This window comes from Candidatus Dorea massiliensis AP6 (assembly GCF_964245105.1).
GTDB lineage: Bacteria > Bacillota > Clostridia > Lachnospirales > Lachnospiraceae > Laedolimicola > Laedolimicola intestinihominis.
In genome coordinates this window covers 1-55,465 of the sequence record NZ_CAXTKW010000006.1, presented here as the reverse complement: position 1 = coordinate 55,465, position 55,465 = coordinate 1, and the positions used below count along the sequence as shown (strand labels likewise).

Below are 55,465 nucleotides of genomic sequence, written 5' to 3'. Positions count from 1 at the left end.
CCTGGCTTTTGCCATGAAAAATCTGAATCTGGTCATTGACGCCCCTATCATCCTCAGCGGTTATCTGGCTCCTTATTTTACTGAGGAGGATATCGGCTGGCTGACTGAGCGCATCAATGCTTCCACACCCTTTGCTGTTGACCGGAAGCAAATTCTCGTCGGCACCCATGGGCAGTACACGCCCGCCATCGGCGCGGCGCTGTTTTATGTGGAGCAGTTTTTGCAGGCTGTTTGACCTGATTTTTATATAAAAAAAGTGACCCTCCTCTTCGGAAAGGTCACTTTTTCGTCTCTCTGTTTAATTCAGATACGGCAGCGGATTCACCTGACTGCCATTGATAATAATCTCAAAGTGCACATGAGGTCCCGTACTTCGTCCTGTATTACCGCTCAGGGCGATCTTCTGACCCTGCGTTACCTTCTGGCCTGAAGATACCAGGATCTTACTCAGATGTCCATAGCGGGTCTGCTTACCGTCCGGATGTCGGATGGTGATACAGTTACCGTAGCCGCTGGACCAGCCTGCCTGCACGACCGTACCGCCGCAGGAAGCCATAACTGCCGTTCCAATCGGACATGCCCAGTCGACACCCTTGTGCATCCGGCCCCATCTTTTCTTAAATCCGGAAGTAAAGCGTCCGCCGGAAATCGGTTTGATATAGGTGGGCGGCGTCTGGGTACCGCGCTCCACAATCTTCGGCACCGGATCCTGCAGAACAGTCTCGGAAATCACATCCCGATTCTCTTCCACGCCGTTTTTCTTCGTAATCAGCGCCGTTACCTCATGATAACCTGGCTGCTCCTCCTGGCGCACCTCACTCTTGGTGGTATACCATTCGTCATTATCAATATACTGAACGTCTGCGTAATATTCTTCCTGATAGGTGGATTCCTCCACGGTCTCCACGGAAAGCTCCGGCTCCGGCACGGTGATGATGACCTCGTCACCTTCATGGAGTACCGTATTCTCGCTCATGCCCTCGTTCAGTGCCAGCACCTCCGCCACGCGGAGTCCATTGCTGTTCGCTATCACAGACAGAGTATCTCCCGCCTTCACCTCGTATACTTCATTCTTTGCCGTATCCTTGGTCACCAGATCAATGGCCTCACTTGCCGGTGTAATCTCATCTGCTGATACATAAGCCTCGGCAATCTCCACTTTTTCCGCGAAATCCACGGAACGCAGACCGTCGCCTTCTGCCTGCATCTCCCCATTGTCTGCAGCATTCTCTTCCGCCACATCTTCCTCTGTGACAGTCTTCGTAATGACACTCTCCACGGCCTGGCTCACATCATATTCACCGATACCCGCACAGGCGTCGCCGATTCCGGCGATACCGCCCAGCTTCGCCACCTCCGCGGCAGTCTCCTCTGCCGTGTTCTGCTTTGATACTTCTACTGTGTATACATTCAGCTCCCGGGCCGCATCCGATACGATGTTGATCTGAAACTCATTGTCCGTATCATACCGGTCTTTGGTGGCATACAGCACGTCCATCACGTCCTGATAGCTTCCCAGCGTCACCGTGAACTCGTTAATCTTCATCAGGTAAGCCTTTTTCTTGGCCTTCGCCACAATCTGGGTCAGCTCATTGTAAAAAGCGTCGGTCAGCGTATCGCTGTCCATGGTGGAACCGAAGATCTTCGGCACCTTGTCAAGCTCGTACTCCACATCCGCCAGCACCAGGCCGTCAGTCTCTCTGGAAATGCGGGCTCTGGCCTGCAAGTAAGCATTTTCCACCACGGACGGGTTCTTGACGGATCCGACGGTCTTGCCCGCCAGCGTAACCTCGTAGTAGCTGTCACCGCTTCCGAAGCCGCTTCCGATGAGCGGCACGCCCAGCAGCATACAGCCGCAGGTAATCATCACGGATTCCGCGAATACAAGCTGTGATTTTTTATTCCAAAATAACTTTTTTTTCTTCATTGGGTTTTTTAACTTCTTTAATCTCAAGTACACCCCGGAGCAGCTCCGAGGTGTAATAATTTCGTAACATTTTCTATTTTACCAACATTTCCAATGCTTGTAAAGTCTTTTCTAAGGTTTCTTCCACGTTAAGACCGTCCTCCTCGATGGTCACATCGGCGTATTTCTCATACAGACCCTCCCGCTCCACATAAAGATCATGCAGGGTCTGTCCGTCCCGCAGCACCACGCCGCGGCCCTTCACATCGTGAAGTCTGGATTTCACTGCTTTATAAGAAAGACGCAGGTATACAATCACACTGATTTCACCCAGATGCTTCATGGCTTCCTCGCCATACACTACGCTGCCGCCGGTGGCGATGACTGCATTTCCCGGATTCAGTCCCGCATTGACCCGGTTCTCCACGGCCAGAAAACCGTCCGGGCCGTCCCGTTTGATAATGTCCTTCAGAAGCATTCCTTCCTCTTTCTGAATCACCAGATCCGCGTCAATAAAATCCTTTCCCATCATTTTCGCCAGAATGACACCAATGGTGCTTTTTCCAGCTCCCGGCATTCCAATCAGTACGACGTTTTTCTTCATTTTCTGCCCTTTCCTTTGCTGCTTTTGCTGTCTTTCTTGGTTTTCTTCTTTGCGGTTTTCATCGGCTTCTTCTTCCTCACGCTGTATCCGAAGGTGCCAAGCTCCTCGCCCAACGCAAAATAGGTTCCGTGGGAATAAGCCACCAATCCGGTACTGTTCAGCTCGAAACGGCCATTTTCATTCATATAGGCTTCGTCTACCGTCACGCCCAACACTTCTGCCAGGAACATATGATGCGTTCCAAGCTCCTTTACTTCCGTTACGCGGCATTCGATATTGACCGGACTCTCCTCGATGGTGGGCGCGTACTTAAGATGCTCCGCCTTGCCCGGCGTCAGATGCATTTCCGCGAACTTGTCCACATCCCGGCCTGAACGCACGCCGCAGTAATCGGTGGCCTTCACAAGCTTTTTCGTGGTCAGGTTGATGACGAACTCGCCGGTTTCCCGGATAATATCGTAGGAATACCGGTTCGGTCTTACGGAGATGGATACCATAGCGGGGTCGGAACAAATCGTCCCGGCCCACGCCACCGTAATAATATTTGGTTTTTCACCTTCCCTTCCACAGCTTACCATAACTGCCGGGAGGGGATAGAGCATATTGCCTGCTCTCCAGTGTTGTTTTTTCTTTTCCATATCTTGTAAATTATCTCATTTCTTCCATCTGCTGAATCATGCCCGCCAGGGACGGAATCAACTGCTTCTTACGGGATACCAGTCCCTTCAGCTCGTAGCTGTCGCCATCATCCGGCAGCTGGAAGGCTTCCTTCACCAGTGTGTCGGAGTTGGGACCGTAGCACAGAAGCTCGGTGGACTCCTTGATGATATTGGTAAGCATGAAGAAAATCATGTTTAGGCCGCTTTCCCGGTGCGCCACAGGCAGATAGGGAATCAGCTTCTCGCGGATCTCCTCCAGCTCCACTGCATTCATGGAATTGATCTGACCCACGCCGAATTCCACATTTCCCACATCGAAGCGCTTGAAATCCTGGTAGAAAATCTCTTCCGCGGTACGGGAACCCAGGTTGCTGCCTGCAGAGAACATATCGATAGCCAGATCTTCGATATCAACGCCCGCAATCTGCGCCAGATGCTCCGCAGCCGATTTGTCAATGGCCGTACAGGTGGGAGAACGGAACATCAATGTATCGGAAATGATAGCTGAGCATAAGAGACCCGCGATCTTCTTCGGAATCTCCACGCCACGCTCCTGGTACATCTGATACATGATCGTCGCGGTGCAGCCCAGCGGCTGGTTCCGGAAAAATACCGGAGACATGGTCTCCAGCGTGCCCAGACGATGGTGGTCGATGATCTCCAGAATCTCTGCATGATCAATTCCGTCCACGGCCTGGGATTCCTCATTATGATCCACCATGATAACCTGCTTGCGCTTCAGATTCAACAGGTTCCGTCTGGAAATCATGCCGATATAATTATCGTCCTTGTCCACGATCGGGAAGTCCCGGTAACGCTTCTGACCCATGATTTCCTTGATATCGTCAGTCTTCTCATTGACATTGAAAATGGTCAGGTTGTCGGACTTCATAAAGTAGCGGATCGGCATGCTCTGGTTAATCAGGCGCGCCGCCGTAAAGGTATCGTGGGGCGTGCTGATGACTACGCAGTGGTGCTCCTGGGCCAGCTTCTTGATGGTCATGGAGACTTTCGCGCCCTCGCAGACGATGATGCAGCCCGCGCGCATTTCGATGGCGCACAGCTGGGACTCGTAGCGGTTACCCAGGATAACCAGGTCGCCCTCCTCTATGTAGTCCTCCATCAGATCCGGATTCGCTGCCGCAATGAGCACCTTACCCTTGTTATAATAGTCTTCCGCAGAGCCCACCAGAATCGTACCTTCCAGAGTGTCAATGATATTCCGGTACTGGGTATTGGCCTGAGCCAGAATCTTACTGTCCAGCACGTCCATATAGGAGGTGGCGATGTCGCCGATGGTGATCAATCCCTCAATCTTCTGATCCTTGGTAATCGGCAGGGTCACCGCCCCGATGCGGCGCATCAGATTCCAGGCCTGCTTCAGGGACAGATTGCTCTGTACGCCCTCGGTCTTGCGGATCTCGATGTCCTTTACCTGCGTCATCACATCGGCCACGTACACCGGCGCTTCCGCCTGGAAATAGTTCAGCACATACTGTGTCTCCTGATTCAGCTGTCCTGCCCGCGCCGCGATATATCCACCGCCCTCCAGGGTGTTCTTCAGATACGCGTAGGCCAGCGCCGAACAGATGGAATCCGTATCCGGATTCTTGTGACCGATGATATACACCGGTCTGGTATTGTCTTTTTCCATTTTAAACCCCTTTTATTCGTAAACTATCAGTTGCCCCTATTTTACCATTGCCGCGGCCCTGTATACAAGAGGGATTCCTGTATTTTTTACTGTGCACTCCATCCACTGGAAACGCTTTGCGATGCACAGAAATTACGACATAATTTCGCGCTGTGCTCCACCATTTAGTTCCGTCTCTCACGGACACTCATCCGTATTGTGCGGACTGCACGATTTATTCTCCCTGTTTTCTATTGTTTCTCTGCGTTTTGCCGAGCCACCTTTTCGGATACTTTTATGCTTTTTGTTTATTTTGTCCTGTTTTTTCTTTTCTTTTTTTAGTATTTTGTGCGTTTTCACATTAAATTCACAATTCGTTCATAATTTATTCATAATCAATTGCTATACTGTATTCAAGTTAAGGGAACAACCTCTTAACAATAAAAATGCTTTCACTACACATATAGATAAATTTTTTCATAATAGCCTCGGCGTACCTGGTACGTCGGGGCACTCCTCATTTTATGGGAAATATCCAAGTCTGAACATAGAAAGACCTGAAGTCGGCACTTCAGGTCTTTTCCTCCTACCTTTATCTCGTCATCCCCATATACACAAACACCCGTCCGGTGATGTCGTCCGCCGTCACGGCTCCGAAGCTTCTGGAATCCTTGGAATTTTCCCGGTTGTCACCCAGCACGAAATAGCTGTCTGCGGGAACCGTATAGGGATAGGTAATGTTCTCCGACAGGGCCTCGGTTTTGCCGACAGCCGTAACCGTCGCGTCCTTCTCTCCATTAACGATAAGGCTGCCTTCTTCCGAGAGCTCTACCACGTCACCGGGCTCCGCCACCACGCGCTTGATGTATTCCACACCGTCTGCCCGGTGGATAATCACCAGGTCGTTTCTCTGATAAGTCTCATCTAACCGGTAGAAAAGCACCATTTCCCCATCTGTCAGACCCGGCTCCATGGAACTGCCACTAACGACTGCCAGGCCAATTACATAATGAAACGCTGCGTAGACCAGCGCTACCAGCACGATACATTCTACAATAAAGCGCCGGAACTCTTTCCGTCTGTATAACTTTTCTTTTCGTTCTTCCAGTACCTCGTCCACGGACTGAAGCTGTTCTATTCTCATCTGTGTCAGTCTACTCCTGTTCCGCCAGTTCTCCGATTCTCGTCTTCAGCAGAAGGAACCTCTCATTCAGGCGCTCCAGTTCCTCGCTGATCATGGTCAGCTCACGCTTCTGCTGATCGGCTTTTTCCTGCATCTGCGCCTGCATTTCGCGACGGATTTCTACCCGGGCAGCGGCGATCTGTTCCTGCATTTTCTCGTAAGCTTCCTTCTGCTCCGCGTCGAATTTTTCTTTCATGGCCTGCTGCTCCTCGGCCAGCTTCTGCTGCTCCTGGGCGCGCTCTGCGGCCAGCCGTGCTTTCATATCCTCAATCTCTTCCTGCTGCTGTCTGCGCATCTGCTTTAGCTGTCCCCGGTTCTGGTCCCGCATCTGCTGGGCCCGGCTCTGGTACATCTTATTCAACTGCTGCATTTTCTCATAGACATCTTCTTTTTGAAATCCAAATATTCCGCTCTTCAATTTCATATTCCTCACAAAATCTGTTATCTCCGGGAACTCTACCTCTACCGTATCCTGCACGATCTCAGGATACTCGAGAGGCTTCCCCTCTACGATTGCTTTGCTCTGTTCTTCCATACTGCCGCCCCCTTTGTAAGACATCTGAATCACGTTCATACGACCTCAGCAGCAAGCGCTTCAGCCTGTTATTTATCTTTTTCCATAATACCGTATAATCCGCGATTTTACAATACTTATTGTATTTTCCCACATTTTCTGTATGTTTTATCAAAAATTTATAACTGGACTGGTTGTTTTATCAAAAACTGGCTATTTTAAAACAGCCAGTCAGAGGTTATAGTAGCACCTAACAACAGCAGGAAAACAGAGTCGTGCACCTCTGTATGGATTCCACAGAAACTGCTGGGGAAATAAGAAGGAGGAAATTGGAACTGTCCGTTACAGAACAGTTGCAAGAAATTTATCTATGCAGATTACAGAAGCAGCCGCAGTAAAGAAGAGCGGCATTACCACAAAGGAACTTGTTATCGATGCAATGCTGATTGCGCTCACCTATATCTTTACCGCATTTGTAAACCTTCGCCTGCCCATCGCAGCCAACGGCGGACTGATTCACTTGGGAAATGTACCGCTTTTCCTAGCGGCTATCATCTTCGGACGCCGCACCGGAACCCTGGCAGGAGCCTTCGGAATGGGTCTTTTTGACCTGCTGTCCGGCTGGTATCTCTGGGCTCCGTTCACCTTCGTGATTGTAGGCCTTATGGGCTTCACCGTAGGCGCTGTCACCGAGAAGCATCATGGCTACGGCTGGAACACGCTGGCTATCGCCGCTGCCTGCGTGATTAAAGTGGTTGGCTACTACATTGCCGAGGGCTTTATCTATGGCAACTGGGTCGCTCCGGTTACATCCATTCCTGGTAACCTGGTACAGATTGGCGTGGCCGCTATCATCGTGATTCCGATTGCGGAGCGTCTGAGAATTACCATTCAGAGAAGACTTTAATTTAAAAAGGAGAGTTTCCCATGTACGAAATTATGACACCCGGGCCTACACAGGTCCGGGAAAATGTGTTGGCAGCCAGAAGCCTGCCCTGTACCAATCCGGATCTGGATCCGGACTTTTATACGTTCTATAAGGAGACCTGCGAGCTCATCAGCTCCCTGCTTCGCACAAAGAACGAGGCGCTGATTCTGGGCGGTGAGGGCATCCTTGGCCTGGAAGCGGCCTGCGCCGGTCTCACCGAGCCGGGCGATCGGGTGCTGATCATCGACAATGGCGTCTTCGGCAAGGGCTTTGCCGACTTTGTAAAAATGTACGGCGGAAATCCGGTGCTGTATACGGTAGATTATCTGGAAGCGGTCGATGTGGACGCACTGGCAGATTTTCTGAAGAAGGATCATGCTTTTAAGTATGCTACAGTGGTTCACTGTGATACCCCCAGCGGCGTGCTCAATGATATTGCTCGGATTTGTCCGCTGCTGAAATCCTATGGCATTCTGACTGTCGTAGATTCTGTCTCCGCCATGTTTGGCGAAGAGGTTCGTGTAGATGATTTTCAGATTGATTTGCTCTGCGGCGGCTCTCAGAAGGTGGTTTCCGCCCCTCCGGGACTGACCTTTGTGACTGTCAGCCCTGCTGCATGGACAGCTATGAAGGAGCGGAAAACGCCGATAGCTTCCTTTTACGCGAATCTGATGACCTTTGACGGGTATTTTGAAAAGCAATGGTTTCCGTATACCATGCCCATCAGTGATATTCGGGGACTGCGGGCCGCTTTTGAGAATATTAAGGCAGACAGCACCATCCGGGAGCGGCATGCGAAGATTGCCCAAGCGGTGCGTACGGCGCTGACTGCTTGTGGATTGAAACTGCATACGCGCAATGGGTATTCGAATACGGTATCTGTGTTTGACGTGCCGAAGGAAACGACAGCGGCGGCGATTTTGACAGCGGTTCGTGAGAAGTATAACATTATGCTGGCAGGATCCTTTGATGTGCTGGAAGGGCAGGTTATCCGGATTGGACATATGGGAGAAAATGCGCGGCCGGAGAAGCTGGAGGCTGTGATGAAGGCGCTGGATCAGGTACTGCCGGAGCTGGGAGTGCCGATGACTGGTTCTCTTACGGAAAGCTATTTGGATGCTTTGAAATAGGGTTTAATTAAAACGGACGCGGCTGCGGGAAAAATTTTCCACGCTCGCCCCACAGAAGGGGCTCCTTAGGAAAGTTTTTCCCGCAGCCGCTGTTTTTAGCTTTTTCTTAGTTTACATAACTATCCATATTCTTCTATTTACTTTTTGATTTCTTCGGTTTCTACGATGAAGCGGACACTTCCGGTCTTGCCCTCGGCAAGCCCGGCGAAGTTGTCGTAGCCGTCGTCGGCCTCTTTCACTGCCCGCAGCCGGTTCATTACGTTACGGAAGTCAGAGCCGCCTAATTTGGTGAGTTCGGCGATGCCGTCGTCTTTGAAGTCGCGGACGCCGTCGCGCAGTTCTTTGACGCCGTCCAGGGCTTCCCCAAAGCCACGGTAGAGCTCGCCGCCTGCGGTGCAGAGGGTGGTGCCGCCTTCTACGACTTTGGTGGTGCCCTCGTAGAGGGCGCTGACGCCTGCAGTGTAGGCGGTCAGGCCGGTAGTCAGCTGCCTGCTGCCCTCGGCCAGGGCTGCTGCAGAGGCAGCAAGCTGGCTCCTGAGCTCTCCTGCGGAAGTTCCCGCTTCAGACAGTGTCTTCGCGTAGGCTGCCAGGTTCTGTGCGTCCTCTGCGGTCAGGCCTAAGGCCGCCAGGGCCTCTTGCTGCGCCTTGCCTTCTTCACTCTCAGGATCCGCTTCCGCTGCCGCTCTCAATGCCGATACCGTCTTCGCGAAGGCAGCCTGGCCTGCCGCCGCTGCTTCATTTCCAGCTGCTTCGCTTTCAGACGCACCGTTCTCGCCAGAATTGCCCGTCGTACCGCCTGCCGCGCCAAGCGCCGCGTTCAGCTGCTCCAGTCCGCTTTGCAATGCCGCCGCGCCGTCATTCAGGGCTTTACTGTTCTCATTCAGCTTCCCTGCTCCGTCCTTCACCTGATTCATGGCGTCCCGCAGGGCCGTCACACCATCGGTAAATTCATCCAGATACTCGTTGAAATCTTTGAGGCCGTCATAGAGCTCCCCGACGCCCTCATCCATATCATCCACGCCGTCCTTCAGATCATCCATGCCGTCCGCAAAATCGTCGGCGTCCTTCAGGTCGTCCGTGTCCAAATCCTCCAGCAGTCCCGGTGTAATGACGGTAGCCGTAAACTCCAGCTCGAAATCTTTGGCGTCTGCGCTCACTTCCACATACTCTGGAATGTCGATGTCCTCGGTCACCTCATAGCCGGACAGCTGCAGACTGTCCGCCAGGCCCGGCATGGCGCATCCGATGACCATGCTCTGGTCGTCCATGTTCATCAGTTTTCCATTGGTTACTTCGATGTTGGAGAAGGTATCGGAGGGCAGTACCAGAGCCGACATGACCAGGAACGGGGTCTGTACTTCATAGGCTTTTTTCTTTACGGTCACGGTCTCTGTAGCTGTATTTTCATAGTCGAAGCGAATTGTCACCCTGCCGCTTTTTCCGGCCAGCTTTTTCGGGCTTATCTGCTCGCCGTTCAGATAGTAGGTGACTTTTACCCTGACCGGAGGCTCTGCGTCGCTGGTTCCCTTATAGGAGATGTCCGCGCCGTGATTTTCCCAGATGAGGCTTCCGTCGGAGCCCTGCGTATATTCCTCGTCGCCCCTGGTGTTACGGATGTCCTTCAGGTTACTCTGATCCCGGATATCGGATCCATCGGACGGGTGCTTCAGGGTGGTTTCCACCGTGATTTCCCTGGTGTTTCCTTCCGCATCTGATTTTATGTAAACCGTTTCGGTTTTATCTTTTTCCAACGCGGATTCCTGATTTTCTGTCGTCTCCCCGGAAGCTGTTCCGGAAGCACTGGACGCCGTCGTCCCCTTGGAAGCCGCATTTCCATCGTCCTTCGCGCTTTTATTTTTCATTCCGAAGCTGACTGCCGCTCCGGCTGCCACGACTACCAGCAGAAGCAGGAGCAGCATCAGCTTCTGCAGCAATAATTTCTTTCCGTTCATACTCTCACTCCTCCCGCTATTCCACATTCTTCAACGCCGCATCCATGGGCACATGCCGGATTTTCCGGTATTCCAGCAGGGCCACCATCAGATAGGTCGCAAAGCCCATTACAAACATTTTCACGTAAATCTCCGGTCCGATGTAGAAGGTAATCCAGCCGCTGATGCTCTGCAGCATCATCATGCGGAACAGCACCTCCATGATTTCGTATTCGATGGGCAGGCTGATAAGCAGAAACAGGATTACTACTATTGTGGTTGACATAATGTATAATCCACTGATTTCCCGATTGGAATAACCCAATATCTTCGTCATAGAGATGGACTGGGCATTCTTCTCAATGATGATTTTCGACAGCAGGTAGACCAGCACCATAAACATCAGAATCGCAAATCCATTGACCAGCCCCATCATGCTTCCCATGGACACGTTGAGCTGCCTGGAAATCTTCGTCAGCGCTTCCACATCGATCACCGAACCGATGTATTTCTCATCAATGTCTGTAATCTCCGTATCAGACAGATAACCGCTGAAATAATCATTTCCCAGGTCGAATAAGGTGTTCAGCTGCTTCTGGGACATGAAGATAGTCAGGCCGCCCTCGTAATGATAGACGCCGTCCACCCGGAAGGTATAGGCGTCGGTGCCGTACTCCTCATACAGGATAATCTCATCTCCGGGCTTCAGCAGATACTTCTCCGCATAAGCCGATGACACATACACGCCGCCATCCCGGAAATCAATGGGAATATACCGGCTGTCATCCTGCAGGCCGTAAAGCATCACACTCTCCTTCATGTAGGGCTCCTCCGGCGTATTTAAGGTGTAGGCGCTGAACTTCTCCGCGTCCTCATTTTCCGTCTCCACCTCATTCTGAAAGTACAGCATGGAAATCATACTCTCCAGCTTCTTATCTTCATTCATGGCGTCATAGGGCACCTGCAGGATATACTGGTAATTGCAGAGCAGGTTCTGCTCGATTTCCGCCTGGTAGTGGTCCAGCACCGCCGGAAGGGCCAGCCCGAACATCAGCAGCATATTGGCGAAAATGATTCCGATAAAGAGGATCAGGTAGTTCCCGGCATTCTGGAAAATGACCCGTAAGCGGAACCGGGTAAAAAACGGGATATGGGGGCTTAGCGGCATGGCGTGCTTCTGCTTCCGTCGGCTCAAATCACGCCGCAGGAATTTCAGCGGCGATAAACTCAGCTTTCGCCGAAGCACCAGATAGTTGACCACCATCATCAGAATCACCGGAACCACCGTGGTCTCCAGAAATGCCTCCGCATTCCAGACGGTTACGTAGGTGGGCAGGCTGTAGCTGCCGTAATACATTCCGGCGCAGACCTCTTTCAGGGAAGTATAGCCCAGAATATTACCGATCAGGGCGCTGGTCAGCGTCACGATGGTCGGCATGGTCATATAATGTCGAATCAGTTCGTTTTTCGTATAACCGGAGGCCCGCAGGGTACCGATGACATTGGCCTCCTTAGAAATGGTATTGCTGGTGGTGATTCCGAAAACGAAAGCCATTATCAATATGACGATATACAAAAGAATTACCATCATGGCCTTGTCTCCGCCCATATCGTCGCCGGTGAACTGAATCGCCTGGTTCTGATAGGTGGGAATGAAATTCTCCAGCTCGGCCTCATTTAAGATGCCCTGCATCAGATCCTCGGCGGCGTCCTGCTCAGGCTTGCCCTCCGCCGGCTTCACATCATACTTCCATGCATAATTCCAATACAGCTCATCTTTACTAAAATCCTCGAACATCTCCGGCGTCACGATGGCCACGCCGAATTTTACCGCGTCAAACATACTGTCGTTGTTATCCCGGAAGAGGCAACTGTAATCGGGCAATGCCACCAGACCGGTGACGGTCCAGGAGCGGGCACCGCTTTCCAGGGTATCGCCGATGGTCAGGCTGTTGTTATCGGCGTACATGCGGTCGATGGCAATCTCGTCCGCCGTTGTCGGCATTGCGCCCTGCATCAGGCAGACCAGATCCACCTGCTCCCGATTCGGATAGATACGCAGGGTACTGCCGTTGGTCAGGGCTTCCTCGGCGTAAAACAGGTCGTAGACCGTAACGCCCAAATCCCGGATGGACTTTAACTGGGCCTTGTTGGCCTTCTCGCCCAGCCGGAAGTTACCATCCTCAATATTGTATCTTTCAAACCCCTCGTTATAGGCAATGAGCAAGCTGCCGTCCGCCACCAGAAAGCCCGATACCAGGCTGATGGTTCCGGCCAGCAGGAGGAAAATCACCAGATATTTTCCAAATTCACTTTTCAGCTCGCGCAGCAAGCGCTTCCGCAGCGGATTTTTCATACGTCTCCCCCTACCACTCCAGATTCTCTGCCGGAATCCTGTGTTCGTTCCGGTAGTCCTTGCGGATCATGCCGTCGCGCAGCCGCACCACACGATCCGCCATATCCTTGATGGCGTCGTTGTGGGTGACCATGATGACGGTGTTGCCGTACTTCTGGTTGACGGTCTCGATGAGCTTCAGGATGTCCTTGGACGTCTGATAGTCCAGGGCTCCGGTGGGCTCGTCGCAGAGCAGGATGTCCGGGTTTTTCACAATAGCACGGCCAATGGCAGTACGCTGCTGCTGTCCGCCGGAAAGCTGGTTTGGCAGCTTCCCACGGTGGTCGTAGAGGCCCAGGGTGTGGAGCAGCTCGTCCACGTCCAAGGGCTTGTCGCTTAAGTAAGCGCCCACCTCGATATTTTCCCGGACGGTCAGATTCGGGATCAGATTATACATCTGGAAAATGTAGCCCAAGTGCTTCCGGCGGTAAGCCGTCAACTTCTTCTCCTTCATGTCAGCCATCCGCTCACCCTCGATGCAGATGTCGCCCTCGTCAGCTGCGTCAATGCCGCCGATGATATTCAGGAGCGTAGATTTACCGGAACCGGATGGCCCCAGCAGCACACAGAATTCGCCCTGTTCCATGGACAGGTTGATCCCCTTTAAAACCTCAATGCGACTGTCGCCGGAGCCGAAGGATTTTTTTATATTGTTGATGGTAAGAAACATGACTCCCTCCCCCAATTGTTGTATTTTGCAAGTTAGTTAATGCAAACTAACTTTACAGGGAAATTATAGTATAATGAGAACGAGATTTCCATAGTTTTTTTACCCAATTTTTGTATTTTATCCGTAAAAATGCACCGGATCATGCTTTCTAACATAATCCGATGCATTCGTATCTACGCCTCCGGGCTCCGAAGCCCCCGTGTATTCTTCTCCACCAGCTTCCGCGCCACCATAATCTGATGTCCGCAGCCCATGCATTTCAGGCGAAAATCCGCGCCGACCCTTAAGATCTCCCACTCAGAGCTTCCGCAGGGATGCGCCTTCTTTAATTTTACGATATCTCCTACTTTATATTCCACTTAAAACCTCTCCGATATTGCCCTGGATCAGCAAATCCGCGCCGGCATCCCGGGGCGTGGCGTCCCGATTGATGACAACCAGATGCTTTCCGGTAAAATAGTCAATGAGTCCTGCTGCCGGATACACCGCCAGGGACGTGCCGCCGATGATCAGCATATCCGCCTGGGAGATAGCCCGCACCGCGCCCCGAAGGGTCGCGTCGTCCAGCCCCTCCTCGTAAAGCACCACATCCGGCTTGATGATGCCGCCGCACCCGCACCGGGGCACGCCCTCGGAATGCAGCATATACTCCATATCATAGAACTTCCCGCACTTCTGGCAGTAATTCCGATGCACCGAGCCGTGCAGCTCATAGACCCGCTTGCTTCCTGCCATCTGATGAAGCCCGTCGATGTTCTGAGTCACCACGGCGTTCAGCTTACCCGTAGCCTCCAACTCCGCCAGCTTCTTATGGGCCGCATTGGGCTTCGCATCCGGGCAGAGTAACTTCTTCCGGTAAAACCGGTAGAATTCCTCCGGGTTCCGCACAAAAAAGCTGTGGCTGATGATGGTCTCCGGCGGATACTTCCACTCCTGATGATAGAGACCGTCCACGCTCCGGAAATCCGGAATGCCGCTCTCGGTGGACACGCCCGCGCCGCCGAAAAATACGATTGCGCTGCTTTCCTCCACATACTGTTTCAAAAGCTTTATCTTATCCTCTGTTCCCATAGCAATCCCTCCTGTTCGCTACGTTCACAACCTTTTAATATATCTTCTTCGCATGCACCAGGAACCGCTTCTCTCCGTGCTTCGTACAGGTGGACAGGGTAATGATGGAATCCTCCTTTGTCACCGTCACGCTGGTGTCATAGAGGGACCGTCCCTTGATGGTCTTCAGATACTCCTCGTAGGTCTCGTCCGGCGCGAAGCCGATGGTGTAGCTGTCGCTGTCCGCCTCTGCCTCGTATACGGAGAAAATCTGATATGCATGGGTTCCGTCCGCCAGGTCGATGTAGACATTGGGATGGGCCACCAGATAGGATGCGGAGCTGTACTCCTTCAGTCCTGCGAACATGGAACCATTTTTCATATTATGCCCGTAAATAATCGTATGTAAATCGGAGAAATCCCCATTATTCAGCGTCTCTACAAAAATACTGCCTGCACTGTTCAGCTTCTTGCTGAAGGTATGATTCAGATAATAGGAATCGTCGCCGGTATGCATCAGCGGATAGCTGATCTGGGTACCCGGAATCTGAATCCAGCCCACCGTATCGGAATTCTGCGCCTGCAGCTCGCTGATAGCTACACGCTGTACCTGCTCTTCGGTATCGCCCTCTGCCTCAGTTCCATCCTCATTTTCTCCATCCCCGGTATCCGCAGTTACCGGTTCTTCCACCGGTTCCTCCGACACATAGGTCTGCAGCTTATCGTACTCGTCTGTTCCCTTCTTATACTCAATGAAAATGCCGGACAACTGCCAGATGCTGACTCCCAATACCACCACGCAGATGACCAGCACAATCATCAGCGGGACAGACATTTTGTTCTTCTTCTTTTTTCTGTTCTCGACCGCCATAATAGCCTCCTCAATCACTGTTCCTGTTTTTCCTCATTTTACCAGACCCACATGGAAAGATCCAGTGGCAGCTTCTCTTCTCCGGCGCAGACCGCTATGCTGACCGGTTCCTTCTCCACCCGGTAATTTCTTATAAAATACGGTTCTTTTCGAAGCTCCTGCCGCACCCTTTCTTCCGTCGTGTCAAAGGCATAAAGCGGAATCCGCAGGCCTTCGCCAATGGCTTTCAGAAAACTTTCCTTCCGCACCCACAGATCACAGAAGGCTTCCACCGGTTCTTCCGCCTCCTCCGAAACTGCCCCGCCACAGGCCCTGTCAAAGGCTTCCCGTTCCCGCAGATGCATTTTATCCACAATCCGCCGCCATTTCGGGTGCGCTTTCCACATTTCCGTATCGACACCCACCGGCTTATCCCCAAAGGCACAGGCTATGTAGGGGCCGCTGTGGGAAATGCTGAGGTACAGATCCGGATAGCCTTCCAGATACGGCTTTCCCTTCTCATCCTTCTCTATCCGAGCTTCAGCCGCCGGAATTCCATATTCATTTTCCAGGGCAGACACGAGTAATTCTCTGGCCGCTTCGGACGGATCCTGGCCCTCTCCTGTCCGTGCCAGACGGATTTTTACCATTTACCAGCACCTATTTCTCTGCAAATAAAATCTGTTCCACCAGTTCTGCCGCATCCGCAATACAGTCATTACAAGAGCGAAGCGGGCAGCCTGTCTCCACACCTTTCAGCTCCTTACAGACCAGAGATCCATTCTTCTTCTGAAACGCCTCCACGAGCTGCTTCGAAATCTGATACGTCTTTCCCTTACTCACGGGCGCTTCCAGATCACCGCAGCTGTTCTTCAGTCCCGCCAGCATCACTGCGCCGGATACCGCGCCGCAGGTAGCCTGCATGCCGCCCATACCAAGCCCAAAGGCTTCCGTCGCCCGAAATACGCTCTGCTCATCCAGTCCCACCAAATCGCAGTAAGCGCAGGCCACAGACTGCGCGCAGTTATATCCTTTCCTATGGTTTTCCAGTGTCTTCTGTACTCTGCTCTCCATTTTACAAAATTTTTCCTTTCACTTATTTTTTCTGCTTATCCAGTAATTCCTGCAGCGCCTCATCGCTGTCAGAGATCCACACGTCCTCTTCCTCAGCGTTCAGTCCCAGATATTCCCTTAAGGTACAGGTCTCATCGCTGTTACCCCAGTCCTCAATGTATTTGTCGATGGCTTCAAAGGGAAGCTCCCCCGCCAGGTATTTTTCCTTGAACTTCATAAGTCCCTCCCGTTCGCATATTCTGTGCTTAGTATACTACACTTTTCTGCTTTCTACAAAGCCTTTTGCATACAAAAAACGGAGCAACGCCAAAGCGCTGCTCCGTTCGGATACATTTTTAAAATTTATGCTGCCTTCTTCGGATTTTTCAGAGTCTGAACACCTTCAATAACTAGGACGATAGCCAGGACAATCAGAAGGATACCAAAGATAGTCTGCGCCCAGGGCCCCCAGTCTGCGCCGCCTGCCGCAATCATGCCGATCTGGTTCTTTACTGTCAGGCACAGAGAGCAGATGGTTACAACGATCATGAATGCCATCGGAAGCAGGAACATCTTGTTGTTCTTACCTGCGTTGCCAAGCCAGGTAGCTACAGCCAGAAGGCCGATGCCTGCCAGCAGCTGGTTCGCTGCTCCGAACAGACCCCAGATCTTTGCGTAGCCTGTCATACCGAGCAGGATACCCAGAACTACAGTCAAGATGGTTGCGAAGTAGGGATTAACCATAACCTTCTTCCAGCCTTCCTTTACATCCTTTGCTGTTTCGCCCGGCTCAAGCCAGAACTCCTGGAACATGAAACGTGCCAGACGTGTAGCAGTATCCAGAGAGGTCAGACAGAATGCGGAGTAGGTCAGCACCAGAAGAGAATTCAGGATGCTGTAGCTTCCCGGAATGACGTCGTCGATCATGTGAGCAATACCACCGCCGAAGATCGCTGTAGCTCCGGTCAGAGCTGCGTCCGGATGAGCTGCGTTCCACTTGTAAGCATAGCCGATAGCGCACAGGGTCAGGACTGCAAGTACGCACTCCAGAAGCATTCCGCCGTAAGCGATGGGCTTTGCGTCCTTCTCTTTATCCAGCTGCTTGGATGTGGTTCCGGAAGATACCAGTGAATGGAAACCGGAGATAGCGCCACATGCTACAGTAGTAAACAGAACCGGGAACATATACTGTACACCATTTCCGTTATCTACAGCGAAGCTGGTCACTGCCGGGAAGGTGCTGTCAAAGGTCGGATGTGCTACAACGACACCGAAGAACGCTACTGCCAGCATTGCGTAAAGCAGGAAGGAGCTCAGGTAGTCACGGGGCTGCAGCAAGATCCATACCGGTGTAACAGAAGCGATAGCGATATAGATACCTACAATCCACATCCACGCCTTAGTAGACAGGTAAATCGGATGGAAGTTCATTCCGATAGCCATAATCAATACGATAGCCAGTACGCCGACTACGGAAGCGATGCCCATGGGCATGTTCCGACGGTATACACAGAAACCGAATACGATAGCAATCACGATGAACAGGATAGAGATCATGGCAACGGTAGCCGGTGTCTCGGAAGCTGCCATATTCAGAGCGCCGGTCTCATCATATACTGCGCCGAAGGTAGATGCTACGATAGAAGCGAATGCCGCTACTACCAGGATCAGGGTCAGATAAGAGAAGATAATGAACAGCTGCTTTGCGCGCTTGCTCATGTTGGAAGAGATAATCTCTCCGATAGACTGTCCCTTGTTACGAACGGATGCGAACAGAGCACCAAAGTCATGTACGCCGCCGAAGAAAATACCGCCAACCAGGATCCACAGGGTTACAGGCAGCCATCCGAACATAGCTGCGCCAATCGGTCCGGTAATCGGGCCTGCGCCTGCGATAGAGGAGAAATGATGTCCCATCAGAACCGGGGCTTTCGCCGGAACATAGTCTACACCATCTTCCATAGTATGAGCCGGTGTCTCAGTTTTGCTGTCGCCTACGCCCCACTGCTTGCAGAGCCATCCGCCGTAGAAGATGTAGCCCGCAATCAGAATTGCGACACAGACGATAAGAAGTACCAGTGAATTCATTGTTACATACTCCCTTTCTTTTTCTTTGCATATAAAATTTTTTTCAAAATTTTCGCTGTATGACGGCCTCCCCCGTTGGCATCAATCTGTCCCGTGGAAACCTGGACTACCGCAGTGTGGTGGTCCATCCAGCCGTGCAGTGAAAAATGAAAACTTTTGTAAATGCGGCATTTCTTCAATGCCTTCCGCGCATCCTCATCACAGGTATCACAGATGAAAACCGGTGTAATATAGGAAGCCATATGGCCCGGTCCCGGCTTGACGCGCTGCATCCCGTCCTCCTGGATGTAATCTCTCCATTTCTCGTAGAGCTCCAGGGTCAGATGCGGGATATCCACGATGTAGAGAAATTCCTCATTGTCCGCGGACCAGAGCTCGGCCTTTTTTGACAGCACATATTTCTCAGAATGTTCAAAGAAATCACAGCGGGCCGCAATCGGAGTCTCATCCTCCTGCATGTGGATATCGTAATAGGTTCTATAGCTTTTCAGCAGCCGTTCAATGACCGCCCCTCTTGTATACTCCATGTATATAGCACTTTCTATATAAATCTAAAAAATTGATAAACTTTCTTAAAAACTTTTTATAGTATAATACTTCTTAGGTATTGTTGCAATACCTTGCGGATGAAAATCTACGATTTTTTACAAAAAGTTGTATGTTTCACCATATTTCGGCGCAAGCACGGACTTTATACTCGTCGCTCGTGCAAAAAAAGAAAGCCGCGGCAGATAACGCACTCTGCTACGGCTTTCTTAGTATTTAACGGTTACCTTGAAGGGCTTTACAGATACTTCTTCAGCTCTTCTGCCTTGTCTGTCTTCTCCCAGGGCAGATCCAGGTCTGTACGGCCAAAGTGACCATAAGCTGCTGTCTGCTTGTAAATCGGTCTGCGCAGATCCAGCATACGGATGATGCCTGCCGGACGCAGGTCGAAATTCTCACGGATAAGCTCTACCAGCTTGGTATCGGACAGCTTGCCGGTTCCAAAGGTATCCACGTTGATAGAAGTCGGTCTTGCCACACCGATAGCATAGGACAGCTGAATCTCGCACTTGTCAGCCAGGCCTGCAGCCACGATATTCTTTGCCACGTAACGTGCTGCGTACGCTGCGGAACGGTCTACCTTGGTGCAGTCCTTGCCGGAGAAGGCTCCACCGCCGTGACGCGCCATTCCGCCGTAGGTGTCCACGATAATCTTACGACCGGTCAGTCCGCTGTCGCCGTGGGGTCCGCCGATAACAAAACGTCCTGTCGGGTTAATATAAAACTTGGTATTCTCATCTACCATCTCTGCCGGAAGGATCGGATCCAGAACGTATTTCTTGACATCCTCGTGAATCTGCTCCTGTGTCACATCCTCGCTGTGCTGGGTAGAGATAACAACAGCGTCCAGACGCGCCGGCTTGCCGTTCTCATCGTACTCTACGGTCACCTGGGACTTTCCGTCCGGACGAAGGTAGGTCAGGGTGCCGTCCTTACGAACCCTGGTGAGCTGCCTGGTCAGCTTGTGTGCCAGGGAAATCGGATAGGGCATCAGCTCCGGAGTCTCATTGACTGCGTAGCCAAACATCATACCCTGGTCGCCGGCGCCGATGGCTTCGATTTCATCCTCGCTCATCAGGTGCTCCTTTGCTTCCAGCGCCTTGTTTACGCCCATGGCGATGTCGGCGGACTGCTCGTCAATGGCTGTAATAACCGCGCAGTTGTCGGCGTCAAAGCCGTATTTTCCACGGTCATAGCCGATCTCGCGCACGGTATCGCGAACGATTTTCTGAATATCTACATAGCCCTTGGTGGTAATCTCGCCCATAACGAGTACCAGGCCGGTAGTGGTAGCGGTTTCGCAGGCTACGCGGCTCATGGGATCCTGCTCCAGCAGGGCGTCAAGAATAGCGTCGGAAATCTGGTCACAAATTTTGTCCGGATGGCCTTCGGTTACGGATTCTGAGGTAAATAATAATTTTTCCATGGTCTCTTCCTTTCTTCTTTTTGACTTGTGTATAGAAACAAAAGTTAAGGCCCGCTTCATATCAAGCGGACCTGTTTATATCACGATAACCAAATCCTCTTATTGTTCGATTCAACTCGCTCAGGTTGGCACCTTCCGCTGACGCGGGGTTGCCGTGACTTCACAGATCCTTTGTATCTCCATCACTCTGAATAAGAGAAAATTTACAATATTCAATTTGCTTATCACGTGCTATACATTACACTACTCCGGGTGTTTTGTCAACCCACTCTGAGGCGAAATTTCTGAAGCGCGCGCTCATCTTCCACTTTCTCAATCTCAGCGCCCAGAGAACGGAGCTTTTCATCAAATCTCTCATAGCCGCGCTCAATGAAATGGATGTCGTCTACGATGGTGATACCGTCCGCTGCCAGACCCGCGATAACCAATGCCGCTCCCGCACGGAGATCCGGACTGGATACCTGCGCACCGGTGTAGCGCTCCACGCCCTCGATAATGGCGGTGTTACTCTCCACCTTGATATTCGCGCCCATACGCGCCAGCTCATCCACATATTTGAAACGATTCTCGAAAATGCTCTCGGTCACAATACTGCTGCCCTTGGCCAGCGCCAGGGTTGCGGTAATCTGAGGCTGCATATCCGTCGGGAATCCCGGGTAAGGCAGTGTCTTAACATTGGTGCTGCGAAGTCCCTTGGAGCATACCACGCGGACTGCGTCGTCCAACTCCTCAATCTCACAGCCAATTTCCAGAAGCTTGGAAGTGGTGGCCTCCAGATGCTTCGGGATCACATTCTTGACCGTCACATCACCTCGGGTCGCCGCCGCCGCAAACATGAAGGTTCCTGCTTCAATCTGATCCGGGATAATCGAATACTCCGTGCTGTGAAGCTTCTCAACACCCTTAATTCGAATCACATCCGTACCTGCGCCCTTGATGTTGGCACCCATGCTGTTCAGGAAGTTCGCCACGTCTACCACATGGGGCTCCTTAGCCGCATTTTCCAGAACGGTATTGCCCTCCGCCATAGATGCTGCCATCATGATATTGATAGTCGCTCCTACAGAAACCACATCCAGATAGATATGGCTGCCGCGCAGATGCTCTGCCTCGGCCATGATGGATCCGTACTCAATCTTCACGTCAGCGCCCATAGCCCGGAAGCCCTTCAGATGCTGATCGATAGGTCTGCTGCCGATATTGCAGCCGCCCGGAAGGGGAACCTCAGCCTTCTTATACTTACCAAGCAAAGCGCCCAGCAGATAATAAGAAGCCCGAATCTTCTTAATATATTCATAGTCAACACTGTAATCCCCGATGCGGGATCCGTTGATTTTTACCGTATGACGATCGAGGCGGTCTACCTGTGCGCCGATCTGCTGCATAGCTTTCAGGAGTACATTGATATCCCGTACATCCGGAAGATTCTCTATCAAAACTGTCTCATCTGTCATAATTGCTGCCGCAAGAATTGCAAGGGCCGCGTTCTTCGCGCCGCCGATCTCTACCTCGCCGACAAGGGGGTTGCCACCTTTAATCACATACTGATCCATAATAACTCCCGTTTCTCTGCTTTCTGTTCTCTGAATTTATTATCTATGTTTTATATCATTTCCAAAAATGTCTATTTTAGTCTTAGTTTAGTATACCACAAACTTTCTATTTGTAAATACCGTATATTTCACGAAAAATGCCCATTTTCAGGAGAAAACTCTGCATTACTTACACGATTTTGTTTTTCGCTTCTTCCCTTATTTTCGCAAATACGCTATAATATTCTTTGTATTGCTATGGATTTTGAGGAGATTACTATGAAGCCTGTATTTTTTATTGATTATGATAACACAATCTTCAGTCATCAGACCGCTTCCATTCCGGAAAGCGCTGTTGCCGCTCTGAAAATGCTTCAAGAAAAGGGCTGCCCTGTGGCAATTGCCAGTGGACGCTCCCTGCGGACTTCCCAGCTGCCGGAAGAGTTACGGGAACACTTTACACCAGACTGTTTTGTCAGCTCCAACGGTGCGATTGTGGAGATCGAAGGAAAGCTGGTCTGGGAAAAATATTTCGATCCGGAGCTTCAGAAACGGATTCTGGATTATGTGCTGGAAAAGCAGTACTGCCTGACCTGCGGCTACAACAATATCTGGTACACCTCCAATATCGACCGCTTTATGAAAAATATTTCTCCGGCACGGAAAGCCATGGCCCCCCGGCACGGGAAGGATTTTCTGGAGCTGTATGAGAAAAGGGTTCCTTCCTTCTTCCTTGCGGACTCCAGAGAAGCTATCGACGACCTGCAGGCGCATTTTCCGGAAGTAAAGCTGCTCTACATGGGCGACAATCTGGGCGGAGCCGATATCATTCCCCGGGAAAACGGCAAAATAATTGGTGCCAAACGGGTGCTTGACCATTATCACACGGATCTTTCAAATGCGGTGGCCATCGGCGACAGCATGAACGACATCGAGCTTATCCGGGCCGCCGGCTTCGGCATCGCCATGGGAAATGCCATGACAACGGTGCAGGCTATTGCAGATTATGTAACCGCCGATATTGATCAGGATGGACTGGCTCAGGCTATTAACCGGGCACTTACACATTTTGCTGACCAATTTGCCTGAACTGTCTTTTCAGAAAAAGAAAAGGATTCGTACTTTGCCTGAATAACACAAAGCACGAATCCTCTTTTTTTAATAAATTCCGCCGCACCGCCGATCCCGTCTGCGGCATCTCCGGCTGTACATCTCATTCAACAGCATCACCGTCACGAAATCCTCCAGCCAGTTCCGCCCGTTGACCTCCTGCATCATCAAATCATCCTGATACGCGCTCTTATCCAACCGCTCGTAAATGCTGCGGCTTACGCGCCGGATCATCAGCTGATCCGGATATTCGTCAAACATGAAGCTGCCCTCGTACTCCTGCATATCGCAGGCCTTCTCTACCAACGGCTGAATACGTCTTGCAAGCATTGGATACAGCTCCCGAAAGCGTCTCTGATCGCGCGTTTTTTCATCTTCCCACGGCAGAAAAGGGTAAAACGGATATGCCTGATACATTCCGAAACCGGATTGCAGTTCGTCGTCATATTTCATGGGGATATCCTTTTTGTAGTAGTATATGCGCGCGGCAGGGTTTCGACACCGGGCTCAGTCTTCCGCCTCGCGGATAGCCTCCACATAGCGCTCCGTAATGATTTCCGGCCTGGTAATGGAGGTTCCCACCACGACTGCATGCGCTCCTGCTTTCAGGGCTTCCACCGCCTCCTGTTCACAGCGGATCTTACCCTCCGCAATAATGGGAATATCCGTAATTGCGTGAATCTGGCGAATCAGATCCAGATTCACGGCTTTCACCTCCTGGCTTTCCCGGGTATACCCCGACAGAGTGGTGGAAATCAGATCAAACCCCATGGGAATGATACGTTCTGCCTCTTCCAGTGTTGAAATTTCTCCCATAACCAACGCATCCGGATAATGCTCGCGAATCTGTCTCAGAATTTCTTCCAGTGTTTCGCCGCCCGGCCGTCTCCGGGGCGTCGCGTCCAGCGCGATAATTTCCGCTCCCGTTTCCAGAATATCCGCCGCGCTCTGATAAGTTGGCGTTATGTAGACTTCATATTCATCGCTGAACTGTTTGTTGATACCGATAATCGGCAAATGTACTTTTTCCCTGATACGGGTGATATTATCTACACCCGTGGCACGGATTCCTGCTGCTCCTCCCTGCTCGGCGGCCGCCGCGAAGGCGGCCATAATATCGGCGCCATACATGGGCCAGCCGACCCGTGCCTGACAGGATACAATCAGCTTTCCTTTGATTTTCTCTAAAACATCTTTTCCTCTTTGATTCATCAGAAGAGACCTACCGCCTTTCCGGCAATGCCAAGTACAAAGCTTGCGATAATACAGATATACATTCCCTTTTTATTCTTTACCATAATCCGATAATATCCAAGCACCAGCAGAAGCGGGAGCAGGCTCGGCATCAGGGAATTGATAATATCCTGAAGGATAATCTCTTTCTCACCGATATTCCATACGCAGGCAATATTCAGCTTTACAAAACCCACAATCATGGCTCCGACCACCATCATGCCTACGATCGTCGCGCCCTCCACAAACTTGTCGATGATTTCGCTGCTCTTCATCTTTACCACAAGGTTGGTTCCCCATGCATAGCCGTATTTGATAAACAGCCATCTGGAGCATACGTTTAAGAGCACATTGGGCACGATAAAGATAACCGGCCCCATGGGATTGCCATCCAGAGCCAGCGCCGCGCCGATAGCCGCGAAGATGGTCATAAAGGTGGCCTTGAACACCGAATCTCCGATACTGGAAAGCGGTCCCATCAGGGCTGCCTTCGCGGAAGAAATCGCCTCTGCGGAAATGGGTCTTCCCGACGCGCGCTGTTCCTCCAGTGCCAGTGTCACGCCCAGAACCGCATTTCCGGTATAGGGATGGCAGTTGAAGAACTCATTATGTCTCTGCAGTGCCTCTTTAAAATCATCCTGATTCGGATAAAATACCTTCAATGCCGGAATCATGGCATAGCAAAAACCAAGAGAGCAGTAACGCTCATAGTTAATCGTAGTCATGGAGAAGAAGGAACGCCAGAATACTTTTTTCAGCACCTTTTTGTCCAACTGACCCTCTGTGGCTCCGGATTCTTCCTCATCCTCATCGTCAAAACCGTCATCCGCATCCTTTTTCCGCATGGCATTCATAGCGCAGACCATAGCCAGGGCAATGATGGAAATCGCCAGTACATTCAGTCCCAGATAAATAGAAAATACAAAGCCCAGCGCGAAGAACGACCAGTATTTTTTGAAATTCATCATCTTCAACAGCATTGCCATTCCCACTGCTGGAAGAATGCCGGAGGCAATCTTCAGTCCGTCAGTCAGAACCGGCGGCATGGCCGCTACCACATTATTGACAAAATCGCTTCCGAACTGAATCGCAAGGAATGTGGGAATAAAAAATACGAAGAAAAATACCACCAGACCGGAAAGCTGCATTTTTTCAACCTTCCTGTAATCTCCGGCCTGTACGTATTTATCCGCGCCGTGAATCAGAATAATATTCAGGTTCCATGCCAGCATAATCAAAAGCTGGGCCAGCAGTCCAATCGGCAACGCCAGCGCAATTCCCACTTCCGCGTTTCCACCATTCAAAATAGCAAATACGGTGGAAAGAATACCCGCGATCTGCGCATTGGGCGGTACGCTTCCACCCACCGGAATTACGCCCATATACATCAGCTCTACGCTTCCACCCACCAGAAGACCCGTCTGCACATCCCCCAGCAAAAGTCCGATGAGCGGTCCCGCAAAAATCGGACGGGAAATCATCCAGTAGCCATATCCATAATTCTCAAGTATCAGAAACGCAATAAATATACTTAAAATCAATACCTGTATCGTACTCATATCTACACCTTCTCCTTCCAGTCTCTCACATCAGCTTCATCAGGTCTTCTTCCGTATCCGTAGGGGTAGTACGATTTTCAAGCGCCACGCCATAGCTGTTCAGTTTTCTGAAAATCTCCTCCATCTCCGGATCCACATAGACAGTTTTTGACAACTGTCGTCTTCCCTCCTTAAAATACAGTCCTCCTACATTGATTTTTTCCAGCTTTACCCCCTTTTCATAAATATGAAGAAGCGTTCCCGGATGCTTTACAACCACAAAAATTTTCTTTTTCGCGTACTTGTTCAGCAGCTCCACCGCTTTATCCTCATCGCAGACGAAGCATTTTACCCCCGCCGGACACGCCATCTGCAAAAGGCTGATCTGAAATTTATCTTTCGAAATTTCATTATCAATTACCATGATTGCGTCGCTTTTATATACCACAGACCAGGCATAGCCCACCTGACCGTGTATCAGGCGTTCATCGATTCTTGCAATGGTAATCATTTTTTCTGCCCCCTTTCTGATTTCAACATAGCAAACACGAAATTATGTGTCAATATTCTGTGTTTATGTTGAAACTTTATTTCAGTTTAAGAAAGAAATTTACGCTGTCATCTGTTTATTTGACCTGATCAATTCTTGTTTTCTGAATTTTTTGTATAATTTCGTCATAATCCAGAGAACAATAGATGGCATACAGCAGATCGATCACATAAAGCTGAGCCGTTCTGGAGGCCATGGCCCCGCTTCGAAATACTGTTTCCTTGGCCGTCACAAAGAGATTATGATCCGCAATCCGGTTCAGGGAATTCTCTCCGGAAGAGGTCACCGCCACCACCGGCGTCCCGTTTTTCTGCAAAATTCCCGCTATCTGAAGCATTTCCTTTGTTTCTCCCGAATAGGAAATGATGATTCCCAGATGGGAGGCGTCCGAATTAACCGCCTGCACATACTGCCGGTCATAATGCTGGTGTACGATGACATTTTTGCCGATTCTCATAAATTTGAACTGTCCGTCCACAGCTACCAGACTGGAAGCGCCAATCCCGTAGAAATCTATGATATTGGCGTCTTTCATAAGTCTGGCCACCCGAAGCAGCGTTTCTTCGTTGACCAGTACCCGCGTTTCTTCTATCGTTTTAATGGAGATGTTTGTGATTTTATCAATGATAGCCCCCGGGGAATCGTCCTTTTCAATGGTGGTCGTATCCAGCAGATTCAGCTTGATATTCTGGAAATATTTTGTTTCCTCCGCCAGCAGTACCTTCAACCTGGAAAAGCCTTTAATATCCAGCTTTTTGCACAGACGTACGATGGTGGCCGGTGAAGTGAAGGATTCTCTGGCCAGATCATACACCGTGTATTCCAGCACCCGTTTGGGATACCGCAAAATATATTCCCGCACCTGATTTTCTGCCTCCGATAGATTTCTCTGATCCCGCAGCTTAATTAAAACACTCATATTTTTCCCTCTCTTCCTGCTTTTCTTTTCTGTAGTATGGCATATCTTTTTCAAAATGTGAAATTAAATTTTATTCTTTTTGAAAATGATTGTATTTATGTTTCACATTTTCTATAATTTTCTTATCAGAAGGGAGGGACTTTCTATGAATTTAAAAAACCTGGAAACAGAACAGAGAAATCCGAGAACTATGCATATAGATTCCATGAGCACCCTGGATATGGTGCGTACCGTCAATCAGGAGGATGCCACCGTAACTCAGGCCGTGGAAACGGCGCTGCCGGATATCGCGCGACTCATTGACGGAATCTGCGAGCGGCTCCAGAACGGCGGTTCCCTGTACTACATCGGCGCAGGCACCTCCGGCCGGCTGGGAGTACTGGACGCTTCGGAATGTCCGCCCACCTACGGAGTCTCGCCCCTGTTGGTTCAGGGCATTATCGCCGGCGGAGATTCCGCGCTCCGCGATTCCAGTGAAAGCGCCGAGGACAGTCCCAAAAACGGAAAGCAGGATCTACTTTCGCACGGCTTTACCTCCCGCGACGCACTGGTGGGACTGGCTGCCAGCGGACGCACGCCCTATGTCATCGGAGCGTTGGACTATGCCCGCTCCATCGGCGCACTGACAGGCTCCGTCGCCTGTGTTTCCCATGCCGCTATTTCCTCCCATGCGGAGATCCCCATAGAGGCGGTCACCGGCCCAGAAGTAATCACCGGATCCACACGGATGAAGGCCGGAACCGCCCAGAAGCTGATCCTCAATATGATCTCCACCTGCACCATGATCAAGCTGGGAAAGGTCTACCAGAATCTGATGGTTGATGTGCGTCCCAGTAATGAAAAGCTGGTGGAACGCTCCCTTGGCATTCTGCAGGAATGTACCGGCTGCGACCGCGAAAAAGCCGCAGAGCTTCTGCGCGCTTCGGATTATCACGTAAAAACAGCCATTCTCATGGCCCTCGCCGCTCTCAACGCGGAACAGGCACGAGAAAAGCTGACCCAGGCAGACGGGCGGCTGGCCACGGCCCTGAAAAGCTGAAGGATTTTACCTGCCTATCACCCTTTCCAATAAATTTAAGAAGACGGCACCTCTTAACTGCCGTCTTCTTAAATGTCAATTTTCTTAGAGACCCTTAGAGACCCTTAGAGACCCTTAGAGACCCTTAGAGACCCTTAGGATTTTATCCGATATCTGGTCATAGGTCCAGAACCAATTCGTTCGATTCTGTTCTTTTCCCGTAACTTCTCCATCAATTTCCTGGCTGCGGATTTTGTTTTATAACCACACAGCTCTGTGGCCTGTCCCATACTGATTTCACCATGCTGCTGAAGATAAGACAATATCTGTTCTTCTTTTGACATTGCATTATATTTTATCGCATCTTCTTTTATCCGCGAAGTCACTTCCGCGCTTTCCAGTTCATATCCTTTTCCCCGCAGATCTGCAGCTCCCGGTATGTACACCACTTGCCCGACTTCCAGCTTTACAATCACCCGATCCGGACTGTATTCTGTAATAAATTCCGGCTTCTTCCAGTTCTGTTCCCGCCAGGCTGTCATAATCTTATCGATACCACTTCCGGCCCGTTCGCCCACATTTACTCGACTGAACATCTTTAATACAAGCGGATTTCTCGGATCACTATTTCCTCCCGCAAAGAAATCCTCCCGCGAAACGCGAAGCGTTCCCGGATTTGCGATTGTAATTTTCTTTCGATTTTTTACGATTACAATGCCTCTCCTGCCCTGATAATCCGCATGCGCCAGCGCATTGGCCACAGCCTCTGCCAATGCTTCGTGTACATCTACTTCATCTACACGCGCCCCATTTCTCCGATTTACAAAAGGTACTGCCACATCATCATCAATCCGGTTAATTACTTTATAATAAAAATCATATAGATTACCGCTCCAGTCACCATCATCAGAAGTCGTTCGATACAGCCAGCGTACCTTCTCATTCTCTGTCTCTTCACGATAGTCAAGAAAATAATTTGAGAAAACATCCTGTATGTATTCCGCTTCTCCAAACATCAGCAGCCCCGCAACCGTCGGGGAAAGATTCCCTTCCTTATTTTTTCCCACAGCTTTCAGTTTCATCAGGAACTCATCTGTCTGCAGCTTATTCCAGGGATGATTTTCATGCAGACCTTTGAAACGAATCCGATACCCCTTTATCGTATCCACATTCAGGGCATCCAATGTCATTTTCTCCAAAATTTCTGAATCAACAGAAACTTCTCTCTGATCCGCAAACATGGCTCGGATTTCTTCCTCCGCGCACAGATAGTCACCCTCGTAATTTCTCCGATAGGTTCCCTTCATCGGATCCGGGCCGATATAAACCGGCTTATCATGCCGATCTGCTTCCGGTACTTCTATCTGTAAAAGTTTCTTGCTTTCGACCTCCACAACCGCCACATGATGATTCAGCAAAATATTTTTTGAAACCTTGTTTCTGTCATTTACTACACTCCAGAAATCCTTCTGGTACTTCACCAGTTGACGCTCCGTCAATCCATTTACCTCAAAGGAATCCCTGTGTTCCCGCACGCCAAGCAGAATAACACCGCCCTCTGTGTTGGCAAATGAAGAGTAGGTCTCCCAGATGCTGACTGGCAGCCCGTTCTCTGCCAGCTTACATTCCCTCTTATAATTTTCTTCCAGATGAAGTGTCTCTAAAAAACGTTGTTTCATATTGTCCCCCGCATGCCATACTTCTTTTCTCCAGTATAGCCCACTTCTTATTTTCTCCGCAACTGCTTTTCCAACACAAAAACCGGATCCCCGTGTACCTGTTGCATACAGGCCACCGAAAATCCGGTTTTCTCTTTCGTAATCTATATTCGATTATCCTTTTACATCCAGACGGAGCAACGCACGCTTCAGACGCGCTTCTGCCATGCGATAGTCGCGCTCATCCATGCTCTTGTCCTCCAGCAGCTTCTCGGCGCGCGCTTTGGCTTTCGCCGCACGCTCCTCGTCGATATCCTCTTTCCACTCCCAGGTGGTAGCCATAACACGGCAGGTGCCGTTCATCATGGTCAGCATGCCGCCGATGCAGGCCGCTTCACGGACCGTTCCGTCCTGCAGTACCACATGAGCGTGTCCCATACCAAGGGCAGTGCAGAAATTACTGTGTCCGGCCAGGATCGCCAGGTCACCTGTGATGGTTCTGCATACGACCCGCTCTGCCTCTCCTTCGAAAAGCAGTCCGTCCGGCGTTCCGATTCGTAACGGAAAAGTCTTCATAGACATCCCCCTTTACTGATTCTTCGCTCTCTCAAATACCTCGTCGATGGTTCCTGCCATCAGGAAGCAGCTCTCCGGTATCTGATCGCACTCGCCGTCCAGAATCATACGGAATCCGCGCAGAGTCTCCTTCAGCGGAACATAGCTTCCCGGCATACCGGTAAACTGCTCTGCCACAGAGAAGCTCTGAGACAGGAAACGCTGAACCTTACGGGCACGGTTTACTGTCTGCTTATCCTCCTCAGACAGCTCGTCCATACCCATGATGGCGATGATATCCTGCAGCTCCTTATAACGCTGCAGCACCTGCTGTACCGCACGGGCTACCTCGTAGTGCTCATGGCCTACGATCTCCGGAGAAAGGATACGGCTGGTGGAATCCAGCGGGTCTACGGCCGGATAGATACCCTGGGCACTGATCTCACGGGAAAGTACCGTGGTAGCGTCCAGATGGGTAAAGGTAGTAGCAGGAGCCGGGTCAGTCAGGTCATCTGCCGGTACGTATACAGCCTGTACGGAAGTGATGGATCCCTTTCTGGTGGATGTGATACGCTCCTGCAGAGCACCCATCTCGGTAGCCAGGGTAGGCTGATAACCTACTGCGGACGGCATACGTCCAAGCAGTGCGGATACCTCCGAACCTGCCTGTGTGAAACGGAAAATATTATCAATGAACAGAAGCACGTCCTGATTTTTCACATCGCGGAAGTACTCTGCCATGGTCAGTCCGGAAAGTCCGACACGCATACGGGCTCCGGGGGGCTCGTTCATCTGACCATAGACCAGGGCGGTCTTGTCAATAACGCCGCTTTCCTTCATTTCGTTATAAAGGTCGTTACCCTCACGAGTACGCTCCCCTACGCCGGTGAATACGGAAATACCGCCGTGTGCTGTCGCTACGTTGTGGATCAGCTCCATGATCAGGACGGTCTTACCTACTCCCGCACCGCCGAACAGACCGATTTTACCACCCTTTGCATAGGGGCAAATCAGGTCTACGACCTTGATACCGGTCTCCAGAATCTCGGTCGCCGGTACCTGCTCCTCGTAAGCCGGAGCCTGACGGTGGATGGACCAGTGCTCCTTCGCCTCCGGAGCCGGCTGATTGTCTACCGGGTCGCCCAGAAGGTTGAATACACGGCCGAGGCACTCCTCGCCTACCGGAACCTCGATGGGCTTTCCGGTATCCAGGGCCTTTGCTCCTCTGACGAGACCGTCAGTGGAGTTCATGGCGATACAGCGGACCGTATTGTCGCCGATCTGCTGTGCCACCTCAACGGTCAGCTTCGTACCGTTGTTATCGATTTCAATGGCGTTCAGCAGCGCAGGCAGCTCGTCGTGAGCAAACCGGATGTCCAGTACGGGGCCGGTGATCTGCACTACCTCACCAATGTGTTTTTCACTCATTCCTGAATCTCCTTATATATGATGATTCCTTGTCCGAGCTGCAGGCTTTCACCCGCATCTCATCAGATGCCTTCCGCACCTCCAACAATCTCTGTGATTTCCTGCGTTATGCTGGCCTGACGGGCTCTGTTATAAAACAGGTTCAGGTTCTCGATCATCTCTTCCGCGTTGCCGGTCGCCGCCTCCATGGCCATTCTCCGGGCCGCCAGCTCACTGGCCTGAGCCTCGCAGACGCCGCCGTAAATAAGACCTGCCAGGTACTCCGGCACGATGGCGTCAAAGACCTCCTCCGCGCTGGGTTCATAAAGAATCAGGTTCCGTACCGGCTCCTTCTTCTCTTCCGTTCTGGCCAGCTCTGACAGCGGCAGCATGGAAATGACATCCGGCTGCTGTGACAGCATGGACACAAACTTCGTGTAACAGAGTTCAATATGACCGAATCCCTTCTCTTTGAATTCCTTGCAGAGCATATTGGCCATCTCGAAGCAGTTGGCTACTGAGACGTCCTCGATCTCCGCATACTTCTCAGTGATGCAGGGAATTCCCTTTCTCCGGAAATGCTCTACCGCCTTCTTGCCGATGGGCAGCACTACACAATCCCTGTCTTCCATGGCCGTTTCCACGGTCTTGAACATGTTGGAATTGTAGCCGCCTGCCAGTCCGCGGTCACCCGCCATGACAACATAGCAGTATTTTTCAGAAGCTGCTTTCTTCACATACACGGATGTAAAATCCGTATTGCCATCTGCGATATCCTGCAGGGTCTCATGAAGCTCCCGGAAATAAGGACGGCAGATTTCTGCTCGTTCCTTTGCTTTACGCAGTTTGGAGGATGCTACAAGTTCCATCGCCTTGGTGATCTGCATGGTGCTCTGCACGCTTCGGATACGCAGCTTCACCGCTTTCATATTTGCAGCCATATGCTTCCTCCTCTATCACTTATTTTTCAGGCTTTGTATTCAGGAACTGCTCCGTGTAAGCATCCAGGGCTGCCTTCAGTTTTTCCTCGGTGTCAGCCTCCAGCTTGCCTGTGGAGCGGATTTCCTGCATAGCCGCAGCGCCTGTGGCGTCGGTATCGAGATAGGTGTAGAGACCTGCCTCATATGCCTTCACATCCTCTGTGGCAATCCGTGTCAAGATTCCTCTGGTAACCGCATAGAGAATCGCCACCTGCTTCTCAACTGCAACCGGCGCGTTCTGATTCTGCTTCAGAACCTCCACGATACGCGCTCCCTGCTCCAGACGTGCCTTGGTATCGGCGTCCAGATCGGAACCGAACTGAGCGAAGCTCTGCAGCTCACGGTACTGGGAATACAGAAGCTTCAGGGTACCGGCTACCTTCTTCATTGCCTTGATCTGGGCGTTACCACCTACTCGGGATACAGAGATACCCGGGTTTACCGCCGGCATAACACCGGAGTGGAACAGCTCGGTCTCCAGGAAGATCTGTCCGTCTGTAATGGAGATCACGTTAGTCGGAATGTAGGCAGATACATCGCCTGCCTGGGTCTCAATGATAGGCAGAGCCGTCATGGAACCGCCGCCGTGCTCATCGTCCAGCTTCGCCGCACGCTCCAGAAGTCTGGAATGCAGATAGAATACATCACCCGGATAAGCCTCACGGCCGGGCGGACGACGGATCAGCAGGGAGAGTGCACGGTACGCAACCGCGTGCTTGGTCAGATCGTCATAGATGATCAGCACGTGCTTTCCCTGATTCATAAAGTACTCGCCCATGGCACAGCCGGAATAGGGCGCGATATACTGCAGCGGGCTTGCCTCGGATGCAGTAGCGGCTACAACCATGGTGTAATCCATGGCGCCGTTCTTTGTCAAAGTCTCTACCAGATTAGCTACGGTGGAACGCTTCTGACCGATGGCTACATAGATACAGATCACGTCCTGTCCCTTCTGGTTAATAATGGTATCTACCGCAATGGCAGTCTTACCGGTCTGACGGTCGCCGATGATCAGCTCACGCTGTCCGCGTCCAATCGGAACCATGGAATCGATGGCCTTGATACCGGTCTGAAGCGGCTCAGATACGCTCTTTCTCTCGCAGATACCGGGAGCCGGGCTCTCAATCGGGCGGAAGGTATCCGTCACAATGGGGCCTGCACCGTCGATCGGCTGTCCCAGGGCGTTTACGACACGTCCAATCATCGCTTCTCCGACCGGAACGGATACGACCTTGCCGGTACGCTTTACAGTCTGTCCCTCGCTGATGTTCTCATCGGAACCAAACAATACGATGGACACGCTGTTCTCTTCCAGGTTCTGGGCCATACCAAAGCTGCCGTCCTCAAACTCCAGCAGCTCGCCTGCCATACAGTTAATCAGGCCGCTGGCTCTGGCAATACCGTCACCAACCATCAAAACCGTACCGGTTTCATTCTGCTGGATAGCATTGTCATAGTATTTGATCTGGCTGCGGATGACCTTGGAGATTTCTTCTGGTTTTAATTGCATGTTTCCATTCCCATCCTTTAAACAGTATTTTATAAGTTACACGATTACTTCGTTCAGTTTTCTGGAAATTCCTGACATTCTGGCCTGAACCGTTCCGTCAAGCTGCTTTCCTTCCAGTTCCACACGCAGACCTGCTACCACAGAAGCATCCAGCTTCTGTACCAGCTCTACGGTTTTTCCGCTGATTTTTTCCAGCTTCGCCTTCAGGGCCGTAAGCTGCGCGTCGCTTAAAGCAACCGCGCTGGTCACCACTGCCTCGGCGATTCCATGATCCGCGTGATAGCGCCGTGTGAATTCTTCGCAGCAGCCTGCAAATTCTCCGAGGAGATTCCGCTCACACAGCAGCTTCATAAAATTCACCAAATAACGCTCTGCCTGTCCGCCAAAGGCTTCCTCGATGAGCTTTGTCCGTTCTGTCTTCGGGACGGAGGGCTCACAGAGCAGCTTTACATAGTCGGGATTCTCCCGGAACAGATTCCGAATTTCCTTCATCTGCTCTCCGATGGCGTCCGTGAGATTTTCTTCGGCAGCGAGGTCATAGAGACTGCCGCCATACAATCTGGCGTACTGTGTCATGATGCCTCACCTACATTCGCGATAAATTCGTCAATGAGTTTCGCGTGATCCTCTTCACTAATCTCCCGCTCGATTACCTTACCGGCAATCTCCACGGCCATGCCGCCAATTTCATCCTTGATTTCATTGACCGCTTTTCTCTTCTCCTGGGCGATGTCGCTCTCTGCCTTTGACTTCAGGGCAGCCGCCTGGGCTGTAGCCTCCTTCAGCATCTCTTCACTCTGAAGCGCCGCCGTCTTCTGGGCGGTGATAAGGATCTCATTTGCCTTCTCCTTCGCTTCCTTCATGTTCTGCTCATACTCGGTCTTGATGGCGTCCGCGTCCGCCTTAGCCTGCTCGGCCTCGCGAATCTGCGCGTCTGCCAGCGCTCTTCTTTTCTCGAGCATCTCACCTACCGGTTTGAACAGAAAACGCTTGATCAGATACATCTGAATAAACAGATTACAGATCTGCGCGACAAACGTCCATGGCACAAGACCAACTAATTCCTGTACATCCATGTCCTGACCTCCTGTTTTTCTTATACTCCGTGATTCTGTTACGGATTATGCCAGGAAGTTCATGAACATACCCGGCGCTACGAAGATCAGCAGCAGACCGGTTACGAAACCGTAGATACCGGTGGTCTCTGCGATAGCACAACCAAGAAGCATGGTAGAGGTAACATCGCCCTTGCACTCCGGCTGACGTCCGATAGCTTCGCAGGCCTTGGATACGGCATTACCTTCTCCGATACCAGGTCCGATACCGGCGATCAGCGCCAGTCCTGCTCCAATTGCACATCCTGCTAATGCGATACCTTTTGCAAGTAACTGAAATTCCATATTCATTTCCTCCTAAAATGGTTTTTTCATTTTTTAATAACCTTTTGAGCTTACTCCTCTGCCGCGTTGGCGATATACATCACCGTCAGCATACAGAATATAAATGCCTGCATCACGCCGGAGAACCAGTCAAAGTAGACCGACGTAATCGCCGGAAGACCTACCGACAGGATCGGGATCTGCGACAGCACACCTCCGAGCACGCCCGGAAGCAGTCCCAACAGCTTGCTGCTGGCCAGAGCCAGGGCTCCGTAAATCAGTGCGTTGATAACCACGCCTGAAAGAATGTTACCGAAATGACGGCAGGCCAAACTGATGGGCGTAGCCAGCTCGGACAGCACGTTGAACGGCGTCATGACGGCAATCGGAGTGGTAAATCCCTTCAGATATCCGCCGATTCCGCTGGTCTTGATCTTCTGAGCTGTGATCATGATAAATACCACGATGGCCCAGGCAGCTTCCGTCGAAAGATCCGCCGTCGGACTCCGAAGACCGATTAAGCTGATAAGGTTGGAAACCACGCTTGTGGCAAACAGAGCCGCCACAAAGGGAATCAGCTTCCGGAACTTCTCGCCCGCATTGCCGATGACGAACTTGTTCGCCATCTCCACCAGCATCTCAGCCACGGCCTGACGCTTGGAGATCTTTTCCACCTTCAGGTCGTGAGTCAGCCAGATACAAAGACCCGTAATCAGCGCCATGACAATCCAGCTCACCACCAGGGTTTCACTAATCTGAAGATCGCCCAGTATGGGAATATTCGTCGGTATCGTGAAAAAGACCCGAGCACCTGAAATATCCACTTCCATGCATCTTCACCTCCTATCTTCACAAATTCCAATAGTTCCAACTATTTCTTCAAAATCCCCATGATCTTGATTCCCGTTCCCGGGAACAGCAGCGGAAGAATCCCCGCCACATAGTGAAAACAGGGAGCGACAATCGCTATGATCACCCAGAGCATCTGAAACAGCATTCTCTGGGAATAGCTTCCCTTTACCAGAGTCTTCACCGCGTCCTGGTCGCCCGCCTTCGCGGCCGCCTTCTGCACCATGAGACCCATCCACAGAAAATTCAGAACAGCGACTGCCCCGCCGCCGAGCCCGCCGAGAATCACCGTATAGTTAAACGGCACCTTCTCCGGCATCGTAAAATGAAGTACCAGAAATAGCAGCCACATAAGTACCACGCCTGTGGCTGTATAAATCGCCACATGCTTCGTCTCCTCTTTGATCGCGGGCTGCATATTGTCCAAAAGCTTGCTCATAGATTCCACCTTTTCTACTCGTGCCGGTTAAAGGAAATGTGCTTTTTTGTCTCTTCCTTTTTCTGCTTCCCGGTCACGGATATATAAAGTTTCCAGGCTACCATTCCGGAGCCTCCCATACCAAAGAAAAATCCCGGAATATAGATCCAGCCGCCAAGTCCCACTTTCGCGCACAGCAGCCAACAGATGCCCAGACACATCAGAAGCGGCGTCACCAGCGTGAAGCTGAACTGGGTCAGCATGGTCAGATTTTTTACGATATCCATCCACCATTTCATTTCCTTCATGTCCGTATACTCTCCCGCTTCGTTCCATTGTTTTCTTTGTATACACACCATTGATATTACTATTTCCGGGGACGCAAGTCAATTTATTTATGCTTTTTTTACATTTAGGAAATGGCTTTTTTCCTATTATAAATAGGCTTTCTGTACATGCTGATAAGCCACACGATCAGGAACAGCAGAGCCATCTCCGTGCTCATCAGAGCATAGTCCATGTCCAGCAAAACCAGCAACGCAATCCAGGTACCTGTCACCAGGAAGCTGCGGCCTTTCACCAGGGTATAGATGACGATACCCAGGAATAGCAGGGTGAAAATAATGCCGACGGGGATGGAGAAGCGGAGCATCTGATTAAAAAAAACGTTATGGGCGTTATTGACAAACCACCAGCCTTCTCCATTTACATCAATGGCGGATTCGCCAAAACGCATGCCCCAGCCTTCCGGATGTCTGAGAATCACACTCTCCCACACACCCCTCCAGATAGGAATTCTCCCTCCCAGATTCCAGATATTCCGTTCCGCCAGCACATCGCCGGCCACCTTCCAGCCCGCGTAACCGAACACAGCCAATACCGCCAGATACCATGCCTTAAAACGAAAATGCTTCCACTCAATCTGATCCGCCGCATAGCCAGCGAAAATCAGGAATACCCCTGCGATACCGGTCCAGGAATGGGTCAGATACAGGCAATATAACAGCACGGCCTCTCCTGCCACAAAGGTAAGCTGCGAGCGGAACTTCTTCCGATAAGCCACCAGCAGCGCGATAAAAGCCACCAGCATCACCGCGTACTCACTTTTATGGCTGTAGAGCCAGTAATGACGGGTCTCGTAAAAATTCTCCGGCAGTTCAAAAAGCACAAACTGATTATTGCAAATCAGCAGCTTGGTATAGCCCATCATGTAGTAAATAATGCTGCCTATATTGGAAAGTATGATACAATACATCAGAAAACGGATTGTTCCATCCCGTTTCTCTTCTGAGCCTTCCCCCAGGCCCGCTATCACTGCCAGCAATAGAAATGCCACCGTATTATTGACCTGCTCCCAGTACCAGTGCAGATATTTATGATTAAAATACAGAGACAGCAGATTATAAATCAGCAGTCCCGCAAAATAAACAATCGCTGCTATGGATATACGCGGAAGCCTGTCCCTGTTATTCCAGACCCGCACTGCCATATACAATACCACCAGAAAATAGGCCCAGGAGAACCCTGCGTAATACGCGCTCTGATACACATCTGTGTAGGGACTGTAAAAAGCCGGGAACAGCAACATCAATGCCACGGCGCCTCTTAAGAGCCAGGAATCTATCTCATGTTCTTTTATCCAGTTCATCGGTAGTCTCCTTCCTTTATTTTATCTATTATATCCCAGATACTTATTATTTGACAAGCACCGCAAAATCTTTTATGATACACATAGAAAAGCACCTGTTACAAAATTTGTTATTTGAAGGGAATTTGTTGTACTATGTACAAAAAAGAATCAACCGGGTGGTTCAAGCACTACGATTTTATCCTTCTGGATATGATTTGCCTGCAGGCCGCCTTTCTTCTCGCATATATCATCCGCGGTTTCGAAGGAAATCCATACTCCATCGTTCTTTATCGGAACATGGCCGTCTTTATCGCGTTTGCGGACATCGTTACCCTCTTCTTTTTCGAGACGCTGAAAAACGTCCTGAAAAGAGGACCCTATATTGAATTTATGGAAACCGTGAAGCACGTGGTCATTGTCAGTGCTCTCGGCGTATTTTATCTTTATCTTGTTCAGGACGCGCAGGACTATTCCCGCCTGATGCTGGGCATCATGTATGTGATCTATTTCTTTCTGACCTACACAGTACGGCAGATATGGAAAACCATCCTGAGACGCCGTATGGTGATAGGCGGCAACCGGTCCCTGCTGATCGTCACCCGGGCCGACGAAGCCGCTGAAGCTGTCCTGAACCTGAAGAAAAATAACTATGAGATGTTCACACTCTCCGGTCTGGTCATCCTTGATCGCGATATGACCGGCCAGAAAATTGAGGGTATCCCGGTTGTCGCAGGCGCCGCAGACGCTCCCATGTACGTATGTCAGGAGTGGATTGACGAGGTTCTGATCATTCCCTCCGTCGAGGAGGATCCGCTTCTTCAGGATCTGGTCCATAAATTCGTGGAATCCGGCGTAGCGGTACACCTGAATCTGTCCCGGGAGGTCAATATCCCCGGTCAGAAGCAGATCATGGAAAAGGTCGGCAACTACACCGTGCTGACCACCAGCATGACCTTCGTTTCCGCCAAGCAGCTCTTTATTAAGCGCGCCATGGATATCGCAGGGGGGCTTGTTGGCTGCCTGCTGACCGGCATCGTATTTATTTTCGTGGCCCCGGCCATCTATATCAGCTCTCCGGGTCCGATTTTCTTCTCACAGGAGCGTGTGGGGAAAAACGGTAAGAAATTCAAAATGTACAAGTTCCGCAGCATGTATCTGGACGCCGAGGAACGTAAAGCCGCTCTGATGGCTCAGAATAAACTTGGCGACGCCAAAATGTTCAAGATGGATTTTGATCCCCGGGTCATCGGCAATAAAATCCTGCCGGATGGCACGAAAAAGACCGGCATCGGCAGCTTTATCCGCAGTACCAGCCTGGATGAATTTCCCCAGTTCTTCAATGTGCTGAAGGGTGACATGAGTATTGTCGGCACACGCCCGCCCCTCATCGGCGAGGTCAGTGAGTACGAGCTCCACCACCGCGCCCGCCTGGCCATCAAACCCGGCATCACCGGCATGTGGCAGGTCAGCGGCCGCAGCGACATTACCGACTTCGAAGAAGTTGTGAAGCTCGATACCCAGTATATCAGTAATTGGAGTGTGGGATTGGATATTAAGATTTTGCTTAAGACAATATTGGTTGTATTTAAGAAGGAAGGGTCGGTGTAGTACCGACCCTTATTTTTTATTATACCGGCTCCATTCCTCTTCCCGCTCCAGAAATCCGGAATAGGCGATGACCTGCCGCTGATGCTTTTTATCCAGAGAATTAAAGGACGCCAACAGCTTATGCTGATTTTTTGATAAATCCGGCGACGAACGATCAAAAAACTGTGAGATGGTAATATCAAAAGCTGCACAAATTTTCTCAATGGTCTCCACACGGGGATCCGTATTCTTTTCAAACATGGACGCAAGTGTAGACAGCGAAACACCGGAACGCTTGGATAACCGATATAACGTATCGTCATTCTTTTTCATCAGTTCTTTAATTCTTCGAATACAGAAATTTTCATTATACATAGGAATTGCTCCGTATAAACGTTGTATTGGATAACCCTATTGTATATGTTTGCGAGGCTTAATAAAAGTTTTAAAAGGCGATGTAATTGGGTCTGAAATACGTACCGCTTACAGCACCAGAAATCCACATAAAAATATAAGCCGGGCTTGCCATTTTGCCCGGCTTTTGTTCACGCACAATATACAAATATTCAGATTTGCCAGCGTTTCCGCTCCTCGTTCTCTAAAAAACTGGAATAAGAAATTACCATTCGCTGATGCTCCGGATTCAGAGAATTGAACGACGTAAAAAGTCTGCGCTGATTCGCTGTCAAATCCATAGAGGACTGATCAAAAAACTGTGAAACCGTAATGTCACAGGCTGCACAGATTTTTTCAATGGTCTCCACACGCGGATCCGTATTCTTTTCAAACATAGACGCAAGCGTAGACAACGAAACACCGGAACGCTTGGATAACCGATATAACGTATCGTCATTCTTTTTCATCAGTTCTTTAATTCTTCGGATACAGAAATTTTCATTATACATAGGATTTACTCCGCATAAACGTTGTATTGGATAACCCTATTGTATATGTTTGTACAGTTTAATGGAAGATTTAAAAGCCGATGAAACACATCTAAAATACGTAGTATCAGCAATAAATTTAATTTTCCGCCCTCTCTGTAGCTATGAATCCAGCAAATACCATTTCACCAGTATTCCATGTCAAAGAACCTTCCCCAGGCTTTTAAGGTCTGGAAAAGGTTCTTCAACCGGTTACATCATAATCAATTTTCAGGAATTATTCTTTTTATATTTCATCTGCATTACAGACAGGAACACAAATACTGTTACTATCAGTATAATTCCAATCCATACATTCTTCATTCCCAGCATTAACACCATGGCATCAATACAATCATGCCCGGTTCCTTCCGCTCCCACTGCTGCAAAATGATCAAATAACTTGTACGTAAATCCGGAGAGGAAAATAAGCTCAAATCCGTATACAAACCCGGATATCATAGCGCCTCTACGGCCACCTCTCGCATTTCCAAAAATACCGGCTACGCCGCCTGTAAAAAATGCTCCGATAATTGATACCAGCGGGACTACGCCAAATGCTACAGAACTGGCCAACATTGCTACAAGCATACCTACCACAGCAAATACAAAACCAAGCATCAGGGAATTGGGTGCGTAGCTGAAAAGCACAGGAACATCCAGAGCCGGAATGGCATTGGGAACCAGTTTATCCGCAATTCCTTTAAATGCAGGAACCAGCTCTCCCAGAAGCATTCGGACGCCCTGAAGCAATACCAAAATTCCTGCCGTTACACCCAGTCCCTTTAGCATGCCATATACAATGTAATTTGTCGTCCCACCATAGACCGCCACCTGTTCCGGTCCTGCTGCCAGCACAACAATCAGATAAAACAGAACCATAACAATCGATATGGACATTGCAGTATCCTTAAAGAAAGAAAGTTTCTTCGGAAGTTTTACGTCTTCTGCACTCTTACTCTTGTCGCCAAGTAAACCGCCAATAAAACCTGCCGATACCGTTCCCAATGTTGTCAAATGTCCGATTGCAAAATCATCGTTCCCTGTCACTGCCCGTACAAACGGCTGTGAGATAGCCGGAAGAAGCGTCAAAAACAGTCCCTGCAATACAATTCCGATACCGATAATCAGACCACTACTCAGCCCAGCACTATATAAACTGTAAGCTACCGCAATTGAGCTGATCCACATCATATGTCCAGTCAGGAAAATATATTTGAGCGGAGTTACTCTCGCCAACAAAATATTTACCAGAAAGCCGCCTGCCATAATTACTGCGGACGTAGAGGCGATTACTGGAACTGCCTCCGACATGGCACCCACAATTACTTCCGAGCCCGTCGCAAATCCGTCCAAACCGAAAACTGTCTGAAAAAGTCCTACAAACGGAAGAATCTCTGTAACAATCAAACTTGATCCCGCCGATAAAACCAGATACCCAAGCGCTGTTTTTACTGTTCCACTAAGAACAAATGAAAAACCACGCTTCTGGGCCACCAGACCAACCAGCGATACAAATGCAAGAACAATAGCCGGCGTCTGCAGTAATTCCAGGAAGAAATTCAATACTGCCATTCTCTACTCCCCCTTTTCTTTTATATATTTCTCCAGTTTTTCTTTTACTTCTGCCTTGTTCATAATATTCTTTAAAAAAATAACATTTTTATACTCAGAAAGGTTGTCAGCGAAATCCTGAGAGGCGACAATTAAATCTACGTCCTTGCTTCCCACTGTTCCTACATCCCAGTGTTCTACTTCCGCGTCTAATCCCAGTTCTCTTGCCGCATTGTCTATGGTCATTTTCATAATCAGGCTTGTGCCCATCCCCATTCCACAAACACATACAATCTTCATTCGTTTTCCTCCCTTTCTGTCTCTGCTGCCTACAGGCAAGATATTTTTTTTGAATACTGCTTTATGTATTCCGCATTAATTGCATCGCCTTTATCCAGATTAGAACTTACATAAACCGGAGGCAGATATTCCTTTTTAATACAATTATCAATTGTCTGCGCTACGATTGCTTCCATAACTGTCATGCCTAAAACGGTAGAAGTCCCACAGAATTTCGCATCCATTTTTTCATCGCTTAATACTGCGTCTCCTGCCACACATTTCAGATCAATTACTACATCCGCAACTTCCTTCAGATTTTTTCCACTGGAATGACGGGATACCGTCGCATCAGCAAATGCCGAAGATACCAAAGCCACCACTTTCATTCCCTTTTCTTTCGCAGCAAGAGCCATATCCACCACTCCTGCATTGCGTCCCGATACAGAGACGATGATCATTGTATCCTTTTCATCCGTGTCCTCCAGATCCAAATACCCTTTCGAAAAGCCCTCTACCCGCTCCTGCATAGTGCTGAGTTTTGCTTTTGGGAATAGTGCTAAATGAGGTATCAATAGAGCATTCACCGGTACCAGTCCTCCTGCCCGATAAAACACCTCCATTGCAAACATCTGAGAATGACCGCATCCAAAAACATGAATAACCCGATCAGCCATCACCGAAGCGGCGCAATATTCCGCAGCTTTCTGGATATTCTCTCCTTCTTCCTCAAATTCACGTTCTAACTGCTGCATTACGATCTGATAATATTCCTGATACTTCAAATTTTTTCCTCCTTTCTTTCCTGCTTCGGCGCCTTTGCTATCTTCATTATTAACCAGTCTCTTTTTCTTTGCAATACCTTCTGCTCTTTTTAGCCCAATCTATAATTGGTATGGTAATCGGTATCGTACCAATTAGTGAAATGGTTTATATTTTTCACATACAAAAACTATTTTTTATATGTTTTTCACAATTTTCTGATTGACCAAACATCCTTTCAAAGTTATACTGAAAGCAACATTTTTAACAAAGGAAGGGAGAAATATGGATAATTCGACACCGCTTTACCAGGAAATTTATGATGATTTGCTCAAAAAAATAGATACCGGATATTATTCCGAAAAAACTGTTTTACCTTCTGAACGTGCTCTGTGTTCTCTCTATCATGTAAGTCGCGCAACTATCCGTCGCGCTTTGGAAGAACTTCGCAAAAATCATTTTATAGAAACCCGACAGGGCAGCGGAAATTATGTAAAACCGCAGGTTTATGAACAGCCCTTATCTAAATTTCACTCTTTTGCTGGTTCTCTGAAAGCACGTCATATCGAGATCACCAATCAACTTCTGCACTATGAACAGCTTCAAAATGACAAATATCTGGATGCTGTTCTACCATCTGATGACACCCATATGGAATGGCATAAATTGATCCGTCTCCGCCTGGCCAATGGATATCCTCTGATGATTGAAACCACTTATCTTCCTGTAAACCGTTTTTTCCGTCTTGATCTGGAATATTTGAAAACCCAGTCCCTCTATGCCTATTTGGAACTGTATTATTCTATGAAAATAGACGATGCCAATGAGCTATTATCCCCTGTCATGCCTACTCCACGAGAACGCCAGCTTCTGCAGATGTCCTCCCAGGAACCCTGTATGTTTCTGGAACGCTTTTGTTATGAGAATCAGCAATTAATTGCCATCCATAAAACAATTGTGCGAGGCGATAAGTATAAATTTCGGGCAAATTACTATTCAAATGAATAAGATAACAAAAAGGCCGACTTGAAATGTGAGCCGACCTTTTCTAACTTTCTATTTCTGTTCAGACTTCCGTATCGTCTTTTCTGTGACGATATACAATACTTCATCCGATACGCACGGGTCTGACCCAAATGTGTTAATGACCGGATGTTGCTGCCGGAAAATGCAAAGGCATAGTTTTTGCAGGCTATGCCTTTACATCAATCATTTATTTCCCAATGACCTGTTCTGGTCGAACCAACTCTCTTTATCTTGCCATCATTCATCAGGTCTTTCATGATTCTCTGGACAGTTCTCCTCGATAACGATAATTCTTTAGCTAAATCTGTCTGTGTAATATACGGGTTCTGTTTCAGACCTGATAACAACCTACTTTCCATATTATCAGCGCCATGATTAGCGCCATCAGCGTCAAAAATAGCGTCATCAGCGGCTCTATTTGTCATCTGATTCAAAAGTTCCGCTAAAATATTATCTATTTGAGTCAGCATAAATTCAATAAATACCGTAGATTCTCCCCCTACATGGCATTTTGCAATCGCACCATAATAATCATCCTGGAATTTTTCAATTTGGCTTTCTATCGGAATATATTCAAAAATAGGATTCCATTTAGCCAAAATAGCTGTATGCCACAACCTTGCCATCCTGCCATTACCATCTGTAAAGGGATGAATAAATACGAATTCATAATGAAATACGCTGCTCAAAATCAGCGGATGCATCTGGTCTTTTACTTCCTTCATCCAGTCAAATAATTCATTCATCAATTGTGGAACAAAGCGTGCCGGCGGAGCCATGAATATACACTCTTCACCATTAAATACACCTTCTTCACCACTGCGAAAATCACCAGATTCCTCTACGATGTATTTTGTCATAATACCATGAAATTTCTTTAATTCTTCTACGCTGTAAGGATTTATTTCAGCTATTTTTTCATAGGCATTATACGCATTCTTTACTTCTTGTATTTCTTTTGCCTCTCCAAGAACTAATTTCCCGTTAATGACATCACGCACCTGGCCTAATGAAAGAGAATTTGCCTCGATCTTTAAAGACGAATGGATGGATTTGATCCGGTTATTTTTCCTTAGATGAGGTTTGTTTTCCATATTACTCATTACAGTAATACGTCCGACTTTTTCAGATACAGACGCTACATGAGATAATATACTGTTTGTAATTGTAAAAGGTGGTTTATATCCGTCCATGTATTGCTCCTTATCCTCTATTCAGTCAAGATCATCCATTTCCAGCCCTTCTTTGATATATCCATATTTTCTTTTACACCTAACATACCGCCGTCTTTTCGAGCAACCACGGTTCATTGATATACATTGGCATTTTTTCTTTTGGGATAGGATAAGTGTCTAAATCATGATGTTCCATGCAAAACTACTCCTTCCTTGTAAATCTACCCACTTATTATTACTTATTCTCCTGTCCGTAATACCCGTTTTCACTATACTCAGACCATTTCATATACATTTCTTTATAATTTTCTTTTATAAAAGCCTGTATCTTAGCAATTTCTCTATCATTCAGAATTCCTCTGTTCTGAAGTTCCGTATCTCCGTTTTCCTTTACAAAAAATTTAGCTGACCCTGCTTCTGTCAACTTTCTGTCACTGGCATGAACATGCATACACTCGATCACACAGAAAGAAGTAAAATACAGATAATAGCCAGCAATCTTAAATTCATAGTATTTCGGCATTATCACTCCTCCATAAAGCGCTTATTTTTATCGTAATAATCCTTCACGATCCGAATTTCAATGTCGTCCATTGTCGTTTCCAATGTATCCCCTTCTGTCGATATCACAAGCGCTTTATCTGGTCTGTTCAGATTCAGAATTCGAAAACCCTCCCGGCACTTTGTAAATGCATATCCGTTGACAATCAATTCTGCCTCATCAGCAATTTTAAAAATATCAGGCATTTTCAATTCTAACCTCCTTAATTGACTTCAAGAACTCTTCCGGCTGAATATACAGATTTTCCAATATCGGGACTAAATCTATATAATCCTCTTCGCTCTCTTCTCTGTGACTATATTTTGCCATAACCACAAGATACCCATCATCCCATTCTTTGATATCCGTATACCGTTCCAGCGAATAGGGTGCTCTAAATCTTATTATATATTTTCCATAGCGAAATATTGTAAACTTGTCCTTATTACTCAAAAATGCACATCCTGTAGCCATTGTTCCACTTCCTTTCACGTTTTTATCTTATCATAAAAGGTGTGTAAAAAGAAGTCGAAACATTCAGGGATTTCTGAAAACCTTTTCCGAAACTGTAGTGACTGACGGATCTGGCCTTCCCTGAGCTGTTCCGCCCGCTGTTGAATCCAGTATCAGGCTGGTCTATGCAACCATAACGTCACCTCCTGATTATAGGCAGTCAAAAAAGTTGAGTACTGAACTTTTTTGACTGCCTAGTTTTGGTAGGTTTAAGTTTTCTCAGATATTCAGTTTTTCCGCCCACTCCGCAGCTTTGAATCCCACAAGTACCATTTCATCATTCACAAGCAGCGGGCGTTTCACCAACATGCCATTTGTGGCGAGCAACTTTAACTGCTCTTCTTCGCTCATCGCGGGAAGCTTCTCCTTCAGCTGCATTTCCTTGTACAAAAGACCGCTGGTATTGAAGAACTTTTTCAACGGGAATCCGCTCTTACCGTACCATACCTTCAATTCTTCATAGGACGGATTCTGTTCCACAATATGACGTTCCGTGTATTTTATTCCATGCTCCTCCAGCCACTTTCGGGCTTTCTGGCAGGTGGAACACTTGGGATAACATATAAAAATCATTCGGTCATTTTCCTTTCCTGTAACTGTTCCATGCAATACTTTTCTGCCAAATCTATAAATTCAGCCGCAACAGAAATTTGCTGTTCTGATTCTTCTTTACTGGCTATATAAAAATCATTTCTTGCGGTTTCCAGACGATATTGAACCAACTCTCACTTTGTACCAATTTCCTGATTAGGCTGCTCCATACAAAACTACTCCTTCTTTGTGAATATTGGAATAAAATGAGTAATTCCCTACCCACTTATTAAAATGCGCTTCGCTTTTCGCAATAGGCTTGATATCCAAATCATGATCCATATTAAAATCATACGTCATGTAGGATAACTGTTGTTCGTATGCCTTTAATTCCAGCTCTGACATATCTACTAAAATCATAATATCCACCGAAAATCTCCTCTTGCATATGATCCATAAAGGATGATCTGTCGTACATGTGAGCCATAAATCTTTTTTACCGCTTCTACATACTGTGCAATCAACTTCTGCATGGACTTTACTTCCTGATATGATTTAGTCCAGCTTTCTGATCTTCCGTTGGATTCTTTATATCCAGCTTCAGTGCTTTTAATATGTTCTGTGGATAATCGACCTTTTTTGTTTTTTTCGTTTCTAAAATATTATCCATCTTTTTATTATCTATACACAACATCTCTGATTTTCAAACTTATCTGGTCAAAATAAGCCTTACCGCATCAATTAAATCCTGACTGAATCCTTCAAGATCATCCATTGTAATTACTTTATCCCGGACAAAATACACAATATCCCAAATCGCTGTTGATTTCCGAAGTTCAATCAACACACCAGGATGCTTCTTATCCCGCTTTATTCTCTTCTCTAACTCCCAAAAGTGATCCGATGCATTTCCCGGAGAAGTCAGCAACTCCACATATTCTTTTCCAAGCTGTTCCATATAATGTTCCTGCCATCCAGGAACACGCTCACAGAATAATTTCCAGTCTTTCTTTGATATATCCATATTTTTTTTACCCCTAACATACCTCTGTCTTTGCTGCCGTTATACCATTTTTCTTAAAATTCCAAATACTCTTTCTTCAACCTGTCAATCATATCAAACGGAAACATCTCCGCACATCCATCCGGAATTTCTTCCAACCTTGCTATGAACTCTTTTACCAGTTCTTTCGCTTTCTGACTATAAACCAGCTTTTCTGGCATGTATCCTGTTTTTAGTTCTTATGAACGTAAGCCTTTACATCGTCAGCATCACATCAAATTACTCAAAAATTCTTGTACTATCCTGATACCGGTTAATTACTCGATAAATCTCGACATACTCGTTCCCTGCTTTGTAAATAATTACATAATCTTCCCATATTGCATATTTGTAATCTGTCCGAAAACCGACCCTTCTGGAAAGATCAGCACCTATACCAAGGAACATCTGAAGATTTTCGAATTTACCACATATTTCTTTTATAGTCTTTGCTGCACATTCTTCATTATCTTCGGCAATATAATCCCGGATATCCTTCAGATCTTTCGCTACAATCGGATTAATCCTCAATTTTAACATCTTATTCTCCCACAAGTGCTTTCAATTCATCCAAATCCAGCCAACCCTCACCATCTTTCACTGCTTCCTCGGCTTCTTGCAGCTTCAGCAAAAGTTTTTTCTCTGCACGCTCACGCTCATAATCTTCAATATCCATAACTACAAAACGCCCCCTGCCATTCTTGGTCAGATACACAGGTTCACCTTTCTGACAATTTTTCAGGACTTCATTATAATTTCTCAAATCAGATACCGGTAAAATATTTGCCATATTCTTTCAGCTCCTTCTTTCATTTTGTATTATGCTTATTATACGCAAAGAGCTGTAAAATTCAACGTTGAATTTTACAGCTTTTAATGTAGTACAAGATCTGAGCAAAATTCCTTCGTATAGAATATTTGTCATGCTTGCACTGATTCATGAATATTTTATACTTTCTTTCGCATGCCTGACCCCACTGTGGTAGCGTAAGTCCTCCTGCCATAATTCCCTTATCCGACCACACAAAACAGCATCAATCAGGGACCTTGCCTGCACGTTTTCCTGTCTTAGACTATGTTTTTACTTATTCTGGAAGTCGTCCTCAACAAACGTCTGAATATGTTTCACCTATTTTGTATCTTCTATTTTTTGAAGCCACTCATCACTATTCAACACTGTCAAACCATTTTTAGATGCATATTCATCAAACAGATTTTGTTCCGGATGTAAACATTTTATTTCGAGTTTTTGACCCCAATGCTATTACATCTTACTCTGATAGTTTTCTAACTGGTGAAAAATTCCAAGTACATTGACTACATTTCCATTCACATTAAAAACCACAATATGGCTCATACCCGAAACGATTGCTTCTCTGTAATTCTTCTTCGCCAGATGCGCATCTCTACATTTGGGAAATTGAAAAGGATTATCTTCTAGTCTATCGTAAATATCATCTATCCCATTCAATAAATGCCCGGCTGCCTGCTTATTCTTCAAGCGGTAAATCAAATGATACGCCAAATTATCAAGCAGCTCATTGGCATGTTCTGTAATATTCAAACTATAAGCCATATTTTGCCCTCGTCTCTCTGAGCGCTACCCTTGCATCTCGCACCTGTCCATTCTCCACCTGCTTTTCAGATATTTCAATATCCTTATACATGGTAAGCTGTCTCATCGTTGCTTCATAAATCTCCATACTCATAATAACCATATCCCCATAACCATTCTTTGTAACGAAAATTGGCTCTTCCATTTTGTGACACATATCAGAAATCTCTGCTGTATTTTTCAAATCTTTAATCGGAATTATCTGTGGCATAATTGGCACCTCCTTATTTATGGGATAATTATACCATAATTATATTCTTTTTCAATCCTTTTTATTCTCCAATTACCGAGTATGCCACTCACAGAATCCGGACATACGGCTTTCCCACATCCAGCTCTTTACGGAACAGATTGTTCATCAACTATCCATAGATTTTCACATATATTCTCGGCTTTGCAAGTGGATAGGCCTGGGTTAGCATTTCAATAACTATTAGGTACATTACATTATTTTAGGGCAAAACTTCCAGAAGTATGATATAGCTTCTTTCGCGTGCCTGACCCCAATGCTCGCTGCTTAAACCTGACACTATCTCAACTATTGTTTTGATGCAAGCGGTAGCTTGCAGACTTCGTAAACGTTAGAACAACTAAGCGCTTACACTGGTTCACTATATAGTTCCTCTTCAAACAACTGTATATATTTCGAAATACCATCTTTAAGTTCTTTTCTCTCTATATCTGCCCAAAAACTTTGTAAAAAAATACTTATATGCGCTCTTACATTTTCATTAACAGACTTCATCAAAATAACTTTTGCATCCTCACTAATTTTTCCAGTAACATTAAATTCAAACAAAGCAGCTATCCATAACGGTATTACCATAACCCAGTTTTGATTCTCATTATAATCTGAATAATTTGCAAATAACTCACTTAAATTACTCGTAATAATGCATATTTTTTTCTCTCCATTTATTTTATCACTAACTGTTACCGCTCTGCATAAAGCCACGATATCAAGAAATGAATGAATATATTTATGAAATTTCGAACTTTCGAGCACTTGGGAAGTTCCGACAAATTTATCTCTACATTTATCTCTACATATGTAAGTTAAATAATATCCCCATTCATCATAGAAATATTTAATTCCTATTCTATATAAGCACTTCATATCTATATGTTTATATATAATAATCAAAACTCCAAATATAATTATAAGTCCCATTACCAATTGAATCTTATATAATTCTTCGAAATATATACTAAATATTATCCCCCCTATGCTTAATACACCAAATGTTTTCATAAAACAAGCTGCTTTTTTATACCATAATTCTTTATGTACTCCTGCCAAATTTACATATTCTATTGTATGCAATTCTTTGATTTTCCTATATCTACAAGTATATTCATCAAAGTATTTTTCGCAACACCTAATCAATTCAACGTTTGATACATCTAATATTAGCCTAGGTGTTCGATAATACAAGTCTTTTCTGATCCCCTTCTTGGATATCTTTTTGGAATAATTTTTTTTACTTTCTTTTCGTATCTCAAGCATTGCAGCAATAAAGGTTATTACCTGCATTGTCAGCAATATATCCCATATCTCCCTATAATCTGATATAACTTTTATATCTTCCATATCTATAAGATAGCATGCTAGACTTAAAAGACTCGTCAATGCAATCAAGCATCCATTCCATATTGATTTGATATTAAAATTCTTTTCTTTAATCCAGGGAAAAAGTATTGGAAATAACGCAACAATAAATATCCCTCTATACCACTCGAAAACCTTTTGAATTACTATATCTGAGATAATATGTATAAAAAAATGTATAATTAACCCCACCAAAAACAACAAAAATATTTTTATCAGCACATCCATCACACTCAAACTTTTTACGTTTTCTATCGTCCGTCTACGCATCACATTTTCATATTTCGTCACATTTTTCCTAAATGGCAATATCATTAAAAGTACCATATCTATAACAAGCCACATCATTAATAATATATCCACACTATAATCTCCTCTCACTTACATAAATTCATTTTTCAAAATTATTTCAAGTTATCTATGGGGCACGTTTACCGCTCATAATGAAACCTCCTGCAAATAAGAATTTCCATCCACTATCAATGAATGTGGAGTAAAAATCTATTTTCTATCATTATAAGCTATCTGGTGATGACTGTATATTCCGGTCCTCCAGGGTTCTTCCGCAATTGTCCGTTTTTGGCTTCCAATGGGTTTATTTCTGTGATAAAATATTGGTATCAATTAAAGGCGGTAAATGATAATGAATGATTCATTGAAGTTGAATATGTTTTTCCCAAGTGAGTTGCTGTCAATTACTTCTGTTGACTATGATGACAGTTCTATTCATATTAAAATGCAATCTAAGACACATTCTTGCAAATGTCCAGAGTGTGGTCAGGAAACCGAAACTTATCACGGGACGTATTTACGTAAAGTTCAGGATCTACCGATACTGGGAAAAACTGCACGACTTCATATAACAACTCACGAGTATGTCTGTAATAATAGATCATGTTCAAAAGTTACATTTGTTGAAGATTTTGACGGATTTCTCAGCTATTATGGACGTATGACAGAACGATGTGCAGACTTTGTTTGTATGCTGGCTATGGAAACCAGTTGTGAAGGATGTGCTCGTATCTGTCGTGCAATGAAACTTCAAATCAGCGGAGACAGCGTGATTCGTCTTTTAGCCAAACGTTATCGTCTACACCCAGTCGCAAAATGTGGAAGTGCCATTGGTGTTGATGATTTTGCATTTAAAAAGCGTCATACTTATGGAACAATCATTGTCGATGAAGCCACCCATAAACCGGTTGCAATTCTTGATGGACGTGATGGAATTACACTTAAGGAGTGGCTTAAAAATAATAAACACGTTAAAACCGTCACACGGGACAGGGCAGGTGCATATTCGTCTGCTATCCAGGAATTACTGCCGGATGCCATGCAGATAGCGGATCGATTCCATCTCCATCAAAATCTTCTGGAAGCTGTTAAGAGCACAGTAAATTCTGTGATTCCTGTAGATGTCCGGATTCCTATAGATTATGGAACAAGTGAAACTGCTACAGCTGCCGGGGAGCCTTGTAAAAAAAATGCATTGTGATGTGGGTAAACTTCTGAATTACAACGAAAAAAGTGTACAGTTGTATCATGCAATCCATGAATACTCAAAAGCCGGATACAGCAAACACGCGATAGCTAAAATACTTCATTGTAGCAGAAATACAGTAACAAAATATCTTGAAGGAGACTATGATTCTTTATGCCGCAAAAACTTTTATAGCGGAATGGATCACTTTTATGATTATATCATCAAAGAGTTATCTTCTGGAGTAAGCAGAAAAGATGTTTTCCAAAGTCTCATTCAAAAAGGTTACAAAGGCGGCCAGACAGCAGCTTATGATTATATGAATAAGATTATAGAGCGTTTTCATATTGATATAGCGGTCTACAGGAGTTCTTCAACGGACGCTATTCAGAAGAAGAAAAAACTTCAGAAATATGACCACATATCAAGAAACGGCATCTTCCGTTTCTTATGGATAAACCACGAGATAACGGATCGTCATAAATCATATCTGATGGATACCTATCCGCAGCTTAGGACGCTGAAGTCCTGCATTCAGGAATTTCGGGAGATATTTCAAAAGGAAAACATGCCGTACTTATATCTTTTTATTGAAAAATACAAAAACAGCGATTTGAAAGAACTTTCCCGTTTTGCATCCGGACTGGAAAAAGATTTATCTGCCGTAGAAAATGCTGTAGCCAGCCCTCTATCGAATGGTTTTGTCGAGGGTACAAACAGCAAATTGAAAATGATAAAACGTACCATGTATGGCCGTTGTGGCAAGGAGTTATTAACCGCTAAGCTTATATTGCTAAACGGATAAGACGGACAATTGCGGAAGAACCTCCTCCAGAACCATCTGCACGGAAATTCAGAGCCACTTTAACGGTTTAACAAAGCCACCTTCACGGAAGGTGAACCATTCATCTAAATCTATCCTATAATGAGATTGGCACACCATTTGTGTGACTACTCATATAGGAGGTTCGATAATTATGGTAGATTATCGAGAAATCTTAAGGCTTAGCAATCTTAAGTACACGTACTTTCTTTCGAGTGCCTGACCCCAATGTTATTTCCCAGCAACCGGAGTCATTGCTGCAGGGACGGTTGGCACTGGTGCTATGTCCAGAGCAGTTTTTACCGGGATTTCTACAAAAGAGAGGTCAGACGGGTTGGTAACTTCCTGGAGTCCCTCCTGTTCACAGACTTCCCGGCGGATCTTTCGGAGCCAGTAATAGTAAGATTTTTCAGAAATGTCGTTTTCGGCAAGCCACTGCTTTGCCGTAGTGCCTGTCGGTCTGTCCTGGCACTGTCGAATGATGTTAATCCAGGATAGTGTCAATAGTTTTTCGCAAATTTAATTTCTGCCGTTCAGCAGCTGTCAGTTAACCAGCTATGATATCAGACAGCAGGTCATCCTCTAGTTTAGAAAGATGTTCCATATTCATGTAGCGCCTGGTTCCCCATTGGGTTCCGGCTACATGACGCAGTCTGGCACATACGAGCATCAGGGCACTTTGACCGTCAGGAAAAGCGCCGATTGCTTTAGTGCGGCGTTTAATCTCACGGTTTAACCGTTCAATGGTATTATTGGTCCGGATTCTGGTCCAGTGCTGTGTTGGAAAGTCCATGTAGGTTAGAGTTTCTTCAATGCCATCCTGTAGCTTTTTGGCAGCAGAACTAAGCTTCATTTCCTTCAGCTTTTCAGCAACCTGTCGTGCCTTCTCACGTGCTGCTTCCTTGCTCTCCTGGGCATGAATGGCCTTTAACATCATGGCTACAGCCTTCATCTTGTTACGTGGAGTAACAGAGAAAATGTTCCGGTAAAAATGGACGGTACAGCGTTGATAACGGGCATCTGGAAATACTTCTGGTATGGTTTCAAGCATTCCGAGATTTTTATCTCCGATGATTAGGCGGACTCCAGTTAAGCCTCGTTCTTTCAGCCATACAAAGAAGGAACGCCAGCTCTCCTTGTCTTCTTTCATACCTTC

Annotated in this window: 63 protein-coding genes, 1 pseudogene and 1 riboswitch (1 of these 65 cut by a window edge); of the genes and pseudogenes, 9 read left to right on the top strand and 55 right to left on the bottom strand. The window is 47.6% G+C overall.

Annotation, left to right across the window (positions count from 1 at the left end; all coding sequences use genetic code 11):
• Positions 1-235, top strand: partial view of an ROK family transcriptional regulator gene (locus ACESZP_RS07715; RefSeq protein ID WP_499708630.1) — the final stretch only. It extends 899 nt beyond the left edge of the window; the window shows 235 of its 1,134 coding nt (coding positions 900-1,134); the start codon falls outside the window, past its left edge; the stop codon is at positions 233-235.
• 63 nt (positions 236-298) lie between these two features.
• Here ACESZP_RS07715 and ACESZP_RS07710 read toward each other — a convergent pair whose 3' ends face one another.
• The 6 genes from ACESZP_RS07710 to ACESZP_RS07685 form a co-directional block, all read right to left on the bottom strand.
• The gene (locus ACESZP_RS07710) at positions 299-1,927 is read right to left on the bottom strand and encodes a peptidoglycan DD-metalloendopeptidase family protein (RefSeq protein ID WP_499708628.1); all 1,629 of its coding nucleotides are present in this window, start codon (positions 1,925-1,927) and stop codon (positions 299-301) included.
• A gap of 73 nt (positions 1,928-2,000) precedes the next feature.
• The gene (locus tag ACESZP_RS07705; RefSeq protein ID WP_178038147.1) at positions 2,001-2,510 is read right to left on the bottom strand and encodes a shikimate kinase; all 510 of its coding nucleotides are present in this window, start codon (positions 2,508-2,510) and stop codon (positions 2,001-2,003) included.
• A complete protein-coding gene (locus tag ACESZP_RS07700) occupies positions 2,507-3,148 on the bottom strand; it encodes a flavin reductase family protein (protein ID WP_499708626.1) in 642 nt (213 codons plus the stop codon). The genes ACESZP_RS07705 and ACESZP_RS07700 overlap by 4 nt, the downstream gene beginning before the upstream one ends.
• 10 nt (positions 3,149-3,158) lie before the next feature.
• A complete protein-coding gene (locus ACESZP_RS07695) occupies positions 3,159-4,823 on the bottom strand; it encodes a putative manganese-dependent inorganic diphosphatase (protein ID WP_499708624.1) in 1,665 nt (554 codons plus the stop codon).
• Positions 4,824-5,394: 571 nt separating this feature from the next.
• Positions 5,395-5,946, bottom strand: coding sequence for a signal peptidase I (lepB, locus tag ACESZP_RS07690; RefSeq protein WP_178038144.1), 552 nt, complete (start codon positions 5,944-5,946; stop codon positions 5,395-5,397).
• Positions 5,947-5,956: 10 nt separating this feature from the next.
• Complete coding sequence (locus ACESZP_RS07685; protein ID WP_178038143.1) at positions 5,957-6,520, bottom strand: hypothetical protein; 564 nt, start codon at positions 6,518-6,520, stop codon at positions 5,957-5,959.
• 349 nt (positions 6,521-6,869) lie between these two features.
• Between ACESZP_RS07685 and ACESZP_RS07680 the strand changes: the two genes are divergently transcribed.
• Positions 6,870-7,406, top strand: coding sequence for an ECF transporter S component (locus ACESZP_RS07680; RefSeq protein WP_349165248.1), 537 nt, complete (start codon positions 6,870-6,872; stop codon positions 7,404-7,406).
• Positions 7,407-7,426: 20 nt separating this feature from the next.
• Complete coding sequence (locus ACESZP_RS07675; RefSeq protein ID WP_499708621.1) at positions 7,427-8,557, top strand: pyridoxal-phosphate-dependent aminotransferase family protein; 1,131 nt, start codon at positions 7,427-7,429, stop codon at positions 8,555-8,557.
• 137 nt (positions 8,558-8,694) lie between these two features.
• On the opposite strand, the gene ACESZP_RS07670 is transcribed toward ACESZP_RS07675, so the two are convergent.
• The 13 genes from ACESZP_RS07670 to murA form a co-directional block, all read right to left on the bottom strand.
• Positions 8,695-10,509: a hypothetical protein gene (locus ACESZP_RS07670; RefSeq protein ID WP_499708619.1), complete on the bottom strand. Its 1,815-nt coding sequence runs from the start codon at positions 10,507-10,509 to the stop codon at positions 8,695-8,697.
• 16 nt (positions 10,510-10,525) lie between these two features.
• Positions 10,526-12,844, bottom strand: coding sequence for an ABC transporter permease (locus ACESZP_RS07665; protein ID WP_499708617.1), 2,319 nt, complete (start codon positions 12,842-12,844; stop codon positions 10,526-10,528).
• 10 nt (positions 12,845-12,854) lie between these two features.
• A complete protein-coding gene (locus ACESZP_RS07660; protein WP_499708615.1) occupies positions 12,855-13,553 on the bottom strand; it encodes an ABC transporter ATP-binding protein in 699 nt (232 codons plus the stop codon).
• Positions 13,554-13,726: 173 nt separating this feature from the next.
• The gene (locus tag ACESZP_RS07655) at positions 13,727-13,912 is read right to left on the bottom strand and encodes a DUF951 family protein (RefSeq protein ID WP_178039439.1); all 186 of its coding nucleotides are present in this window, start codon (positions 13,910-13,912) and stop codon (positions 13,727-13,729) included.
• Entirely contained in the window at positions 13,902-14,624 is a 723-nt protein-coding gene (locus ACESZP_RS07650) for an NAD-dependent protein deacylase (RefSeq protein WP_349165243.1), read from the bottom strand. The genes ACESZP_RS07655 and ACESZP_RS07650 overlap by 11 nt, the downstream gene beginning before the upstream one ends.
• A 34-nt stretch (positions 14,625-14,658) precedes the next feature.
• Positions 14,659-15,474: a class B sortase gene (srtB, locus tag ACESZP_RS07645; RefSeq protein ID WP_499708613.1), complete on the bottom strand. Its 816-nt coding sequence runs from the start codon at positions 15,472-15,474 to the stop codon at positions 14,659-14,661.
• Between the two features lie 38 nt (positions 15,475-15,512).
• A complete protein-coding gene (locus ACESZP_RS07640) occupies positions 15,513-16,103 on the bottom strand; it encodes a 4'-phosphopantetheinyl transferase family protein (RefSeq protein WP_499708611.1) in 591 nt (196 codons plus the stop codon).
• A gap of 10 nt (positions 16,104-16,113) precedes the next feature.
• Positions 16,114-16,527, bottom strand: coding sequence for a C-GCAxxG-C-C family protein (locus ACESZP_RS07635; protein ID WP_499708609.1), 414 nt, complete (start codon positions 16,525-16,527; stop codon positions 16,114-16,116).
• 22 nt (positions 16,528-16,549) lie between these two features.
• Positions 16,550-16,744, bottom strand: coding sequence for a hypothetical protein (locus ACESZP_RS07630; protein WP_178039434.1), 195 nt, complete (start codon positions 16,742-16,744; stop codon positions 16,550-16,552).
• A gap of 125 nt (positions 16,745-16,869) precedes the next feature.
• Positions 16,870-18,594 (bottom strand): carbon starvation CstA family protein, encoded by a 1,725-nt coding sequence (locus tag ACESZP_RS07625; protein WP_499708607.1) that lies wholly within the window; start codon positions 18,592-18,594, stop codon positions 16,870-16,872.
• A gap of 2 nt (positions 18,595-18,596) precedes the next feature.
• Positions 18,597-19,121 carry a DUF8052 family protein gene (locus ACESZP_RS07620; RefSeq protein ID WP_499708605.1) on the bottom strand — a complete coding sequence of 175 codons (525 nt, stop codon included), beginning with the start codon at positions 19,119-19,121 and terminating at the stop codon, positions 18,597-18,599.
• 257 nt (positions 19,122-19,378) lie between these two features.
• Positions 19,379-20,566, bottom strand: coding sequence for a methionine adenosyltransferase (metK, locus tag ACESZP_RS07615; RefSeq protein WP_178039431.1), 1,188 nt, complete (start codon positions 20,564-20,566; stop codon positions 19,379-19,381).
• Positions 20,567-20,662: 96 nt separating this feature from the next.
• A riboswitch (SAM riboswitch) is annotated at positions 20,663-20,764 on the bottom strand.
• Positions 20,765-20,826: 62 nt separating this feature from the next.
• The gene (gene murA / locus ACESZP_RS07610) at positions 20,827-22,119 is read right to left on the bottom strand and encodes a UDP-N-acetylglucosamine 1-carboxyvinyltransferase (RefSeq protein WP_178039430.1); all 1,293 of its coding nucleotides are present in this window, start codon (positions 22,117-22,119) and stop codon (positions 20,827-20,829) included.
• A 258-nt stretch (positions 22,120-22,377) separates the two neighbouring features.
• Here murA and ACESZP_RS07605 point away from each other — a divergent pair, with 258 nt between their 5' ends.
• Complete coding sequence (locus tag ACESZP_RS07605) at positions 22,378-23,187, top strand: Cof-type HAD-IIB family hydrolase (RefSeq protein WP_499708602.1); 810 nt, start codon at positions 22,378-22,380, stop codon at positions 23,185-23,187.
• Positions 23,188-23,256: 69 nt separating this feature from the next.
• On the opposite strand, the gene ACESZP_RS07600 is transcribed toward ACESZP_RS07605, so the two are convergent.
• The 5 genes from ACESZP_RS07600 to ACESZP_RS07580 all read right to left on the bottom strand — a co-directional run bounded on the left by ACESZP_RS07600 (position 23,257) and on the right by ACESZP_RS07580 (position 27,448).
• On the bottom strand, positions 23,257-23,661 hold the full coding sequence (locus ACESZP_RS07600) for a hypothetical protein (RefSeq protein ID WP_349165236.1): 405 nt from the start codon (positions 23,659-23,661) through the stop codon (positions 23,257-23,259).
• Between the two features lie 54 nt (positions 23,662-23,715).
• Entirely contained in the window at positions 23,716-24,420 is a 705-nt protein-coding gene (locus tag ACESZP_RS07595; RefSeq protein ID WP_499708600.1) for an N-acetylmannosamine-6-phosphate 2-epimerase, read from the bottom strand.
• Entirely contained in the window at positions 24,420-26,000 is a 1,581-nt protein-coding gene (locus tag ACESZP_RS07590; protein WP_349165234.1) for a PTS system mannose/fructose/sorbose family transporter subunit IID, read from the bottom strand. Before ACESZP_RS07590 ends, ACESZP_RS07595 begins: the two co-directional genes overlap by 1 nt.
• A 25-nt stretch (positions 26,001-26,025) precedes the next feature.
• A complete protein-coding gene (locus tag ACESZP_RS07585) occupies positions 26,026-26,490 on the bottom strand; it encodes a PTS sugar transporter subunit IIB (protein ID WP_440321001.1) in 465 nt (154 codons plus the stop codon).
• Positions 26,491-26,605: 115 nt separating this feature from the next.
• Entirely contained in the window at positions 26,606-27,448 is an 843-nt protein-coding gene (locus ACESZP_RS07580; protein ID WP_499708597.1) for a MurR/RpiR family transcriptional regulator, read from the bottom strand.
• Between the two features lie 145 nt (positions 27,449-27,593).
• On the opposite strand from ACESZP_RS07580, the gene murQ reads away from it, so the two are divergent.
• Entirely contained in the window at positions 27,594-28,487 is an 894-nt protein-coding gene (gene murQ / locus ACESZP_RS07575; RefSeq protein ID WP_499708595.1) for an N-acetylmuramic acid 6-phosphate etherase, read from the top strand.
• A gap of 134 nt (positions 28,488-28,621) precedes the next feature.
• On the opposite strand, the gene ACESZP_RS07570 is transcribed toward murQ, so the two are convergent.
• From ACESZP_RS07570 to ACESZP_RS07515, 12 genes are all read right to left on the bottom strand, one after another.
• Positions 28,622-30,145 (bottom strand): DUF8451 domain-containing protein, encoded by a 1,524-nt coding sequence (locus ACESZP_RS07570; protein WP_499708593.1) that lies wholly within the window; start codon positions 30,143-30,145, stop codon positions 28,622-28,624.
• Between the two features lie 153 nt (positions 30,146-30,298).
• Positions 30,299-30,700, bottom strand: coding sequence for an ATP synthase F1 subunit epsilon (gene atpC / locus ACESZP_RS07565; RefSeq protein WP_499708591.1), 402 nt, complete (start codon positions 30,698-30,700; stop codon positions 30,299-30,301).
• A 12-nt stretch (positions 30,701-30,712) separates the two neighbouring features.
• Positions 30,713-32,107 (bottom strand): F0F1 ATP synthase subunit beta, encoded by a 1,395-nt coding sequence (gene atpD, locus ACESZP_RS07560; RefSeq protein ID WP_349165228.1) that lies wholly within the window; start codon positions 32,105-32,107, stop codon positions 30,713-30,715.
• Positions 32,108-32,169: 62 nt separating this feature from the next.
• Positions 32,170-33,027, bottom strand: a complete 858-nt coding sequence (gene atpG / locus ACESZP_RS07555) for an ATP synthase F1 subunit gamma (RefSeq protein ID WP_499708589.1) — start codon at positions 33,025-33,027, stop codon at positions 32,170-32,172.
• Between the two features lie 19 nt (positions 33,028-33,046).
• Complete coding sequence (atpA, locus tag ACESZP_RS07550) at positions 33,047-34,576, bottom strand: F0F1 ATP synthase subunit alpha (RefSeq protein ID WP_499708587.1); 1,530 nt, start codon at positions 34,574-34,576, stop codon at positions 33,047-33,049.
• Between the two features lie 36 nt (positions 34,577-34,612).
• Positions 34,613-35,152, bottom strand: a complete 540-nt coding sequence (atpH, locus tag ACESZP_RS07545) for an ATP synthase F1 subunit delta (RefSeq protein WP_178039419.1) — start codon at positions 35,150-35,152, stop codon at positions 34,613-34,615.
• Positions 35,149-35,652: a F0F1 ATP synthase subunit B gene (gene atpF / locus ACESZP_RS07540; protein WP_178039418.1), complete on the bottom strand. Its 504-nt coding sequence runs from the start codon at positions 35,650-35,652 to the stop codon at positions 35,149-35,151. The genes atpH and atpF overlap by 4 nt, the downstream gene beginning before the upstream one ends.
• Positions 35,653-35,697: 45 nt before the next feature.
• A complete protein-coding gene (gene atpE / locus ACESZP_RS07535) occupies positions 35,698-35,976 on the bottom strand; it encodes an ATP synthase F0 subunit C (RefSeq protein WP_178039417.1) in 279 nt (92 codons plus the stop codon).
• Between the two features lie 50 nt (positions 35,977-36,026).
• Complete coding sequence (locus tag ACESZP_RS07530; protein WP_178039416.1) at positions 36,027-36,785, bottom strand: F0F1 ATP synthase subunit A; 759 nt, start codon at positions 36,783-36,785, stop codon at positions 36,027-36,029.
• A 41-nt stretch (positions 36,786-36,826) separates the two neighbouring features.
• Complete coding sequence (locus tag ACESZP_RS07525) at positions 36,827-37,243, bottom strand: hypothetical protein (RefSeq protein ID WP_349165225.1); 417 nt, start codon at positions 37,241-37,243, stop codon at positions 36,827-36,829.
• A 14-nt stretch (positions 37,244-37,257) separates the two neighbouring features.
• The gene (locus ACESZP_RS07520; protein WP_349165224.1) at positions 37,258-37,530 is read right to left on the bottom strand and encodes an AtpZ/AtpI family protein; all 273 of its coding nucleotides are present in this window, start codon (positions 37,528-37,530) and stop codon (positions 37,258-37,260) included.
• Between the two features lie 104 nt (positions 37,531-37,634).
• The gene (locus ACESZP_RS07515; RefSeq protein WP_499708583.1) at positions 37,635-38,870 is read right to left on the bottom strand and encodes an O-antigen ligase family protein; all 1,236 of its coding nucleotides are present in this window, start codon (positions 38,868-38,870) and stop codon (positions 37,635-37,637) included.
• A 135-nt stretch (positions 38,871-39,005) separates the two neighbouring features.
• On the opposite strand from ACESZP_RS07515, the gene ACESZP_RS07510 reads away from it, so the two are divergent.
• Positions 39,006-40,460, top strand: a complete 1,455-nt coding sequence (locus ACESZP_RS07510; RefSeq protein ID WP_499708582.1) for a sugar transferase — start codon at positions 39,006-39,008, stop codon at positions 40,458-40,460.
• A 9-nt stretch (positions 40,461-40,469) separates the two neighbouring features.
• Here ACESZP_RS07510 and ACESZP_RS07505 read toward each other — a convergent pair whose 3' ends face one another.
• From ACESZP_RS07505 to ACESZP_RS07485, 5 genes are all read right to left on the bottom strand, one after another.
• Positions 40,470-40,814 (bottom strand): helix-turn-helix domain-containing protein, encoded by a 345-nt coding sequence (locus ACESZP_RS07505; protein WP_178039412.1) that lies wholly within the window; start codon positions 40,812-40,814, stop codon positions 40,470-40,472.
• 191 nt (positions 40,815-41,005) lie between these two features.
• Positions 41,006-41,344, bottom strand: a complete 339-nt coding sequence (locus tag ACESZP_RS07500; RefSeq protein WP_178039411.1) for a helix-turn-helix domain-containing protein — start codon at positions 41,342-41,344, stop codon at positions 41,006-41,008.
• Positions 41,345-41,593: 249 nt separating this feature from the next.
• Positions 41,594-42,937 (bottom strand): PTS ascorbate transporter subunit IIC, encoded by a 1,344-nt coding sequence (gene ulaA, locus ACESZP_RS07495; RefSeq protein WP_499708579.1) that lies wholly within the window; start codon positions 42,935-42,937, stop codon positions 41,594-41,596.
• Positions 42,938-42,940: 3 nt separating this feature from the next.
• Positions 42,941-43,216, bottom strand: a complete 276-nt coding sequence (locus tag ACESZP_RS07490) for a PTS sugar transporter subunit IIB (protein WP_178039409.1) — start codon at positions 43,214-43,216, stop codon at positions 42,941-42,943.
• 29 nt (positions 43,217-43,245) lie between these two features.
• Positions 43,246-43,980, bottom strand: coding sequence for a sugar isomerase domain-containing protein (locus tag ACESZP_RS07485; RefSeq protein ID WP_178039408.1), 735 nt, complete (start codon positions 43,978-43,980; stop codon positions 43,246-43,248).
• Between the two features lie 262 nt (positions 43,981-44,242).
• Here ACESZP_RS07485 and ACESZP_RS07480 point away from each other — a divergent pair, with 262 nt between their 5' ends.
• A complete protein-coding gene (locus ACESZP_RS07480) occupies positions 44,243-44,965 on the top strand; it encodes a UTRA domain-containing protein (RefSeq protein WP_178039407.1) in 723 nt (240 codons plus the stop codon).
• A 197-nt stretch (positions 44,966-45,162) separates the two neighbouring features.
• Here ACESZP_RS07480 and ACESZP_RS07475 read toward each other — a convergent pair whose 3' ends face one another.
• From ACESZP_RS07475 to ACESZP_RS07415, 13 genes and pseudogenes are all read right to left on the bottom strand, one after another.
• Entirely contained in the window at positions 45,163-46,176 is a 1,014-nt protein-coding gene (locus ACESZP_RS07475) for a Fic family protein (protein ID WP_178039406.1), read from the bottom strand.
• Positions 46,177-46,393: 217 nt separating this feature from the next.
• The gene (locus tag ACESZP_RS07470; RefSeq protein ID WP_178039405.1) at positions 46,394-46,681 is read right to left on the bottom strand and encodes a DUF4160 domain-containing protein; all 288 of its coding nucleotides are present in this window, start codon (positions 46,679-46,681) and stop codon (positions 46,394-46,396) included.
• 2 nt (positions 46,682-46,683) lie between these two features.
• Entirely contained in the window at positions 46,684-46,905 is a 222-nt protein-coding gene (locus ACESZP_RS07465; protein ID WP_178039404.1) for a DUF7723 family protein, read from the bottom strand.
• Positions 46,898-47,173 (bottom strand): DUF7724 family protein, encoded by a 276-nt coding sequence (locus tag ACESZP_RS07460; protein ID WP_178039403.1) that lies wholly within the window; start codon positions 47,171-47,173, stop codon positions 46,898-46,900. Before ACESZP_RS07460 ends, ACESZP_RS07465 begins: the two co-directional genes overlap by 8 nt.
• A 258-nt stretch (positions 47,174-47,431) precedes the next feature.
• Complete coding sequence (locus ACESZP_RS07455; RefSeq protein WP_178039402.1) at positions 47,432-47,785, bottom strand: Spx/MgsR family RNA polymerase-binding regulatory protein; 354 nt, start codon at positions 47,783-47,785, stop codon at positions 47,432-47,434.
• A gap of 174 nt (positions 47,786-47,959) precedes the next feature.
• Positions 47,960-48,276 (bottom strand): annotated as a pseudogene (locus ACESZP_RS07450) (nucleotidyltransferase domain-containing protein).
• 176 nt (positions 48,277-48,452) lie between these two features.
• Positions 48,453-48,767 (bottom strand): multidrug transporter, encoded by a 315-nt coding sequence (locus tag ACESZP_RS07445; protein ID WP_178039401.1) that lies wholly within the window; start codon positions 48,765-48,767, stop codon positions 48,453-48,455.
• A 53-nt stretch (positions 48,768-48,820) separates the two neighbouring features.
• Entirely contained in the window at positions 48,821-48,967 is a 147-nt protein-coding gene (locus ACESZP_RS07440) for a hypothetical protein (protein ID WP_499708574.1), read from the bottom strand.
• A 58-nt stretch (positions 48,968-49,025) separates the two neighbouring features.
• Positions 49,026-49,325 carry a type II toxin-antitoxin system RelE/ParE family toxin gene (locus tag ACESZP_RS07435; RefSeq protein WP_178039400.1) on the bottom strand — a complete coding sequence of 100 codons (300 nt, stop codon included), beginning with the start codon at positions 49,323-49,325 and terminating at the stop codon, positions 49,026-49,028.
• 1 nt (position 49,326) lies between these two features.
• Entirely contained in the window at positions 49,327-49,575 is a 249-nt protein-coding gene (locus ACESZP_RS07430; protein ID WP_178039399.1) for a type II toxin-antitoxin system prevent-host-death family antitoxin, read from the bottom strand.
• A 474-nt stretch (positions 49,576-50,049) separates the two neighbouring features.
• Entirely contained in the window at positions 50,050-50,361 is a 312-nt protein-coding gene (locus tag ACESZP_RS07425; RefSeq protein WP_178039398.1) for a type II toxin-antitoxin system RelE/ParE family toxin, read from the bottom strand.
• On the bottom strand, positions 50,351-50,611 hold the full coding sequence (locus ACESZP_RS07420; RefSeq protein ID WP_178039397.1) for a type II toxin-antitoxin system Phd/YefM family antitoxin: 261 nt from the start codon (positions 50,609-50,611) through the stop codon (positions 50,351-50,353). Before ACESZP_RS07420 ends, ACESZP_RS07425 begins: the two co-directional genes overlap by 11 nt.
• Before the next feature lie 387 nt (positions 50,612-50,998).
• Positions 50,999-52,372 carry a hypothetical protein gene (locus ACESZP_RS07415; protein ID WP_499708571.1) on the bottom strand — a complete coding sequence of 458 codons (1,374 nt, stop codon included), beginning with the start codon at positions 52,370-52,372 and terminating at the stop codon, positions 50,999-51,001.
• A 280-nt stretch (positions 52,373-52,652) separates the two neighbouring features.
• Between ACESZP_RS07415 and ACESZP_RS07410 the strand changes: the two genes are divergently transcribed.
• On the top strand, positions 52,653-53,501 hold the full coding sequence (locus tag ACESZP_RS07410) for a transposase (protein WP_178039395.1): 849 nt from the start codon (positions 52,653-52,655) through the stop codon (positions 53,499-53,501).
• Positions 53,443-54,291, top strand: a complete 849-nt coding sequence (locus ACESZP_RS07405; RefSeq protein ID WP_499708569.1) for a transposase — start codon at positions 53,443-53,445, stop codon at positions 54,289-54,291. The genes ACESZP_RS07410 and ACESZP_RS07405 overlap by 59 nt, the downstream gene beginning before the upstream one ends.
• Positions 54,292-54,856: 565 nt before the next feature.
• Here ACESZP_RS07405 and ACESZP_RS07400 read toward each other — a convergent pair.
• On the bottom strand, positions 54,857-55,465 hold a 609-nt coding region (locus ACESZP_RS07400), incomplete at its 5' end, for an IS256 family transposase (RefSeq protein ID WP_499708567.1).

What these genes read in the sequence shown, in the direction of transcription:
- ACESZP_RS07710 (WP_499708628.1), bottom strand. Translation starts at nt 1,927, where the DNA reads ATGAAGAAAAAAAAGTTATTTTGGAATAAAAAATCACAGCTTGTATTC.
- ACESZP_RS07705 (WP_178038147.1), bottom strand. Translation starts at nt 2,510, where the DNA reads ATGAAGAAAAACGTCGTACTGATTGGAATGCCGGGAGCTGGAAAAAGC.
- ACESZP_RS07700 (WP_499708626.1), bottom strand. Translation starts at nt 3,148, where the DNA reads ATGGAAAAGAAAAAACAACACTGGAGAGCAGGCAATATGCTCTATCCC.
- ACESZP_RS07695 (WP_499708624.1), bottom strand. Translation starts at nt 4,823, where the DNA reads ATGGAAAAAGACAATACCAGACCGGTGTATATCATCGGTCACAAGAAT.
- lepB (WP_178038144.1), bottom strand. Translation starts at nt 5,946, where the DNA reads ATGAGAATAGAACAGCTTCAGTCCGTGGACGAGGTACTGGAAGAACGA.
- ACESZP_RS07685 (WP_178038143.1), bottom strand. Translation starts at nt 6,520, where the DNA reads ATGGAAGAACAGAGCAAAGCAATCGTAGAGGGGAAGCCTCTCGAGTAT.
- ACESZP_RS07680 (WP_349165248.1), top strand. Translation starts at nt 6,870, where the DNA reads ATGCAGATTACAGAAGCAGCCGCAGTAAAGAAGAGCGGCATTACCACA.
- ACESZP_RS07675 (WP_499708621.1), top strand. Translation starts at nt 7,427, where the DNA reads ATGTACGAAATTATGACACCCGGGCCTACACAGGTCCGGGAAAATGTG.
- ACESZP_RS07670 (WP_499708619.1), bottom strand. Translation starts at nt 10,509, where the DNA reads ATGAACGGAAAGAAATTATTGCTGCAGAAGCTGATGCTGCTCCTGCTT.
- ACESZP_RS07665 (WP_499708617.1), bottom strand. Translation starts at nt 12,844, where the DNA reads ATGAAAAATCCGCTGCGGAAGCGCTTGCTGCGCGAGCTGAAAAGTGAA.
- ACESZP_RS07660 (WP_499708615.1), bottom strand. Translation starts at nt 13,553, where the DNA reads ATGTTTCTTACCATCAACAATATAAAAAAATCCTTCGGCTCCGGCGAC.
- ACESZP_RS07650 (WP_349165243.1), bottom strand. Translation starts at nt 14,624, where the DNA reads ATGGGAACAGAGGATAAGATAAAGCTTTTGAAACAGTATGTGGAGGAA.
- srtB (WP_499708613.1), bottom strand. Translation starts at nt 15,474, where the DNA reads ATGGCGGTCGAGAACAGAAAAAAGAAGAAGAACAAAATGTCTGTCCCG.
- ACESZP_RS07640 (WP_499708611.1), bottom strand. Translation starts at nt 16,103, where the DNA reads ATGGTAAAAATCCGTCTGGCACGGACAGGAGAGGGCCAGGATCCGTCC.
- ACESZP_RS07635 (WP_499708609.1), bottom strand. Translation starts at nt 16,527, where the DNA reads ATGGAGAGCAGAGTACAGAAGACACTGGAAAACCATAGGAAAGGATAT.
- ACESZP_RS07630 (WP_178039434.1), bottom strand. Translation starts at nt 16,744, where the DNA reads ATGAAGTTCAAGGAAAAATACCTGGCGGGGGAGCTTCCCTTTGAAGCC.
- ACESZP_RS07625 (WP_499708607.1), bottom strand. Translation starts at nt 18,594, where the DNA reads ATGAATTCACTGGTACTTCTTATCGTCTGTGTCGCAATTCTGATTGCG.
- ACESZP_RS07620 (WP_499708605.1), bottom strand. Translation starts at nt 19,121, where the DNA reads ATGGAGTATACAAGAGGGGCGGTCATTGAACGGCTGCTGAAAAGCTAT.
- metK (WP_178039431.1), bottom strand. Translation starts at nt 20,566, where the DNA reads ATGGAAAAATTATTATTTACCTCAGAATCCGTAACCGAAGGCCATCCG.
- murA (WP_178039430.1), bottom strand. Translation starts at nt 22,119, where the DNA reads ATGGATCAGTATGTGATTAAAGGTGGCAACCCCCTTGTCGGCGAGGTA.
- ACESZP_RS07605 (WP_499708602.1), top strand. Translation starts at nt 22,378, where the DNA reads ATGAAGCCTGTATTTTTTATTGATTATGATAACACAATCTTCAGTCAT.
- ACESZP_RS07600 (WP_349165236.1), bottom strand. Translation starts at nt 23,661, where the DNA reads ATGAAATATGACGACGAACTGCAATCCGGTTTCGGAATGTATCAGGCA.
- ACESZP_RS07595 (WP_499708600.1), bottom strand. Translation starts at nt 24,420, where the DNA reads ATGAATCAAAGAGGAAAAGATGTTTTAGAGAAAATCAAAGGAAAGCTG.
- ACESZP_RS07590 (WP_349165234.1), bottom strand. Translation starts at nt 26,000, where the DNA reads ATGAGTACGATACAGGTATTGATTTTAAGTATATTTATTGCGTTTCTG.
- ACESZP_RS07585 (WP_440321001.1), bottom strand. Translation starts at nt 26,490, where the DNA reads ATGATTACCATTGCAAGAATCGATGAACGCCTGATACACGGTCAGGTG.
- ACESZP_RS07580 (WP_499708597.1), bottom strand. Translation starts at nt 27,448, where the DNA reads ATGAGTGTTTTAATTAAGCTGCGGGATCAGAGAAATCTATCGGAGGCA.
- murQ (WP_499708595.1), top strand. Translation starts at nt 27,594, where the DNA reads ATGAATTTAAAAAACCTGGAAACAGAACAGAGAAATCCGAGAACTATG.
- ACESZP_RS07570 (WP_499708593.1), bottom strand. Translation starts at nt 30,145, where the DNA reads ATGAAACAACGTTTTTTAGAGACACTTCATCTGGAAGAAAATTATAAG.
- atpC (WP_499708591.1), bottom strand. Translation starts at nt 30,700, where the DNA reads ATGAAGACTTTTCCGTTACGAATCGGAACGCCGGACGGACTGCTTTTC.
- atpD (WP_349165228.1), bottom strand. Translation starts at nt 32,107, where the DNA reads ATGAGTGAAAAACACATTGGTGAGGTAGTGCAGATCACCGGCCCCGTA.
- atpG (WP_499708589.1), bottom strand. Translation starts at nt 33,027, where the DNA reads ATGGCTGCAAATATGAAAGCGGTGAAGCTGCGTATCCGAAGCGTGCAG.
- atpA (WP_499708587.1), bottom strand. Translation starts at nt 34,576, where the DNA reads ATGCAATTAAAACCAGAAGAAATCTCCAAGGTCATCCGCAGCCAGATC.
- atpH (WP_178039419.1), bottom strand. Translation starts at nt 35,152, where the DNA reads ATGACACAGTACGCCAGATTGTATGGCGGCAGTCTCTATGACCTCGCT.
- atpF (WP_178039418.1), bottom strand. Translation starts at nt 35,652, where the DNA reads ATGGATGTACAGGAATTAGTTGGTCTTGTGCCATGGACGTTTGTCGCG.
- atpE (WP_178039417.1), bottom strand. Translation starts at nt 35,976, where the DNA reads ATGGAATTTCAGTTACTTGCAAAAGGTATCGCATTAGCAGGATGTGCA.
- ACESZP_RS07530 (WP_178039416.1), bottom strand. Translation starts at nt 36,785, where the DNA reads ATGGAAGTGGATATTTCAGGTGCTCGGGTCTTTTTCACGATACCGACG.
- ACESZP_RS07525 (WP_349165225.1), bottom strand. Translation starts at nt 37,243, where the DNA reads ATGAGCAAGCTTTTGGACAATATGCAGCCCGCGATCAAAGAGGAGACG.
- ACESZP_RS07520 (WP_349165224.1), bottom strand. Translation starts at nt 37,530, where the DNA reads ATGAAGGAAATGAAATGGTGGATGGATATCGTAAAAAATCTGACCATG.
- ACESZP_RS07515 (WP_499708583.1), bottom strand. Translation starts at nt 38,870, where the DNA reads ATGAACTGGATAAAAGAACATGAGATAGATTCCTGGCTCTTAAGAGGC.
- ACESZP_RS07510 (WP_499708582.1), top strand. Translation starts at nt 39,006, where the DNA reads ATGTACAAAAAAGAATCAACCGGGTGGTTCAAGCACTACGATTTTATC.
- ACESZP_RS07505 (WP_178039412.1), bottom strand. Translation starts at nt 40,814, where the DNA reads ATGTATAATGAAAATTTCTGTATTCGAAGAATTAAAGAACTGATGAAA.
- ACESZP_RS07500 (WP_178039411.1), bottom strand. Translation starts at nt 41,344, where the DNA reads ATGTATAATGAAAATTTCTGTATCCGAAGAATTAAAGAACTGATGAAA.
- ulaA (WP_499708579.1), bottom strand. Translation starts at nt 42,937, where the DNA reads ATGGCAGTATTGAATTTCTTCCTGGAATTACTGCAGACGCCGGCTATT.
- ACESZP_RS07490 (WP_178039409.1), bottom strand. Translation starts at nt 43,216, where the DNA reads ATGAAGATTGTATGTGTTTGTGGAATGGGGATGGGCACAAGCCTGATT.
- ACESZP_RS07480 (WP_178039407.1), top strand. Translation starts at nt 44,243, where the DNA reads ATGGATAATTCGACACCGCTTTACCAGGAAATTTATGATGATTTGCTC.
- ACESZP_RS07475 (WP_178039406.1), bottom strand. Translation starts at nt 46,176, where the DNA reads ATGGACGGATATAAACCACCTTTTACAATTACAAACAGTATATTATCT.
- ACESZP_RS07470 (WP_178039405.1), bottom strand. Translation starts at nt 46,681, where the DNA reads ATGCCGAAATACTATGAATTTAAGATTGCTGGCTATTATCTGTATTTT.
- ACESZP_RS07465 (WP_178039404.1), bottom strand. Translation starts at nt 46,905, where the DNA reads ATGCCTGATATTTTTAAAATTGCTGATGAGGCAGAATTGATTGTCAAC.
- ACESZP_RS07460 (WP_178039403.1), bottom strand. Translation starts at nt 47,173, where the DNA reads ATGGCTACAGGATGTGCATTTTTGAGTAATAAGGACAAGTTTACAATA.
- ACESZP_RS07455 (WP_178039402.1), bottom strand. Translation starts at nt 47,785, where the DNA reads ATGATTTTTATATGTTATCCCAAGTGTTCCACCTGCCAGAAAGCCCGA.
- ACESZP_RS07445 (WP_178039401.1), bottom strand. Translation starts at nt 48,767, where the DNA reads ATGGATATATCAAAGAAAGACTGGAAATTATTCTGTGAGCGTGTTCCT.
- ACESZP_RS07440 (WP_499708574.1), bottom strand. Translation starts at nt 48,967, where the DNA reads ATGCCAGAAAAGCTGGTTTATAGTCAGAAAGCGAAAGAACTGGTAAAA.
- ACESZP_RS07435 (WP_178039400.1), bottom strand. Translation starts at nt 49,325, where the DNA reads ATGTTAAAATTGAGGATTAATCCGATTGTAGCGAAAGATCTGAAGGAT.
- ACESZP_RS07430 (WP_178039399.1), bottom strand. Translation starts at nt 49,575, where the DNA reads ATGGCAAATATTTTACCGGTATCTGATTTGAGAAATTATAATGAAGTC.
- ACESZP_RS07425 (WP_178039398.1), bottom strand. Translation starts at nt 50,361, where the DNA reads ATGGCTTATAGTTTGAATATTACAGAACATGCCAATGAGCTGCTTGAT.
- ACESZP_RS07420 (WP_178039397.1), bottom strand. Translation starts at nt 50,611, where the DNA reads ATGCCACAGATAATTCCGATTAAAGATTTGAAAAATACAGCAGAGATT.
- ACESZP_RS07410 (WP_178039395.1), top strand. Translation starts at nt 52,653, where the DNA reads ATGAATGATTCATTGAAGTTGAATATGTTTTTCCCAAGTGAGTTGCTG.
- ACESZP_RS07405 (WP_499708569.1), top strand. Translation starts at nt 53,443, where the DNA reads ATGGAACAAGTGAAACTGCTACAGCTGCCGGGGAGCCTTGTAAAAAAA.